Raw genomic sequence first — 57671 nt, 5'->3', positions numbered from 1 at the left:
GATCATATAACACGATTCCTGCGCCAATAATGTATAAAATGGCAATGAGAATTTGCCAAACAGCACCTTTCCATTTTTTATATTTAAAAGCATCAGCAAAATGTGATAATCCAGAAATCAGGAGTAACGCAGCGAAAAAATACATGCTGACTATGGTTAATAGGAGATCCATTCCTAAACCGATAACACCAAAAATCAAGAGCAGAACTCCTAAACTCAAAAGCCAACCCCAGTGAGGGTGATGGGAAGAATTCATCATATTATTGCTTTCCATATCAGTTCCTTTTGATGTATGTCATTTTATATATAGCTTATTAAGAACCCTTTGTAAAAATTCAGGCTTTGCTGCAAAAAATCCGTAGGTTGGCGCTGAGCACCGCGAAGCCCAACAGCAGAGCTAAGGTAATGTCTTGATTCTAGTTTCATTGTTGGGCTTCGCGGTGCTCAGCGCCAACCTACACAAAAATATTAGTTGGAGTAATTGATATTTAAAGAAGGCATTGCCCTCCAAGGGAGGAGCTTTAAGCGCTTGGTGAAGCGTTATTGATGTCTTTTTCTATTTCATCTATCTGTTTGGATGAGTCTGTTTTATGAACAAAAAAGAACGCTCTATCGTTTGCCAGGTTAATTATTCCTTTGATGACTAAACCAATTCCAGCGGTAGCCAGTCCCAGGCCAAGATTAATTAAAAATTCTGACCAGCCTCTATGTTCATCAAGAACCCCACGCGCAGTTTGAATGAGGCCTTCACATCTTATTTTAAATGCTCTGTAATTGGCTGGAGTCGGTTGATTAAAATAGATTTCTCCTTCCCTCTTTAAGTCGCGATGAAGAGCAAATGCTGCCTTACGAGCCAGCTCTAAACGTTCGCTTGCTTTAGTATCATGATTTCTTTCAGCAATGTTTTTGCGTGTTTGAAGATTCGTTATTTTAACGTTCAGCAAACGAAGATGCTCATTAAAGTTTTCTTCTGCTGCAGATACTTTTGGCTGTTTTATAGTTTGCTTATCAAGTTGGCGTTGCTGTTCTTGCTCGAGGAGTTTGCGTTGCTGTTCTTGCTCAAGAAGTTTGCGCTGTTGTTCTTGCTCAAGGAGTTTGCGCTGTTGTTCTTGCTCAAGGAGTTGACGCTGTCGCTCTTGTTCAATGAGTTGTCGTTGTTGCTCGATTAAAAGCCGAGCCTGGTGATGTTCATCAACCACTTCTTTTAAATGATCCACTTTATCAAGCAATAAGTCAAAAGACGGTTTACTTAGGTGACCATTTGGGCAGATTGCTCCTACTAATAACGATGATTGTTCTTCAGCAGCCAGATCTTTATCACCTATAACCCTCAGGACAACTGCTCTATCTATCATATATTGCTCGAGGCTGCGGGCATATTCCTGTAACAGAGGTGTGGTTTTATCCGTTTTTAATAGATAGTAGTGACCTGCCATTGCATTGAGTTTTACTTCCATTCTAGGAAGATCTTCACTTCCCTCATTAGTGTGAATTACTCCCTGTCGGTGATTGGCATTGTAGATGGTAAGCGGTTGATTGAGCCTTTCGATTACGGGTGTTATGTCATTGTATGCAAGTTTGGTACTTGGATTGGCAATGAGCCGGCAATAATTTTGATAACCTTCCTCTTTCCAATAGGCTTCCAAAGCTTTGTCTTCATCTTCTGCGACATCGGTAAAGTACTTTTTAAACCGAGCCTCTTCTACGGTTAAAATTCCGTCTTTAGGATGGACAGTAAAATAGTCCAGAAATGCTTTATTAGCAGTATATAAAACAGCGGCGGTGTCGCTGCTCACAAGGGTACTGGCATCTAACCCTTCCCATCGGGATGTCCTATAGATTTTGAATTTATTTAAGGAATCAGCTTGAATGCGGTTAGCAATAGCAGCACTTTTAGCCATTTGAGTAGCAAACCACTCACGCATTAAAAAACCAAGAACCAATGTTTTTTCGACTATAAAATTGGGCGATAGCGGAGCTTCGTCAGGGCAATGAAGTTGAGTGTACTCTGCAAATAATGATAAAGATTCTTGATCGGGAAATCGTTTTTGCAATTTTGATGCGGGACTTTCAGCGCCCATTATTGATTTGAAAGTAAATAAATCTTGGGGTAAAGGCAATTTATTTGCCAGAAGATAAGTCGCATAGGTATGAAAAAAACAATTATCAAACGCTCCGGATACATTTAAAGCTTCTCCTATACGTACGGATAATGATTTTGGCATAGCAAAAGTCCTCTTAAAATGGTACTTATCAAATTAACTATACGCTTTTTTCATTAAAATAATATTAACGAGGACTTTATTCCATCAACTTCTCACCTTATTTCGAACACAACCGCACCGCCTAGAACACAACCACGTCAGCGCGAGAAAAGTCACGTCATCGCGAGCAAAGTCACGTCATCTCGAGCGCTAGCGAGAGATCTCCAACATAAGCACGGTGTGCTCTCTTTAGAGGCTCTCTCACTGGCGCTCGAGAGGAGTTGTGAGGGGAGGGGGAACCTATCAATCAAAAAGGATTCTGACTAAGTTCTAACCTTTGCTCTACATTTTCAATTGCCAGTATTGATTCCGAGCGTATAAGAGGGAAGAAGGAACTTCTTTGACCAAAACTTCCTACCCAAATTATTGCATTAGCAATCGTTTTTAACAGGTTTGTTAAATAATCTCCCCAACCTAAATCCCTTTCCAATAGAGGTTTTGCATCATCTATTAAGCGTGCACATGTTTCTTTAAATGTGCTGCTAGCCTGGGAAATAATGACATCCTGCTGATTTAGAGCAGTACTGTAATTATTTCGCGCCCTTTGTAATTGTAGTAATAAACGGTCGGCTTTATTAAAGGCTTCAGGAGAATGATGTTGGTCAACACGACTAATCTGCTCTCGAAGGGTGCTTAATGCAGCATCAATACGAATCAATTCTGTTGTCATGAATTGCTGGCGTCGGATTTCTTCACTCGGCGGCAGTTGCTCCTCTTCAAGAAGTCTTTCAACGTGTTGTTCTTCACGTCGTCTTTCAAGTTCCTGCTCTTCAACTTGCTTTTGAATGCGTTGTTGTTCTTCTTCGTGACGCCTCACTACTGAGAGTTGTTGTTGTGCTGCTAAATTGATTGCTTGTGTTTTTGTAGAAATGGCTTCCTGAATTTTAGGAGATTGCCCTATATTCAGCGTTTTTAAGGCTTGGGTTAAATCTTCTTTGTTGCGAATTATATCCTCTAATTGTTTTATTAGCGCTTGCTTTTGTTGTTCAATAAGGTCCGCGGTTGTTGATTTATCAAATTGAAAAGGAAATGCACGGATTTGTTCTGCATATTGATTAACTACCTGTTGTGCTTCTTGTAGCTTACGCTGTTCCTCGAGTTGCTTTTGTATGCGCTGTTGTTCTTCCAGTTGTTTCTGAAGTTGCTGTTCTTCGATAAGCTTCACTTTTATGAGCTGTTGTTGCGCTGCAGAATTGATTGCTTGTGTTTTTGTAGAAATGGCTTCCTGAATTTTAGGAGATTGCCCTATATTCAGCGTTTTTAAGGCTTGGGTTAAATCTTCTTTGTTGCGAATTATACCCTCTAATTGTTTTATTAGCGCTTGCTTTTGTTGTTCAATAAGGTCCGCGGTTGTTGATTTATCAAATTGGAAAGGAAAAGCACGGATTTGTTCTGCATATTGATTAACTACCTGTTCTGCCTTCTGTTGTGCTTCTTGTAGCTTACGCTGTTCCTCGAGTTGCTTTTGTATGCGCTGTTGTTCTTCCAGTTGTTTCTGAAGTTGCTGTTCTTCGATAAGCTTCACTTTTGTGAGCTGTTGTTGCGCTGCAGAATTGATTTCTTGTGTTTTCGTAGAAATGGCTTCCTGAATTTTAGGAGATGCTCCTATATTCAGCGTTTTTAGGGCAAAGGTTAAATCTTCTTTGTTGCGAATTATATCACCCAATTGTGTTAATAACGCATTTTTTTGTTTTTCAATAAGCTCAACAGTCATTAATTTATCAAATTGAAAAGGAAATGCACGGATTTGTTCTGCATATTGATTAACTACCTGTTCTGCCTTCTGTTGTGCTTCTTGTAGCTTACGCTGTTCCTCGAGTTGCTTTTGTATGCGTTGCTGTTCTTCGAGTTGCTTTTGTATGCGCTGTTGTTCTTCCAGTTGTTTCTGAAGTTGCTGTTCTTCGATAAGCTTCACTTTTGTGAGCTGTTGTTGCGCTGCAGAATTGATTTCTTGTGTTTTCGTAGAAATGGCTTCCTGAATTTTAGGAGATGCTCCTATATTCAGCGTTTTTAGGGCAAAGGTTAAATCTTCTTTGTTGCGAATTATATCACCTAATTGTTTAAATAGCGCTTGCTTTTGTTGTTCAATAAGGTCCGCAGTCGTTGATTTATCAAATTGGAAAGGAAAAGCACGGATTTGTTCTACATATTGATTAATAACGTGGTTTGCTTTCTCCTGTACTTCTTTTAGCTTACGTTGTTCCTCAAGCTGTTGAGCGTGTTGCTGCTCTTCCAGCTGCTTTTGACGACGTTGATGTTCTTGAATAAATGCTTGGAAATGGTCCACTCTATCAAGCAGTAAGGTAAAAGCAGGTTTGCTAAGATGGCCATCTGGACAGGTAGCTCCTAGTAATAAAGAGGGTTTGGTATTCGCTGCTATGTCTTTATTTTCTTTATTTCCTGCAACGTTCAATACTTCTGCCCTATCATCTGTATATTGTTTAAAACTCAGCTCATATTCCTTTAACAGAGACTCTGTTTCATCTGTTTTTAATAAATAGTAGTGGCCCATCTCTGCGTTAAATTTGACTTCCATTTCAGGGATCTCTTCGTTTCCCTTATAAGAATAAACTGTAGCTCTATCCTTGTCAGAGCCATCCTCCTTGGAATCATAAATGGTAAGCGATTGGCCAAGCATTTTTATTACTGGCACCACCTCATTGTATGCAATTTTTGCCCTTGGGTTGGCAATGAGCCTAAAATAATTTTGATAACCTTCTGCTTGCCAATAGGCTGCTAAAGCTTTATCTGTATCGTCTCGGGCTTCCCTAAAGTATTGTGCAAACCGGGGATTCGATGAACTATCAGATGAACTATCATAACAAACAAAGAATTCGAGGAATTCCTGGTTTGCTGCATACAAACATCCATTAGCGCCACCCAGTAGAGCAGATGAATCTACTTCGTCCCATCGGTATTCTCTGTAGATTTTAAAATACTTTATCGCGTCTTCTTGAAGGTTATCAGCTATACCTACATTTTGTGACAATTGGGTCGCAAACCATTCGCGCATTAAAAAACCAAGCACCAAAGTTTTTTCGACTATAAAATGAGGGGATAATGGGGCTTGTTCAGGATGGTGGCGATGAGCATATTCCTCGAACAAGAATAAGGCTTCCTGATTGGGAAATCGTGCTTGCAATTTTGATGCAGGACTTTCTGCCCCTAGTATTGATTTGAAAGTGAATAAATCTTTGGGCAATGGCAATTTATTTGCCAGGAGATGAGCGGCGTAAGAATGAAAAAAACAATTATCAAATGCAGGTGATACATTTAAGGCTTCTTTTAGGCGATCAGTGAGTTGTTTAGGCATAAGTACATCCTGATTTAAATTTGACCATTGATCGTGCGATTATATACTATAATTATTAAAATAAAATTAAGCATTGAAAAATTTAATCACTGTCGAATTTGCCTCAGCAGAAAAAATACATCGTTGATAACAGGGATTATTGTTTGCTGGAGTAGTATTTGCTTTTTAAGGCGGATTAAGCGTTATTATAAATTCATCAAAAAAGTCTTGAACCTGTTCAAAATGAGCGATCCATGGACAGTGTCCTGCCTTATCTACTACTTTATTCATTATATTTTGAGACTGAAAATGCTTATTTTCCATAAAAATTTGAGGGGGACAGATAAAATCATATTCGCTGGCTATGGTCATCGCGGGGATTCTCCTGGGAGACCATTTGCAGGAATAGTCTGGATAAAAATGCTCAATTGCCTCATAGTATGCCGCATTGTTAAAAGCAAAGAGTGGGATCATTTGCTCTCCTTTTAGCATTTCTTCTGGAGTAAAGCAGTAGTGCTTATAAGTGTTCCAAAATTGTTTGTAAGTTTCATTGGTTGGATTGAGATGATATTCGCTGGCTGCTGGGACTAAATCAGGCAAATTGTATTTTTCACGCATTACACTCACGTGTTGAAAAAAACTGTTGGCTGTTGTTGTATTCATTAAAACAAGCCCAGACAGATAAGATTCAATTTCCGGCATATTTAAACTAAACATCCCCGAGAAGCTGTGGGTGACCAAAATGGGATTATTATAGGTTTTTAATAAAGCGATGAGACCGTCTTGCCAGTATTTGATTCCCAATTGCCCTTGGGTATTTGTGCCATCTCTGGGAAAATCAAGAAGCAGAATACTGCCAGGTAAGGCTAATTTTTTACAAAATTCTATTAAATATTCAGAACCCAGGCCAGGGCCGCCGGGTAAGAAAAGCCAGTTGTAACCAGAGCCTGTGGTAATTTGGTTTATTCTATAACCATAACTTGTGTAATTCATTAAGGCCTTGTTGTGAGTAGCTAATTAAAAAAGGTGACGCTCAGACTTGATAGCGGCACTCATTATATTAAGAATTTTGATGAGATCAATGTTCCCCAATAGATAAGAGAGTGCAAATGATTCATACACTTTGGGAAACACCAATGGTTATATGCAAGTCAATCCAATAATTTTTAAAATTCAACTGATCGGATAATCCATATTTATTCCTTAATTTTATTAATAGAGGGCAATCGATCAGGAGCACATAATAGTTTTTCAAATTAATTTTAGCCATCACTAACTCTTTAATTTTAAAATGATATTTTTTACCTAAATCTGTGGTATCCAGAAGGAACGTTTCTTCTGGGTATATGACGCTCACATGTGCGCCCGCTAAATTTTTTCCAAAGTAATTGGGTTTTTTAACTTCTTTTTCCTGTAATAAAGGGAATAAACGGTGAATGTAGGCATCATCAATATCAAGGTAGATTAAGTTATTAGATGTGCGAGTTAATGTTCCCGATGTATTGATAGATGATGCAGTCCGAATCAATTGTTCATTCTTCAATTTAATGATAGGTGGAATCATTATCACTCCTGGAAAACTGGGCATTAAAATGAGCGTGTTCGTTAATTAGGTCATTCCCACCGGTCCGTTTAAAATGAATTATGGTCTAACTACTGCGAAATAAGTTATCTCAGGTGTTGCTCTCATTTTTTTAACATATTACTATGAATGATATTTTTTAGTAAGAATAACAACAAGTTAAAAAATTTTAGACTTATTGTTAAAAAACATCATTTAATCTTAAGGATCATTCATGAAAGCAAACAAGGTAGTTGTTGGAACGTTAGGTATTTGCATCTATGGCGGTGTGATGGCCGGAACCATGGGCGAGGTACCGAATAGCTGGGCCCGAGTAATCACTTTGAGCGCAGGACCTGCCTGGACCGATAGTGGTGATACCCCAACCTTTTTTTTAGCGCCAGAAATTGAAAAAACTTATAACGCAGCTCAAAATACAAGCACATTGTTTGATGGTGAGGTTTTTTTAGGCGTGCAGCACTCCCTGAACGCTGTTATTTCGGGACAAATCGGTCTGGCAGTGGCAGCGACAACCAGCACTACAATTAATGGCGAGATTTGGGATGATGCGGATCCTCAATTTAATAATTTAGTTTATTCTTACAAAATTAATCACGCGCATGTGGCGGTGAAAGGGAAATTGCTAGCAGATATGGGCTATATGGCGATACCTTACGTTAGTGGTAGTGTCGGAGTTGGATTTAATCGTGCCCATAATTTTAATAATACCCCCATCATTTTTGAAGCACTGCCTAATCCTAATTTTGCTTCTAATACAGAAACAGCTTTTAGTTACACTGTGGGCATAGGTTTACAAAAAGCCATTACCCCGAACTGGCAAGTTGGCGCAGGTTATGAATTTGCTGATTGGGGCAAAAGTCAATTAGGTCTCGCTCTAGGGCAAACACTGGGCAACGGTTTAGCCCAAGACCATGTATACACCAATGCTCTGATGTTTAACGTGACTTATCTTGCATAGAAAAAGGAACAATTAGCGCTGTAGGTTGGGTCGCGCCTCAACCTACAGTTCGAGAAGGACAGAAAAGACGTAGGTTGGTGCTGAGCAGCGCGAAGCCCAACAGCAGGGCTATCATTTACTACATGCCAAGATTCTAATTTATTGTTGGGCTTCGCGCTGCTCAGCGCCAACCTACGCTGTTAATTTAGTCTAATGAATGTAAAGTCTGTAATTTTAGGAATAAGGTTGCACTAATACCGTTGTTCCGATGTCGATGAAATTCTGATTTAACCATTTTGCGGCACCTGGCAAAACGCGAATACAACCGTGGCTGGAGTTGTACTGGGGAACCTCATACGCGGCATGAATGGCATAGCCATCATGGAAATGCATACAATAAGGCATTTTTGCACCACCAATCACATTACCATCTTTGGCGATGGGATATTCATTGGATTTGCAATCTGCTCCTTTTTTATTAAATACATGATAAGTTCCTGTCACGGTTCTGCAGGGTTGCTTTATATCTTCGCAGTAATCCATGCCACCAGAGGCACTACCTGTCATGACCCTGTCTCCCTGGGCATCATAGGCGGCCCAAGCATCCGCTTTGGGATTAAATACGAATAATTTTTTTCCTTTAACGTCCCACTTCATCGGGAATACTTTTTCCCCTCGCTTATCGTCTTGATAGGGAGTCGTATAGTGTAAATTGCCAGCATCATCGGTTATTACATCCATTTTATCTGCAGTAGTGCATGAAGTTATTAAAAGACTGATTAGAGGTGATATAAAAATAATCTTCTTCATTAGGCTTAATCCTTATCCTTGTATTGTACTGCTCGTAAAACCTTCATCAGGAGTACAGCTCATCCAGAGATTGCTTAGAATTCCAATTAGATATTAAAAAATACCATAACAAAAAGAGGAGCTAAGATAAAGTTAATCCTGATATGCTGATTTGGACACTAATTTTTACTACAGAATCAAATCCTGTCGCAAGCTTTGCGACAGGATTGCTGTTCAAGACTAAAACCTCAAGCTCTGCACATCGAGATTATCTTCCAGATTTTCGATCGGGGTATGCAGCCGCTCTATAAGCTTCGGCAGGTCGATTTCAGTCCTCGCTTTCTCTAAGGCTGTCAAGGCCTCTAAATCCGCCACCGCCGCGTGCAAGCCGCGAACAGCATCATGCCCCGATCTACCCACCCACAGTACCCCATAGCGCCCTTGGCTGTAAACTCCAAAATCCGTGCCAAGCCCAGGCACACCTTCCGACCACCATTGCCAGCCCTCCAACGGATTATAGATTCTCAGTGATCGCTCTAACTTAGGTTTCTTAAGGTTTGGGTTATTCCCAAACGCTTCTTCAGGGGTGCAATAATGATGACGTATGTGCGCAGGGATCAGCGTCTGAGCCAAACCAACTACAGAGCACCAATGGGCTTTTCTTTCGTCATCAGCCCAATTATCAAAATTTATCACATAGGTGTTAAGCGCATCAATCAAGGGTTGTAAACTAAATTGTCGTTCGGGCTTAAACCATTCACCTTTTAATTGATAACCAAGCATTGCTTTCCCATTCTTTGTATTGATTGACTAGTTCACCTCTAATTGCTTCACCTTTAGCTGTGTCAGGCAGGCAATCGAGCATCATATTGGCCATGTAACGTACGTCTAAAGTCCAAAGTGCATGCTGGAAGAGGGAGCAATCAAATACCCTTCCTGAAATATCTCGTAAAGGTGCCTTAACTAATAAATCTTCCGGATGTTCTTTTAAAATGACTTCTATCTCATCTTGTGCACCAAGACCTGCCAGGGTAAACAGTACTTGTATTCGTAAATCGGGACGTATTGTTGTGAGCTTTGCTACTTGTGCTACCTTGCCCTCGGCTGCAAACTGTGCAAGCCTGGTCAGGATGCGATTGGTTTGAATAATATTCGTACGAAAGTTGGGGAACAAATATTCTCCGAAAAACGCCATCAAGAGCGCAGCCAAGAGTCTCCTTATGAGGGAGGCCTGTGCTTAATTCGTGAGATCCTTCGCTGCGCTCTGGATGACGGTGAGCGGCTCTGGGTGGCTGTGGTTTATACAAAATCATTACGCGACAGCGACCTTCTATCCACAAATTCTGTGGATAACTATGTGAGTTGTCTGATGATGAAATAATAATAAGTCGCTAATCTTCATACAGGCTATATCACCTTACCCGATTTTTCTCTACAATAGAACTTTAACTAAAATTAAAGCAATTATGTATAAACCATTAGCCCTTTTCATAGGGTTGCGTTACACGCGTTCCAGAAAGAAGAATCATTTTGTTTCCTTCATTTCCTTTAGCTCCATGTTGGGCATTGGTTTAGGGGTAATGGTATTGATCACTGTTTTATCGGTGATGAACGGGTTTGATCAGGAAATTCATCAGCGTTTTTTTGGAATGGCTCCTGAAATTACCGTGAGCGGGCCTAATGAGAAATTAAGTGATTGGCCTGACCTGGTTAAAAAAGTAAAAGCACTTCCGGAGATTAAAGCGGTTGCTCCCTATGTTGGTGGACAAGGTTTGTTGACTCATGATGGCCAGGTCTTACCTATCATATTGACAGGGGTATTACCTGAACAAGAGCAAGGAGTGACCCATTTAGAGGATAAACTGCTTGCAGGAAGTATGAAGAATTTAAATCATTTTGGCATGATTTTAGGTAAGGGGCTTGCTGATAGTTTGGGGGTAATGATTGGCGATAAGGTAACCGTTATGATTCCTCAGGCAACGGTAACACCCGCTGGTATGATTCCTCGTTTTAAACGATTCACGGTAGTTGGTGTTTTTTCAGCTGGAACCGGATTTAATTTTGATACGAAACTTGCTTTTATTAACATGGAAGACGCACAAAAATTACTTCAGATGGGAAATCAGGTAACCGGTATCAAAATGAAAATTAATAACGTGTACCAGGCGCCTGAATTATCTAACCGCTTGTCTCATCTTTTAGGGGAGCAATATCAAGTAGGGAACTGGACTCAACAATTTGGTGCTTTTTTTCAGGCAGTTAAAATGGAAAAAACCATGATGTTTATGATTTTATTATTAATTATCGCTGTAGCCGCTTTTAATTTAGTGTCCTCCCTCGTTATGGTCGTTAATGACAAACAAGCGGAGATTGCGATTTTAAGGACTATAGGTGCAAAGCCATCGACCATCTTGTGGGTGTTCATCGTGCAAGGCATGATGGTAGGAATTGTTGGTACTTGTATAGGCTTGGTTGGCGGCTTGGTTTTGGCTAAAAACGCAACGGCAATCGTCAATGGGTTGCAGGCGCTGTTTCATGTTAAGGTCTTATCTTCCAGCATTTATTTTGTTGACTATTTACCTTCTGAAATTTTATTCAGTGATCTTTGGCATGTATGTGCCATGGCTTTATTAATGAGTTTTGCCGCGACAATTTATCCTGCCTGGCGGGCCTCAAAAACGGTGATTGCGGAGGCTTTGCATTATGAATAATCCTATTTTAACAGGTCAAAAAATCTCTAAATCCTATAATGATGGTGCTTCCAAGGTTCATGTATTGAAGGATGTTGATCTAGCCATAGAGAAGGGGGATAGAGTGGCTATCATTGGCCCTTCCGGTTCGGGTAAAAGTACTTTGTTGCATTTGCTCGGTGGTTTGGATAAGCCAACTAGTGGTGACGTATGCATCAATGCGGTGAGTTGGCAAAAAATCAGCGAAAAACAACGTTGTCAATTACGGAATCAACATTTAGGATTTGTATATCAATTCCATCATTTATTGCCAGAGTTTACTGCGCTGGAAAATGTAACCATACCCTTATTATTGTCAGGGATAGAGGTTAAAAAAGCAGAACAACAAGCCAGCGACATGTTAGAGAAGGTAGGCCTTAAGGCAAGGCTGGAGCATAAACCGGCGCAGCTTTCTGGTGGAGAGCGGCAAAGGGTAGCTATAGCGCGTGCTCTAGTGCATCAACCTCACTGTGTTCTGGCAGATGAACCTACAGGAAACCTGGATCAGACTACAGCGGCAAAAGTATTCGATCTGATGTTGGATCTCAATAGGCAAATGAATACGGCCTTGGTAATAGTGACTCATGATTTGCAAATTGCAAAAAGGATGGATAGAGTGTTAGTTCTGCATGAGGGGGCTTTATTCAATCAAGAATAATTTAACAAGGAGAAGTGGAGATGTTAACTAAAAAGAGCATTGATAACGGAGCGGCTCAAGAAAAGGCAGATGAGGAAAATCAATTAACCGCCCCACATACCTCAACACTATTTTTTAAAAGAAAGAAATCTGGTTATCATCCTTCTGCAAGAAACCCTGTTAGAACTGCAGTGCAAGGACGGGATGAAAATAACCCAGAGCCCACCAGTTCAGGTGAAGAGCCTAATGAACCGGAACCCTTTTATTCACCTAAAGCCGGTTTTAATAGAGCTCAATATGAATCAAGAGATACAGGACGAGCACCAAATGATTCACATGAAATATCTTATAAATCTTTTTTAATAAGCACTATGTGGAAACGAGAAACAGAAGAAGCGCTTGCTGACCGGGAACATGACTCTGCCCTGGATAAGCGCGCTTCTCTCGATTATTCCATCTAATAGTCAGCATGACCTGGTGTGCGTGGGAAAGGAATTACATCACGCACATTACTCACTCCAGTGACATAACTAATCAAACGCTCGAAACCCAAACCAAAACCGGCATGGGGTACAGTACCATAACGACGCAGGTCTCTGTACCATTGATAATGTTCTTTATTCAGATTGCATTCGTCCATACGCTTGTCCAGAATGTGTAAACGTTCTTCACGCTGGCTTCCACCAATAATTTCACCTATTCCAGGTGCTAAAACGTCCATAGCGGCTACAGTTTTTTCATCATCATTGAGTCGCATATAAAACCCTTTAATTTCTTGAGGGTAGTTAGTCAGGATCACTGGTTTTTTACAGTGTACTTCTGCAAGATAGCGTTCGTGTTCTGATTGTAAATCAAGTCCCCAGCTTACGGGAAATTCAAATTTGTGATCACAAGACTCTAGAGTTTTAATCGCATCCGTGTAGGTCATGATTTCAAATTCAGCTTCTGCCATTTGCTCCATACGCTCCGTACAGCCTGGAGAGACAAACTGATTGAAAAAGTCCATATCATCAGCACGCTCATTAAGAACAGTTTTGCATAAATAGCGCAACATCTTTTGACTTAATTGACAAATATCATCGAGAGTGGCAAACGCGATTTCCGGTTCTATCATCCAGAATTCAGCTAAATGACGGCTGGTATTGGAGTTCTCGGCGCGGAATGTTGGGCCAAAGGTATAGACTTTAGACATGGCCATGCAATAGGCTTCAACATTCAATTGACCTGAAACAGTAAGGAATGTTTCTCTACCAAAGAAATCTTTGCTGAAGTCAATTTGTCCCAAGTCATTTTTAGGTGCATTTAACATATCTAAAGTGGACACTCGAAACATTTCACCAGCCCCTTCACAATCGCTGGCAGTAATGATGGGGGTATGAATCCAAAAATAACCTTGTTCATGGAAAAAGCGATGAATGGCTTGTGCTAAGCAATGACGAATGCGAGTTACTGCACTAATAGTATTCGTTCGTGGGCGTAAATGAGCCACATCACGCAAAAACTCGAGGGTATGGCGTTTTGCCTGAATGGGATAAGTATCTGGATTCTCTACCCAGCCGGCTACTTCAATATGGTCCGCCTGAATTTCAAAAAACTGACCTTTACCTTGAGAGGCGACTAATTTACCAGTAGCTGTTATGGAACAGCCCGCGGTTAGTTTCACTACTTCTTCGTGATAATTTTTTAACCCATCAGTCGCTACAATTTGAATTGGGGAAAAACAAGAACCATCATGTAAACTGATAAATGATAAGCCGACCTTAGAATCACGTCGGGTTTTTACCCAGCCGCGCACTGTAACGGTTTCATCTACACTAATTTCACCTTCCAAACATTGTTTTATGGTAAAGACATCTGTCATTATGTACTCCAAAATCGATAAAGAGTCTGCTTTATTTTTAAATAGAGATGATACACTAAATAAAATCAGTGGGGGAACACTATGATGCAAAGAGTTTTATTAGTATTGCTATTTTTTTGCTCTTTTTTTGTTTCAGCAGGTGATACTGTATTAAAACTGTATAGACCCTTTGGTGAGGTAACCGAGCAGACCCCTCCCATAGTAAAAAATAAATTAAGCGGCCAATGCGATACGCAATCGCAATTGATTTTGCGAGAAGATGCCTGGCGATGTATGGCAGAGGGCAAAATATTTGATCCTTGTTTTGCTAAAGTGTCCAATAATAAAACCGAGGTAATATGCCCCCAATCTCCCTGGGTAGGTGACAGCGTCCAAATTGAGGTGTCTAGCCCTCTAAATAACGAAAATCACCTTACTTTAGATATGTCTCGTGTTTTTCCCTGGGGTATAGAATTAGCCAATGGTGAACACTGTCAGGCTATAGAACCGAATGAGGTCTATGATTCTATGCCGGTGCGATATCGTTGTTCTAATCAAAATGTACTCATTGGTTATTTGCAACGATGTAAGGCTACATGGAGTATGTTAGAAAAGACTCCCCAGGGAATAGTAACCGTCAATTTAAGTAAGGCATGGTTTTAAAAGAAAAAAGGGTGAACATTAAATCGTTTGGAACACACCAAAATAACTTGATAATTTTACCTAAAGCATCTTTACTTAATAGTAGGAAATGGTTTTAGGGAGAAGAGATATGGTTCATGAGTATTTTCAGACCTTCATATTGTCACAGATATTTGGGGTATATATGGTAATCATGGCGATTATACTAGCCAGTCGTTCCAAGTATTACAAAAATTTGCTTAATCACCTTAATCCTAATGGCATAGGCGTGCTGTTAAGCGGGTCTATGGGGTTATTATTAGGCTTGTTTTTAGTGACCATTCATAGTTTTTGGGATAGGCATTTTGTTGTCGATTTGCTCAGTATTTTCTTATGGTTTATTTTAATTAAATCCATACTTATATTATCCTTCCCTGAAAAAGTTATTTCACTCAGCCAAAGATTATATAGTGGGAATGGTTATTATATCATGGTGCTTATAATGGCCATAGTAGGTATTATCCTGATGACAAACGGCTATTATTTGTATATGTAATTTAAGGAGTGTCTGGAGCTGCATTTTGAAAAGCAACCAGCTTTAAACAATAATCATTAATTTGGTTAATAAGTGGGTAATCATCCAGACTAAAATTAAAGCGTTTGGCATTATATACCTGCGGTATCAAACAAATATCAGCCAGACTGACTTGATTTCCAAAACAAACAGGTTTACTGCGTTCAAGAAGCTCCAATCGTTTTTCAAAAGCATCAAATCCTTCTTTCAACCAATGGTGGTACCAATCCATTACCTGGGCTTCATTCGCGTGAAATTGCATTTTTAAGCGGTTTAACACGCGTAAATTATTCAATGGATGCATATCACAAGCTATAATTAAGGCCAGAGATCTTAAGGCCGCTTTAATTAAAGGCTCTTTGGGGAGCAAGGGAATTTCAGGATAGGCTTCCTCCAAATATTCAATAATAGCTAAGGATTGATGTACTATTTGCCCATTAACGTCCAGGCTGGGCACAAGGCCCTGCGGATTGATCTGGTGGTATTGCGGGGTATGGTGTTCCCCGCCATGATTTACCAGATGGATTTCTTTTTTTTCATAAGCGATATTTTTTATATTTAAAGCAATACGAACTCGATAACAGGCTGTAGAACGGAAATAGTCGTAAAGGATCATAGAAAATCCTTATAATGAGTTACCATCTGATCTATAGCACCGAAGAGACTGTTACCCTGTTTGTCTAACATTTCAATGCGAACCCTATCACCAAAACGCATAAATGAAGTATGAGGCTTACCTCCTTCCAAAATCTCCAGCATTCTTTTTTCAGCGATACAAGAAGAGCCTTGGCTGCGATCTAAATTAGAGACAGTTCCAGAGCCTATTATAGTTCCTGCAGTTAATACTCTTGTCTTTGCAGCATGTTGGATGAGTTCAGGAAAAGAAAACGTCATATCTATCCCTGCATTAGGTTGACCAAATAATTGCCCGTTCAAATGAGTGAGCAGGGGTAAATGAACGCGTTGTTTATCCCAACTGGAACCTAATTCGTCAGGAGTGATGGCAACTGGAGAAAAACTGCTGGCTGGTTTGGATTGAAAAAATCCAAACCCCTTGGCTAATTCATCAGGGATGAGATTGCGTAGCGATACATCATTGACCAACATCAGTAATTTAATGTGTTGTTCGGCCTCTTTTTTATTGATCCCGATGGGAACATCGTCAGTAATAATCGCTACTTCCGATTCAAAATCGATCCCATGCGCTTCATCAACTGCCACAATTGGGTCTCTTGGCCCTAAAAACGCATCTGATCCACCTTGATACATCAATGGATTAGTCCAGAAATCGGAGGGCATTTCTGCACCTCTGGCTTTTCTTACTAATTCAACATGATTAACATAGGCGCTACCGTCTGCCCATTGATAAGCACGGGGCAGGGGAGAGGCGCATTGATGGGGATCGAAAGCAAAGGTATTGTCTAAAGTACCTTCGTTTAATTTTTGATACGTTTGTTGTAGCTTTTTTTCTACAGTCTGCCAATGATCCAGGGCATATTGAAGGGTTGTTGCAATTTGGGGCACTCGTACTGCTGTGGTTAATGTTTGATTGACCACGCATAATTCTCCGTCACGAGAGACGGCTGATTTTAAACTGGCAAGTTTCATGGGGGCCTCTTGAAAATGGGTCCTAAAAAGGTAACTCTTCGTTTACGTCCCGCCGCTTGTCCGCGGGACGTCGGGATGTTCTTTTTCCACGGATTTATTGGGAAGTACCAAAATGTACAAACCTCAACTCACTTCTTTTAAAGTACCGCGTTTGATCTGGTCTCTTTCAATTGCTTCAAATAAAGCCTGAAAGTTACCCTCTCCAAATCCCTGGTTACCCTTACGTTGAATGATTTCAAAAAATACTGGGCCAAAAATGTTTTCGGTAAAAATCTGTAGCAATAATCCGTGTTGCGGATCACGTTCTCCGTCCATTAAAATTTTTTCTGCATTTAACTGAGCGACAGGTTCTTGATGCCAGGGAAGGCGTGCATCAAGCATTTCATAATACGTATCGGGCACATCAAGGAATTTAACCCCTTGTTTTCTTAAGCTGTTCACCGTTTTATAGATGTTTTGAGTCGTTAAGGCTACATGTTGTATGCCTTCACCATGGTAGTCATGAAGAAACTCTTCAATTTGAGAATGGTCATCTTTTGATTCGTTTAAAGGGATTTTAATTTTTCCACAAGGACTGGCCAGCGCTCGACTGATGAGTCCGGTCATTTTCCCTACAATATTAAAAAAGCGAATTTCCTGAAAATTGAAAATAGACTCATAAAACTTAGCCCATTTATCCATATTGCCTCGAAAGACGTTATGTGTCAGGTGATCAATGGCTACCAGCCCATTCCCTGAAATTGCTGTTGTAGTATTTATTTTCCATTTTTTATTAAAAGGCTTATAGGTGTCATCTACAAAATAAATAACACTGCCACCAATGGCATTGATTGCAGGTAAACCATGATGAGCATGGGAACAATCTTCAAAAGCGGTAGCACCGTGCTTGATGGCATATTGGAAGGCAGCATTGGCGTCTTTGACTCTAAAGCCCATTGCACAGGCGCCTGCTCCGTGTGTTGCACTATGCTCTGCAGCTTGACAGTTGCTTGCTCCATTAACGATAAACTGAATTTCGCCCTGCTGATATAAAGTGATGTCTTGATCCTGATGGGTAGCTACTGGTTGAAAACCCATTTCAACAAATTGTTTTTCCACGCGTTTTTTATCCGGTCCGGAAAACTCTAAAAAAGCAAAACCATCCAATCCACAGGGGTTATTATTTGTTTGCATCAGTAGATACTCCTTGTATTTATATTTGAACTGAAACCCGCAACAGCTGTTGCTTTTTACGGGCTGCAATTATTAAACTGGTTGTACTAAAAAAAGCCCATCGGCTATAGGTAACAAGCTTACAAATACTCTCTGATCATTTTTGATTAGTTCATTCAGTTTTTTAATTTCTCTGGTTTGGCCGCCGGTTTCACGGGGATCGATTACTTTACCATCCCAGAATACATTATCTATAGCAATTAATCCTTGAGGTTTAATCAGCTTTAATGCCAATTCATAGTAATTCAGATAATTGGTTTTGTCAGCATCAATGAAAATGAAATCAAATTGGTGTTCCCAGCCTTCGTTGAGCAAAGCATATAGCGTTTCAAGGGCTGGGCCCAAGCGTAATTTTATTTTATTTTCCTGTTTGGCTTCGCGCCAGAATGGATGTGCTCTTTTTGTCCATTCCGCACTGATATCACAGGTAATGAGCTGGCCATCATCCGGAAGAACCAGAGACATTGCTAATGCACTGTATCCCGTAAAAGTTCCCAACTCCAGAACATTTTTAGCACGAATCAAGCGCAAAAGAAATTGCATGAATTGCGCCTGTTCCGGAGCCACCTGCATATTAGCCAGTTCCATAGTGGAGGTTTCTTTGCGTAAGGCTGTCAAAGCAGGATGTTCACGCAAAGATTTATCTAACATGTACTCATATAACTCAGGGGTAAGTGGTAGATGTTTCATTGTAATTACCCGTTTAAGCCAATTTTTCTTTTGCTAAAGTATCAGCGATTTCACTGGCAGGTAAATTATCTTTAGCAGATCGAGTAAATATTTCTATTAAAGAAGTATAAATGCCATCAATTTGATCGCTTACTTTTTCTTCAGGGGTATGTAAGTATTTAGACGCGGCAAAAATTAATCCACCAGCATTAATGACATAGTCAGCAGCAAATAAAATGCCTTTCTCATGTAATTTCTTACCATGGAAACTATGTGCGAGTTGATTGTTAGCAGCTCCTGCAATTATTGTGGTTTGCAATTGAGAAATAGTAATATCGTTAATTATTGCACCCAGAGCGCATGGGGCAAAAACATCACAGGGAACTTTGTGAATCACGTCAGTACTGACTGCTTTGGCGCCTAATTCTTTTACTGCCAGTTCAACTGCTGCAGGAGAAATATCGGCCACAGTCAGGGTTGCACCCATTTCATGTAAATGTTTCGCCAGCAAATAACCGACGTGACCAAGTCCTTGAATTGCTACATGGATACCGTTTAAATTATCTCTACCTAATTTAAAAGCTACTGCAGCCTGAATTCCTCGCAAAACGCCTTTGGCTGTAGATGGAGAGGGATCACCATTATGTTTGGATAAACTGGCAACATAGTCGGTATGTTCAGCAATAATATCCATATCACTTAACACGGTTCCACTATCCAGGGCAGTAATGTATCTTCCATTTAATTCATTAACAAATTTTCCAAAGCGATGCATGTATTCAGTTCGATTGAAAGCACCTTTGGGTTTGATGATGACCGATTTTCCGCCACCTAAAGGTAAATTAACAGAAGCAGCTTTAAAACTCATTCCTCGAGCGAGACGCATTGCATCATTAAGAGCAGCGGCGGTACTTGGGTATTCAATGAAACGACATCCACCTAAAGCAGGGCCTAATTTAGTGCTATGAATAGCAATCATCGCTTTCATCCCTGTTTCAGGATCCACTTTAAAGTGTAAATCGCCAAAACCATGAGATAGTGCATAGTCAAGAAAATCCTCTTCCGCTATGGCGTGGTTATCATTAGTTATATTGTCAACAGACATCATTGGTTGCGCTCCTCTTGCAATAATTTGGAACAAGTTATAGACCTATTCTTTGATTAAATCAATGGATCGGTTTGATTTGATTCTTCTTGAAAAAAAATCATTCGAAAATAAGATTATCTGATAATTGGAGTGTGCAAATATAGATTAATTATCTCCATCAAATGTAGCCGTATTCGGGTAGTATTATTTTATATAAAATTTTGATTTATTGAAGAAGAATAGCTGTCAAATAGCATGTCCACCATCTATTTCAAATACCTTCCCCGTAATCCAGTCTGCTTTTTTTGATGCAAGAAATGAAACAAAATTTGCGATGTCTTCTGGTTTTCCTGGTCTGTTTAAGGGGATGTTGCTTATATAGTACTCCCACAACTCAGGATTACTAATAGCTGTGTCTTCGTTCATTCCTGCTTCAATAACTCCCGGTGCGACAACGTTTACGCGGATACCATATTGTGCCAAATTAAGGGCTGCGTGTTTTGTCCATTTATTCAAGGCGGCTTTCGAGGCCCCATAACCGATACCTTTGGGCATGGTTACATTACCGCTAATCGATGAAATGTTGATAATCGAACCCGCTATCTTGTTTTCAATCATATTTTGGGAACAAATTTGTGTTAAATAAAGAGGAGATATAGTATTCACTTGAAATACTTGCTGCATTTTTTCAGGGCTTAGTTCAAACAAGGTTTCGCGACAGAGCATCCCGGCATTGTTAATTAAAATATCCACATGCCCTAGATAATCAATTGCCTGCTTTGCAAAAAATGCGACCTGTTCCATTTGGGAAAAATCCGCATAGAAAGCTTCCGCAACACGGCCAGTGTCTTTTATCGCTTTAATCGTTTCTTCAGCCCCTTTTGCGTCGCTGCGATAGCTAATGACGAGGTCAGCTCCTTGTTCAGCAAAGTTCTGCGCAATTTTTCGACCAATACTACGGTTAGCTCCTGTAACAATTACTTTTTTGTCTTTAAATTCCATTATTACCTCTTGGCGATCTGATAAGAGATTTTACTGCTATTTACTAAGGGGCACCAATATAAATAACAACCGGGGCAAACAGCAGCATCTATAAATATTAATGTTCAAGGTTGCATGCTGAGCTTTACAGCCCAGCCTACGCTTGCTCCCACAACTCAGGATTACTAATAGCCTTGTCTTCGTTCATTCCTGCTTCAATAACTCCCGGTGCGACAACGTTTACGCGGATACCATATTGTGCCAAATTAAGGGCTGCGTGTTTTGTCCATTTATTCAAGGCAGCTTTCGAGGCCCCATAACCGATACCTTTGGGCATGGTTACATTACCGCTAATCGATGAAATGTTGATAATCGAACCCGCCATCATTTGATTAAAAAAATAACGTTAACTATAATTTTAAAACAAATTGTTGTAGTTACTTAAAGAGCAGTCTAATGAAAATTATAGAGATACTCGATAAATTAAAACAAAAACCTCCAATTCCCCTTACAGAAGAGATCAGAGGGCAAATTGAAAAGATAAGAGATTTATGTGACAAAAAATATTGTGTAAAGAGAACATATGGAGAAGATGCCCTAAATAGAATGATTCTTCTCGATAAAGAAATCGCAAAACTATTGACTCCTGAAGTCATACAATTTCTTTTTACACAAAAAAAACCAACAGCTAATGAGCAAACAATACGTGATGATAGAACAATAAGAAATATAAGGGATGTGATTTATTATGGTTTTATAAATGGATTATTACCTATTAAATTTCTACCGAATAATGAACCGACTTATGGGCTTACAAAATATCAACAAAAACAAGCAAATTATGAGGAAAATACTCTTTCAATTGTTAGAAATATTGTTAGTGCCGCAGGGGTTGATTTATCTCAAATTGAACCCTTGAATGAATCCAGCCTTTATGAGAGTTCTTTGAGCACCCAATTCGAAGTAATTACTGGGACAATCAACATGATTGCACCAAACGAAACGCTGAGAAAAGAACTCATTAAAGTAAATACATTTACATTTGAAACTATCATCTCTCAAGCTGATACCGGATTTGAGGCTTTACGAATAGCAATTACGGATAAGTTAAAGAATGAAGATCAACAAATCAATTTAGATAGTTTCTGTGAAGCATTTCTTAATGATCCGGAATTGATATTAGATGCCGATATAGGACATTCCCTTTTAGATAGAGTGCATATGGAGGCAGCAATTCTCAGTAATAAAAAAATCACTGTAGGAGAGAAAGAGTATACTTATCAGGAAATTTTACGAGAAATGGTTAAAAAAATATCAGATAACCCAAATAAATATCCACCATCTGCAAAGCAACAATTATTTTTACGATTTTCCATCGTAGAAAATGATTTAAAGAATCGCTTTAATGAACAATTTCAATTAAATAATTACATGAAAAACTATAATAGCTTGGATGAGTATCAGCAAGAAAAAGTAGTTAAATATTTTACTGGAATGATTCTTTCAAGCAATGAAAATAATTTACAAATTTGGCTAAAAAAGAACAATCCCGATTTATATAAGGCTGTAGGAGCAGAAATAAAGGACATCTACAACCAGCATGTTAAGGTTCTTACAGAACATAGAGATACTTTAGTGAAGCGTGTGTTAAAAGCAGATACCAGCTCAATCCTGGGCGACCGAGAAGTTATTACCGATAAGGATAAAAAAACAGTAAGCAAATCAATATTAAATGGGGAGATAGTTGGTTCTTTTTCGCCAGACTATTATGACTCAACTACAAAAATAAACGAGCTCCTTGTACATGCAAATACGATAAATACAGCTCTTAATAAAGCAATTCAGGTTCTACCACCCCAAGACTCTGTTGATGAATTATCATTGTACCGAAGTAAAATGGCAACCATAAAAGGCTCTCTGGAAAAAAAGGATGAGAGACTTGGAGTCACAGGTTTTGACATACTTAAGAAAGACACTAGTAGTTCCTGGAGCCAACTTAAGAGATTTATTTTAAATATGGTTAATTTGTTCACTCCTGCATTTTTACATGAGTATGCCCCTCCTTTGCAGCATAAAGGACATCGTGTTGAAAAAGAGTTTGAGCTAATTACGAATGCAATAAATCGCTTTAAAGAAATTAAACTGCAATTCAAAGAAGTTATACAATCTGAAAATATAGGCGAAGAAGAAAATAAAGACGAAGAAAAGCACGCAGATCTGGGTTTAGGGGCATAGGTATTTCAAACCACTTATTTCCAGTCCACGCTTGCTGATGCAACTATAACATTAGAAAAACACTCCGACAGATTATTGAGGAGAGCCGCGAACTAGCAAAAAAGCATAGTTCGCGTATTCAAGATTAAAATAGTTTTGCACAGCGCTCTGGGGTAGTTCTTTCATCTAAGCCTAACTCTTCTTTAGCTCGTGCTGATTCACCTGGTGCAGTGAAGAACGTGCTTATACTATTTGAAAAATATTGCTTAGGTAAATAGGGCTTACCTGAATGCAAGTATGCCGGTTTTCCCTCTAAAGCAGCTTGGTTTAATAAGGCTCCAGGCACAGCCTGAGCTACTCTATCCGCAGCAAATGCTGCCTCTGAACCATTAATATTAAAATTGAAATAAAAACGCCAAAATATAGTAAGCGTAGCCTGGGCTGGAAAGCCTGGCAAATGATTTGATGAAGGGATTGGTACCTGAATTAATATTATGTTTTCGAGTTAATAATCAATTTCTGGGTAATGCTCGAGGTTGCGCGCTGGGCTTTACAGCCCAGCCTACGTTAGCTGGAAGCATTTTCTGCAGTGGGAAAAGTCAGTATCGCATCCATAATGCTCACCTTTTTCAAATGTCGCATCAGTATCTTTTAATACGGGATAATCAAGATTAATAAATATCGTATTAAAATTGGGGAGCATCCAGTTCTCCGATGATCCTTCAGGAGAAGATAGGTCGCACAAACTTAGACTATTTTTTTGCAAACGAGTAATCAATTTCATTTTAATTCTTAAATGAACTAGGGGATGGTGCTTGGATTCAATGATAGAAATTAAGCGTATATCCGCGTTCTTCATTGAGGTATTTTATGAAAGAACTCGGAAAAATGCTCAAATTTATATTTCTAACTTAGAGCCTGTATTTCTACCATAGAAGAACTGGTCATTCCCAGGCGACTTGCCGCCGCATTAGAAAGATCTATAATTCGCGTTCCATAAAAGGGGCCGCGATCATTAATGCGAACCACCACTGTTCGTCCATTTTTTACATTCTTAACTCGTAGTCGGGTATTAAATGGAAGCGTAGGATGTGCAGCCGTCATAGAATACATATTGTATCGCTCTCCATTAGATGTCTTATGATGATGGAGGCGTTTACTATAAAACGAAGCTAGTCCGCGTGCTTTATATCCTTTTGCAGATCTAAGAGGTGTATATACTTTCCCCTTAACTTTATAAGAAGTTATTTCATGTCCCGAAGGCTTTGTTTTCATGCAGGCGGTTAAACTAAATAACAATCCTGTAATGACAAAATAATGCATAGTTCTAATGGCTAATCTCATGCTTATCCTCAAATTTCCAAATGGGCCTGGAAACATAACATATTGATTAAAGTCTGGCGACATATTCGTTGAATACAGAGAATACTATCTGATACGGGCTCCTTTAACATAATATTAGTTTTTTTGTTTTGCTTAGATCAATTTTATTTTTTGACAATGAACCACATCCCTGTGGCAATATCATATAAAAATTAAACATAATTCCTTTTTGTCACCTCAATCGCTAAAATAAAGAGAGACTATTTTGCATGGAAGATTTCAAAGTAGGATCTGCTAATACATCCGTATTAAAATACTGAGCAATTCCTTTGGCAACAGTTCCATACTCTCCACTTTGGGTTAGCTGTTCCGCCTCAACAAGTTCCTGAGCTATAATTGGCCAATTATCCTTTAAATTATCAACTGTTAAAGCATTAATGTGTTGTTTCAATTCAAGGGCTTTGGGGACCTGGGGTATATCGACCAAGCTTGCTTTAAAAAAACCACGAACGTAATTACGGGCTGATGCAACTCCTGTCCAAATTTTCTCTCCCAACTCTGTTTGAGTGTAACTTCCTCTATTTTTTATATAGTTATTAAGAGAAAGGGTGGCTAGAGTTTTAAATGTCATTAGAACTTGCTCAGGCACTTCAGCTGAATCACCAAGATCACTGTTAGATAAGGGGTTAAAATCAAGAGTACTCATAGATAACGGGTTAGATAAGTTGGAAGTACTTAATTCCTCGGATGGAAGAGATACTGTCGTATCAGTCTCTAAAATTATTGTGGTAGGACTCATTTCGGCATTAAAAACTTCATCAATAGCTTCATCCATTTCTTCCCTAACTATTTTTTGCTCTGGTAAGCCCCCTATATAGCTCATTGTCAATTGCGCATTTTCAGCTTGTCTCCATTGCTGTGGAGTGGTCTTACCAAAAATACTGTTATATCCAATATAAGTTACCCCGTGAATCTTTACTTCTCCAGGCGAGCCATCATGACCATGTCGAAACCGATAATTATAAGCTGCGACCTTAACTTCTTGACCAATCTCAGTCAAGCGTGGCCAAATAAAGTTAAATATTGGATTTGACCCAGAAGGAGGGGTTGTGAGGGCCTTATACATGGGGCTATTTTTATCCATTAGACCTTCAGAAAATATAATGTTTAACTGATCTAAAACATACGTTAAGTCATCCACCGATGCGTAGATATCCTTATGGAGATTAGAGGGAAGAAAGTCCTGCATTGCTTTATCTATGGCACTTAAAGTTAAAGGAGCATGACCCATAATATCAATACTGCCATCTTCTTTACGGACATAATCTACAAGTTTAAGTGCAGGTAAATAAGCCCTTTGAATCATATCCTCCACTTCTTCATAGGGAATAATGTGATTATCAATTAACCATTTTAATCGAGTAAGAGAATTGCAAGGAGATAACTCCATAGTTAATTTTTTTCCAGGGGCTAATGCTCCTCTTAAGAAATTACTTAACAAGCATTTATCATGATTTGATAGAAGGATAACGCCACGTAACTCAGGAAAAGCCAAACGCATTTCCAATAAGACAAGCAGGGACAGAAGATCGTTACTTCCCCTGTCAGCAAGCATATCTCCAAAACAACGCAAAGTGACGTCGTTCGGAACCTGGGCATGTGAAAATCCATCACGTAAAACATCCCTAAAATGTTGCAAAACCTTTGGGTTTAAAGCACTGCGATCCCTTATAAGAGAGTCAATCTCGTAAATTTTTGTTAATTCAATATATTGATCTTGGTTGATGTTAATTATACCTGCCTCGTATAGATATCTTACCAGAGCAATTGCATTTCCATGAGTGTCTCCGGCGGAGAAAGAAGAGCCCGCTTTTGGGGGAATGTAGCCCTGTGCCGGAAGGGATAGAATATTTGAGATACTACGGCAAACAAGTTTTTGGTCGTACATAAATTACTCACTTTGATTTTCTTGATTAAAATAAATTATAGACTTTTTGTAACTATTTGGTGCGATCTGATAGATAAATAAACTCATCTATACTCTCATGGAGTACTCTCGTTGGATGGAGTTGAAAATTATTTTTAGAAACATTAATTCCCAAGTGAAATCCTTTTACCTTGGTGGCTGGCATTATTTTTGTTCATAAGTAAATATTTCGTATGAAGTATACTTATTTAAAATTAAGGAAATATTAAATAAAATGCGCATTACGCGATCATAAATCACATTATTACCACAACTTGTTTTGAAGTGAAGAAGGAGAAAATGGGCAATGCTTATATGAAAATGGCAAAGGAGAATATTTTGGGGCAACTTTCAATTTTTATTTAAATTTCATTATGCCAGGGTGCATTTTAATTTTGCATGTACGTATAATCAATGAAGCGCGACCTGTATTGGAGAGAGTTAAGTTGGGGAAGATTGCTTGACTAATCCATTAAAAGGCCTCTTGTTCTTTGCGCCGGCTGAGCCAAAATCATTCGAGGCGGTTAGAAGCACCGTATGATATACGATGCTTGAGTTGATAATTTGACTCATGGTGCGTAATCAGAATCAGAAGACAAATCAATTTCCGCGCTTTTTCTTAAGTTTTGCATGGCAATCCTAAATTCTTTATATGATTTGGCAGCTTTATCTACATCAATTACCCCGGTGTTTGGATCATACGCAACTTCCCCGGCCCCTCCCATAAATCCTCTAGGCCTTGCTATTTCCTCTAAAATAGGGAAATAGGTTTGTAGTGGGGACTCATTGTCGAGGTTTAGATTTCGGTCTGCTATAGGAACAGTAGCGAGAGCTGCTTCAATTTTATTCGCTTTCGCACTGGATCCAAATTCCATTTTCGCTGCGAGATCCGTAAGTGTTTTTTTCAGAGTATCTGTTACTGGTTTTAATTGTTTATAGGTATTATGCAAGCTTTTATCAAGTTTTGATAATTCTTTTAAGCTTTTACTTTGGACTATTTCTTGTTGTTTATCGTGAACAAAATGAGTCATTACGTCATCATTTTTAAATCGACATCCATCTATGCTTCTTAATTTCTGCATACACCCTCTCTTTTTCTCGTCCATGACTTTATTAAGTATCTTATTAAAATCTAAAGGAGGTTTAGCTAGTTGCTCTGCGGTTTTCCCCTCTCTATCCTTAAGCGTGTAGTCCGCTCCAGCGCTAAGTAAAAGTTTTACCATGTGTTTATCGCCTTTTTCTGCTGCAAGCATGAGCGCGGTTTTTTGATATTTATCGACATTGTTTATAAAAGGGCATTTAGAGTGGGCAGTAACCAACTTCCTCACCATGCTATGATTACCATCGTTTATTGATTCTAATAATGTATAACCGGCTTCCCTAAGGCCTGCCGAATGTAATACCTTTTTGAATGATTGGCTTTCCCAATCCTGAATTTTATAGAGCAGATACTTTGGATTTGCTCCTGCTTTAAGTAACACTTTTATTAAAGGGACATTCTCTTTTTGAATCGCAAAATCCATGGCGTTAAACTGATTATTTTCTTTCGCGTTAATGTCTGCACCAGCAGAAAGTAACTCCCTCACAATATTGATATGACCAAGTTTAACCGCAAGAAGAAGTGCTGGATTGTAAGTTTTTTGATAAGGCTGTTCTTCCTTAGACTCAACTCTGGAGCGCTTTTCAAAAGCAATTAATTGTTGTACACCAGTGAGGTCGCCTTTTTTTACAGCTGAAATAAGTTGAGAATCGGCTCTGGGGGGAAGAAGGGCGACTTGTTTTTCTAAATCTTTTAAAATATCTGGGGGTAATAAAATCCCGCCATACTTAACAATATCAAGAAGGTCTGCAGGATTTTCTGATAATGCTTTCCCTGGATTATTCTTATACCAGGTTTCAATTTCATCACGCCAATGCAGGCCTGGTTGTTTTTTATGATTATATACTAATAACCATTGATCTCTTGAGTAGATAGCAAGAGGATCATTCGTAAATTCGGCCGCTGAGAATTCGTTAAGTCCCATATCCAAATCAATAAGTTTTATACCATCCACAGTACTAAATTCATTTTGAGGACTCTCATGATGAGGCATAATGCAATAATCTGGATGTGCTAATCCGTTCTCGTTCGCTTTTTTTAATGCGTGAATGAAAGTAATTAATGATGCTTCATTTATAAACCCAATGTTCTCTATTTTGGGCATAATATACTCAAATTCTGCATGATTTGGAGGTAAATTGGCATTTCCTGCCCTTTTATTATTATGCAAACCGATAATAAAATGCTGATCAATTTTAAGATCATGGAGAACAAATTTTTGATCTAAAAGTTTCAGATTCGTTTCCTGCGACTCGTGCAGATTTTTCATAGGATTGTCATCGTGGTAGGCCGTTTTGAAATGCTTAACGGCTTTGTCCTTGGTTTTGGTAAAAACCACTCCTTGCAGCCCTTTATCTAAATAGGTTCTTGAATGGTGTGATTCTTTATTATGACTCTTCCACATTTCAATGTGTTCCATAGGTCTAGGTGGATTATCCGGACTATACTTGACAGCATAGACGGTTCCTTTATGGCGAAATACCTTATACTGTTGTTGGTGGGGATTTAGATAATGGCTGCTTATATCCATTCCTTGACGGACTACGTCTTCCAATTTTGCTCTCATTCCATTCACCTTATATCTTATCTAATGCAAGATAATGAACGTCCTTGTGCGGGATAAATGGTTAAACCCAGACTTGAACATTTTTCAAACCAAATGTTTATATAATTAAATTATAGTTCAAAAATAAATGATACAAATAACTATTTGATATATATGAGATTTTTTTTGGAAAATAAATATCTTTATATGTGGACACTGTACTTCCTACTCTATTCACTTTTTGTTTATGGTTGGGGATTGATGATGTTAATCAATGTATTAAACGTTTTTATTGCAAAACCTGGCGAGAAATAGACCTGGGAATAAAAAGCAGTGTCCATTAGAATGATTTGGTGTCCGAGGGGTTGCTGGTATACACTAATTTAAATTTAAATCCAGAATGGAGCTCATGATGAAACAGGTTGCCGGGATGCTTGCTTTAATGACTATTACGCCTTTTGCTTTAGCTGCAGATGTGATTGTTCCTCAAATGGTACTTGATAAAATTCTATTTCAAATTTCTTCTAAACAATGGGTTACTACTCAAACAGCTCAGTTAACGGTGAGTATTAATGCCACTTTAACTAACGCTGATTTGGTGAAAGCTCGTGCTGATATGATGGAGAGTTTAAATAAAATTGCTAAGGGTGATTGGCATTTGACTGAATTTGATCGCTCTCAGGATAGTTCCGGTCTGGAAAAACTGTATGTGCAAGCCCAGGTTCGTGTCGATCAGGCTACTTTAACTGATATTTATCAAAACGCTAAAACAGTCACTACCCCAGGAACTAAATATGAAGTAAGCGGAGTGGATTTTAAACCCAGTTTAGAGGAAACACAGACCGTTCGTGCTAAAATACGTGAACAGTTATATCAACAGGTCAATGAAGAAATTTCACGAATGAATAAAGCCTATCCGACACAAAATTATAGTGTCAGTAATTTGGTATTTGTAGAGGGTGGGGAGAATGTTCCTCAATCGCCAAGAGCCTATCAAGCTAAAGAAATGAATACTATGGTGATGGCTGCAGCGCCTTCTCCGCTTACTGTAAGTAATGAATTGGTGATGACAGCAATAGTTGAAGCGGCCTCAAATCGTACAGAGGCTTCCTCTAAACTGACGGTTCCAGCCCCAGCCCCCAAATCTGCGGCAGTGACATCAAATACTACCAAGGCTGTTGCCAGTGCTACTGAAGCCGCTGCTCCTAAAACAGCCCATGCGCCTCAAAAAACTTCCAAAGCTGAGGCCTCTTTACAAACTACTGCGGTAGTTTCAAATCTTACTGAAGCCGCTGCGAATCTTATTGGCGCTGCCTCAAATCGAATACAGGGGAATTAATTTTGTTGGTTGTAGATAAAGTAATCGGGCATCGGGGGGCATCAGCTTATGCTCCTGAAAATACTATAGCTGCGTTTGATAAGGCTCTGTCATTAGGTTGTCGTTTTATCGAGTTTGATGTGATGTGCAGTTCTGATGGTGAGCCTTTTATCGTTCATGATGATAATTTAAAAAGAACGACAAATGGACGGGGTGAGGTGGGATTGGTTGATGCTGCTTATTTACAAACTCTCGATGCGGGCTCCTGGTTTTCCAGACGGTTTAAAGGCGAACATATTCCTCATTTCAAAGAGGCTTTAAAATGGCTTTCTTTTTCTGATGTACAAGCCAATATAGAAATTAAACCTTATAAGGGCGCGGTGGAGCAAACCACGGTGGCCGTATTGAGTCATATCCATCGCTATTGGCCGCAAGGTAAGAATTTGCCTTTGGTTTCCAGCTTTGAATGGGAGGCTTTGGTTTTATGTCGGAGTATTGCTCCTGAAATGCCCTTGGGTTTATTACTTCACGAGTGGGATGAGCACTGGTTACAAAAAGCAAAACAATTAGAGTGTTACTCCATTCATTTTAATAGAAAAATATTAACCGCTGATCGGGTTAAGGAAGTAAAAAATCAGGGTTATATAGTTTGTGCATATACAGTGAATCGTAAACGTTTAGCGAATAAATTATATGCTTGGGGCGTGGATGCTGTTTTTAGTGATTACCCAGATTTATTAACATGAACACCATCATTTTGTTGTTATGTACTTTATTTTTTAGTTCTTTAGCCGTTGCTGAGCGAATAGAATTGGTTCTTTGGCATGGCATGGCGGGTCATTTAGGTGATGAGGTTCGCTTACTTGCTGATGATTTTAATCACAGTCAAAGTGAATTTACTATTAAGCCAGTATATAAAGGCGATTATACTGAAACCCTGACCAGTTTTGCTGCGGCATTTAGAGCCCATCAGGCTCCGGCAATAGTACAAATTTTCGAAGTGGGTACTGCCATCATGCTTTCTCCTAAAGGAGTAATTAAGCCGGTTGATGCTTTAATGCATGAGCAGAATATGAGCCTGCCCAAGGATGATTTTATTCAGTCTGTGCGCGAGTTTTATAGTAGGGATGGCCAATTGATGGCCATGCCCTTTAATCTTTCCGCACCAGCCTTGTATTACAATCGCGATATTCTTGCTAAAGTGGGATACAGCCAAGCTAATTTCCCTCGTACTTGGGATGAGATGGAAGTGCTGGCAGAAAAAATTAAAAAAGCAGGCTATGATTGTACCTATACTACTGCCTATCCAGGGTGGGTGCTTTTTGAATCTTATTTGGCGATTCATGGCTTACCTCTGACGGAAGATCATCCGGCCCGCGCAGTTTTTAATACGCCACAGCTTGCCAGACATTTTCAACGTTTAAAGCGTTGGCATGATTTGCATTATTTTCGCTATGGTGGGCGAGTAGATGACGCGACCATTTTTTTTACCAGTGGAGTATGTCCTTTATTTAGTCAGTCTTCTGGTGCGTATAACAGTTTATTGGCATTAGTTCCGTTTAAGCTGGGTGTGGCTACCATGCCTTTGGATACTCAAGCCAGTTCAATAAGGCATGCCAATGTTGCCGGAGGAGCTGCTTTATGGGCTGTTGCTGGTCAAGATGAAGCACAATACAAAGGAATTGCTCAATTTTTTATTTTTATTGCCAAACCAGAAGTCCAAAAACGTTGGCATGAGCATACGGGTTATCTGCCCTTGGGCTTGAAAGGAATATATGCTGACATCGTTCAATCCAGTAATCATCCTTCGTTATTATTAGCTCGTAATGATTTAGAAGATAACGTTCATGGGAAACCCTTTAAACATTCAGGTCCGCAAAATCAGATTCGCGGTATTAATGATGAGGTTTTAGAGGCCATGTTTGCGGGTTTAATTAGCTCTGAAGAGGCTTTGCATGAAGCAATAGTGCGCTCAAATCATGTTTTATTACGTTTTTCCCAAAATACGCGGGAAGGACAATGACTTAAATTGTCATAGTCTCATGGCTATAGGAAGTGCCTTTTGATTATGAAGATAAAGGCGTTTAACAAAGGTTGTAAATTAATTTTAAGGATAAAATAATGCTAATTCGATTCTCCAAAATACTTTGTGTCGCTGCTATTTCTCTTTTTTGCGTGCTTACAGCTTTTGGTAATATTTCTGATTATTATGGTAATTTTCCTTTGGTTGAGCGTGCTTTAACCATGAGAGATGCATTTCCCAATTCAACAATCACTTATCGGGCTATCACTAATCCTGTACTGCATCATTTGGCTTATCTCATCATTATCACCATGGAGACTTTAACCGCGCTTCTTTGCATTGTTGGCACCTGGAAATTATTTCGGGCCCGAAATCAGAGTGCAGTCCTATTTAATAAAAGTAAAAACTGGGCAATAGCAGGACTTACTTTGGGTTTTCTCACCTGGCAAGTATTGTTTATGTCTATAGGTGGTGAATGGTTTGGCATCTGGATGTCTCAGATTCTTAATGGGGCAATAGCCACGGCTTTTCATATTTTCATTACTGTTTTAGCAGTGCTGATTTATGTGGGGATAAAGGATGAGTGAGGATTAGGAAAGAAACTAAAGGAACAATCAAACTAAAATATAAGTGAATAGGAACTGATCTTTTATTAGGGGCCCAGTCGAATCTCTATGACTTTTTCTTTAGAAATTTTTGTGTCTTTTCTCTCTTAAACTCAAATCGATACTGCTCGAAGTTTCCGGTTGAAAGAAACGAAAATTACCGGAAGATATCTTGGAATCAGTCTTCTCTATACCCTTAGCATGATCTGATACGGAAGGCTTTTCTAACTCACGCGGCTCATCATTGACCTTATCAAGAGGATTAACCTCGATCAGCGGCTCGCTGATCGAATCGAGGCTGTTATCAACCTGGTGCACTTGTCGCTCTTCAATGATTTCACCAGTAGCTAATGCTACTTCAGTACCTTGCCTGGCTTCCAAAAGGGCATCTGGCACGAATTCGCCATCAATCCAATTGTTATCCCATAGCCAATGAGAATAAGGCACTCCTTCGCCACCTATATAGGCGAAAACTTCAATCGCCTCATCAATTGAAAGTCGTTGATTGGGATCATTTTCTAACATCCAAGACAAGATTTTTCTGATGCTTGATTTATTGTTCTCGTCTAAATCAGGAATGTCGTCGCCAATTCCTACCAGCAAATCTTGAGGTCGGTAACTGTCGGGTGTGTAAGGAGAGCTGTCCCTATAAGTGGTGAAGTCCACTCGCCAAATTAAAGCAAGAACTCGTCCCAGAGCATAGACGTTTGCTTTAGGACTCACAGCCATTGGGTCAGATAAAAATTCAGGGGGATAATAACCCTCAGTACCGGCAAATTGCCCCTCCGGAGTATCCACGTCTTCATTAATAATCGTCACACTAATGGGGGATCCTAAACGAACGATTATATTTTCTGGTCTAATGTCTTGATGAATAAATCCTTGATCACTCACTTGTTCTTTTAAGGCCAATAGCAGTGCCTGAGATAACTCAATTCGTTCATCTGTAGATAAAACATCAATTCCGTCATAATCATCCAGGATGATATCAAACAAGTTGTGTTCGTAATTTGTAACACGCGGAACATCATCAAAGAGCAGAGTTTTGGCTGATAATTCTTTGTCTCTAGGGAACAGAAGTTCTCGTTCCTCTTCCGTCAGCGAATCGAGAAGATCCTGCATTTCCTCAGTGGGTTGAGTATCAGATGCCAGAAAAGCAGCCACATCAAACTCATCAGTGTCCTTATCACCTTCATGTGTTTGTTGCGCTTCACCGACTTCATCTGCAGCTAATCGTGTATCAGCAGCTTGTATGGATTCCAAAAGGGCATCTGGCACGAATTCGCCATCAATCCAATTATTATCCCATAGCCAATGAGAATAAGGCACTCCTTCGCCACCTATATAGGCAAAAACTTCAATCGCTTCATCAATTGAAAGTCGTTGATTGGGATCATTTTCTAACATCCAAGACAAGATTTTTCTGATGCTTGATTTATTGTTCTCGTCTAAATCAGGAATGTCGTCGCCAATTCCCACCAGCAAATCTTGAGGTCGGTAACTGTCGGGTGTGTAAGGAGAGCTGTCCCTATAAGTGGTGAAGTCCACTCGCCAAATTAAAGCAAGAACTCGTCCCAGAGCATAGACGTTTGCTTTAGGACTCACAGCCATTGGGTCAGATAAAAATTCAGGGGGATAATAACCCTCAGTACCGGCAAATTGCCCCTCCGGAGTATCCACGTCTTCATTAATAATCGTCACACTAATGGGGGATCCTAAACGAACGATTATATTTTCTGGTCTAATGTCTTGATGAATAAATCCTTGATCACTCACTTGTTCTTTTAAGGCCAATAGCAGTGCCTGAGATAACTCAATTCGTTCATCTGTAGATAAAACATCAATTCCGTCATAATCATCCAGGATGATATCAAACAAGTTGTGTTCGTAATTTGTAACACGCGGAACATCATCAAAGAGCAGAGTTTTGGCTGATAATTCTTTGTCTCTAGGGAACAGAAGTTCTCGTTCCTCTTCCGTCAGCGAATCGAGAAGATCCTGCATTTCCTCAGTGGGTTGAGTATCAGATGCCAGAAAAGCAGCCACATCAAACTCATCAGTGTCCTTATCACCTTCATGTGTTTGTTGCGCTTCACCGACTTCATCTGCAGCTAATCGTGTATCAGCAGCTTGTATGGATTCCAAAAGGGCATCTGGCACGAATTCGCCATCAATCCAATTATTATCCCATAGCCAATGAGAATAAGGCACTCCTTCGCCACCTATATAGGCAAAAACTTCAATCGCTTCATCAATTGAAAGTCGTTGATTGGGATCATTTTCTAACATCCAAGACAAGATTTTTCTGATGCTTGATTTATTGTTCTCGTCTAAATCAGGAATGTCGTCGCCAATTCCCACCAGCAAATCTTGAGGTCGGTAACTGTCGGGTGTGTAAGGAGAGCTGTCCCTATAAGTGGTGAAGTCCACTCGCCAAATTAAAGCAAGAACTCGTCCCAGAGCATAGACGTTTGCTTTAGGACTCACAGCCATTGGGTCAGATAAAAATTCAGGGGGATAATAACCCTCAGTACCGGCAAATTGCCCCTCCGGAGTATCCACGTCTTCATTAATAATCGTCACACTAATGGGGGATCCTAAACGAACGATTATATTTTCTGGTCTAATGTCTTGATGAATAAATCCTTGATCACTCACTTGTTCTTTTAAGGCCAATAGCAGTGCCTGAGATAACTCAATTCGTTCATCTGTAGATAAAACATCAATTCCGTCATAATCATCCAGGATGATATCAAACAAGTTGTGTTCGTAATTTGTAACACGCGGAACATCATCAAAGAGCAGAGTTTTGGCTGATAATTCTTTGTCTCTAGGGAACAGAAGTTCTCGTTCCTCTTCCGTCAGCGAATCGAGAAGATCCTGCATTTCCTCAGTGGGTTGAGTATCAGATGCCAGAAAAGCAGCCACATCAAACTCATCAGTGTCCTTATCACCTTCATGTGTTTGTTGCGCTTCACCGACTTCATCTGCAGCTAATCGTGTATCAGCAGCTTGTATGGATTCCAAAAGGGCATCTGGCACGAATTCGCCATCAATCCAATTGTTATCCCATAGCCAATGAGAATAAGGCACTCCTGAACCCTCTATATCGATATAGGCAAAAGCTTCAATAGTTTCGTCAATCGAAAGTCGTTGATTGGGATCTTCTTCTAGCATTCCCGCGACTATTTTTTGGATACTTAATTTGTTGGTTTCATCTAAATCAGGGATGTCACACATTCCCAGTTCTTCAAGGACGCGCCCCAAAGAAAAGTTGTCTGATTTAGGACTTACTTCCATAGGGTTATTTAGACATTCAGGAGCAAAAAAACCCTCAGTACCAGCAAATTGACCATCAGGGGTATCAATACTTAGGTCATAATCAATAATCGTTACACTAATGGGTGGACCTAAATCAACCATTATATTTTCTGGTTTAATATCGCGATGAATAATTCCTCGATCAGTCACTTGTTCTTTTAGGGCCCATAACAGTGCACGAGCTAACTCGATCCGCTCTTGCGTCGATAAAACATCTAGTCCCTGTAGATCATCATTAATTACATCGAATAAGTCGCGTCCGTTGATTTGATCCATAACCGTATAGCTGGTTTGGGTCATTATGGTGGCATTGTCCACCACAGTAGGTTCTTTAATCGCCAGATGGCCTGCTCTTTTGGCAAATTCAAGACCTCTTGTATAATCCTCGAGAGGATTAGAATATTTAGAGTGCTCTTGAACCTTAACTACACGTCTTTTCCCATCGGATCCTTGTTGTTTAAATTGAATTAACTCCTGTTCGGCATCGAGTGCTACAGTCCCCTTTACTCGTCTTATTTTACCGAACCCTCCTTCACCAAGAAGTGCTTTATTACTTATCACTTCGTAACGAACGCCTTCATGGGTGACTTTTCTGGCGCGTTGAAACACATCATGTTTAAAATGGAATTCAGTTCCATCAGCAAAGGTATAAATGACATCCTTTGCCCAGGATTTAATACCTAATATGGCTTGAGAATCAAAAAATTCCAGCAACTGCTTGACCTGATTATCGTTGACTCTTTTTAAATTAATTTCGCTATTTGGATCGGGGGTTATCGGAAATAGGGCATTCAAAAGCACGGTGCTGGATGATAATCCTTTACCTTGAGGGAAGAGTAACTCTCGTTCCTCTTCCGTCAGCGAATCGAGCAAATCCTGCATGTCATCACTGAGCTGAAGGTCTGGGGTGTCCAGAAAATCAGCAACATCAAAATCATCAGTTTCATATACCTTATCAAGCTCAAGATCAGTATCCGATAAAGAATCTGCCCTGCTGACTTGATCCGTTGTAGCATCTGCTTCACTTTGAGATTGGGGTAACTCTCTAAAACTGCTGATTACTTGCTTATTGAGATCAGTGACAGTTGCAGTAAGATTGCTAGTAAATCTATCTAAATCAAGGGTGTTATAATCCTCAAAAGCATCATCAGTATTTTGATATAAGAAAGCCAGCAGGGAACTATTCTCTTGTTCATAATCTGTAAGTGTTGGTGCAGCAGTTAAATATTCACCTGCAGATTGGGTTTTTTCAACACGAATCAGCTCTCTTTGAGCCAACTCTTTTTTAACGCTATCCACGATTTGTTGATTGAGCTCTGAAAGATAAAAAGAAGTGAAATCGTGGTTAAATTGCTCCATGTTATCAGGTTTTAAGTCCACTAGGGCTCTGACCACATGGTATTCAAAGTCAATTTCATCAGGGGCAGGTTCTTGCGCAAAAATCTCTTTCTTTATTGTCAAATTACATAAAGCAGTCTCTTCCCCTTCTTCATAGGAACTAAGTGTAGGAGCTACAATGAGGTGCTCATTTTCTGCCTTGGTTTTTTCAGCTGCAATTAAATCATCACGAATCAGCTCTTTCTCTATTTTTTTATGTATTCGTTCATTGAGGTCTGCGAGATAAAAAGTGTTAAAGTCATCATTAAATCGTTCAGCATCCAAAGGTTTTAAATCTACTAAAGCTCTGACAACGTGAAAGTCATAATTAAATTCTTCGTTGTCCGTTACGAGTACTTCGTCTTTGCCAGGACACTTTTCTTTTATTGACAAGGAGAATAATGAATTACTGTTTTCTTCCTCAACGATTAATTCAGGATCTGCTGTTACAAATTGCCCTTCAGCTTGTAATCTTTTCTCTGAAGACCAATCAACTTGAGAGTCGAACTCGTCTCTTATGCGATTAATTACTTGGTCATAAAAGTCTTTAATAAACAAGGAGGTGAACTCATCAGTAAAACCTTCTACATCTAGAGGCTTTAAGTCCACCAAAGCTCTAACCACATGAAAGTCAAAATTAATCTCTTCGCTTTCAGTTTTAGCCTGACTCTCTTGTATCGTTAAGGCAGATAAAGCATTACTTTCGCTATCAGGAGTAATGAGTACAGCATTAGCCGTCAACTCTTCTCCCTTTGCTTTTTCTTTATCAGTGCCAGTTAAACCACGTTGAGAGTTGAAATCTAAAGTAGAAAGGTTTTGTTCCAGTGCATCAGAAGTAACGAGTGCAGCATTGGCAGTTAACTCTTCTTTCTTTGCTTTTTCTTTAGCAGCACCAGTTAAACCACGTCGAGAGTTGAAATCTAAAGTAGAAAGGTTTTGTTCCAGTGCATCAGAAGCAATGAGTGCAGCATTGGCAGTTAACTCTTCTTCCTTTGCTTTTTCTTTAGCAGTACCAGTTAAACCATGTTGAGAGTCGAAATCAAAAGTAGAAAGGTTTTGTTCCAGTTCATCAGAAGTAATGAGTGCAGCATTGGCAGTTAACTCTTCTCCTGTTGCTTTTTCTTTAGCAGCACCAGTTAAACCATGTCGAGAGTCGAAATCAAAAGTAGAAAGGTTTTGTTCCTGTGCATCAGAAGTAATCAGTGCAGCATTGACAGTTAACTCTTCTCCTGTTGCTTTTTCTTTAGCAGCACCAGTTAAACCATGTCGAGAGTCGAAATCAAAAGTAGAAAGGTTTTGTTCCTGTGCATCAGAAGTAATGAGTGCAGTATCGGCAGTTAACTCTTCTCCTGTTGCTTTTTCTTTAGTAGTACCACTTAAACCATGTCGAGAGTCTAGATCTTTGTTTAGTTGTGGTGCCGATAGCGCGCTTGGTTCCGGTACATAATCAACAAGGTCAGGATCCGTAGTTAAATAGTCTGACGCGGATTTGGTTTTATTAACACTTTGCAACTCATCTTGAGGCTCGGGTTTATCCTTTCCTTTTACGACAGACAGGTTATTTTTTTCATTCTCGTTACCAATATGTAATACAGATTGACTATCTAGTCTGGATTTTTCAACCTGATGAAAATCATAAAGGGTAAGAAACTCTTCTTTTATCCCCAAAAAAGGAATATAGCTTTTTTCATTCTTATTCGCTGTGAATGCAGAATTGCTAATCTTTAATAAAGGTTTTGTTTTTTTTATTGGTACGCCGATAGATGGATTGGGCTTATTGAGCTTTATCTCATTAAAAAGAGACCTAAAAGGAGCAATTGCAAAGGCATTAATATAAGTCCCTTTTACAGGATATTGATTATTCTCTGCGGTACTTTTGAAAGGATATTCAATTTTATTGGATTTATTTTCAAGATTTATAGCTAAATAATGAGTTGATGAAATCCAATTTACTCTATGGGCCAACTTATTATTTACTCGTCGAGACATGGATACTTCATTTTTATCTGCATACTTAGTAATCTGAAAATTGGAATGATTATCAATGACTCCTCCATTATCCTTGGGGACAGTGCGTTTGTTATCGGTACCATGACAACTCTTGGCGCTTGGCCTCATAAGCAGTCCAATTTTGACCAGGCAGGACTTTTTCTTTTGAGGAGAAATGCCATTTTCTTGAATTACCGTTTCAATATCCTCAAGATGTTCAGTTACTTTTAGCGCATTTTTTTTACTTTCAATGAGGTACTTATCTATCTTGGCTGTTTTATTTTCCCAATCTGCTTCAGTATCCGAAGCAGAAACAGGTGCTCTAGTGACTGTTGCCTGTTCTCCTAAGAGGAATATGTCGGTTTGCAAAGAAGGGCACTCAATAATCTCAATATCGGTTGGAACATTGATTGATCTTATTTTGACTAGATGGAGTTGTGAGCAATGAGAAAAGAGACACGTAACTTTTTCATTTTTGTTTCTATAGATGCTGTCTGGTTGATGAGTGATAATTCCATCCACATGGATAATAACTGACTCGAGAGAATCACAACCATTGAAATTTATACTAAGATTCGAATTATTGGTGGTTAAGATAAAATCTTGAATTTTTTTGCAAGGTGATAGATCTAATTTGGCCAATTTACATCCTTGGATATTAATAGATCTTATTTGCTCTCCTAATCCCTGGATGTTGGTTAATTGCTTGCAATTAATGATCGACAGTTCTTCTAAATTGACCAGGGCTGAAAGATCAAGGGCAGATAAGAGGGAACAGTTGCCTATTGCAAGATGCTTAATATTACTTACATTTTCTGGCCATAATATTTGATTGAATTTAGGACATTCATTAATAACAATTTTTTTTGCGTTTTTAAGACCGCCAGAAAGATCAATAACCTTTGCTAATTTGGCCGCTACTTTAATCGTATGATAGTCATCATTTCCTAGCGCAATTTTAACCCAGGTAAAATCAATTCCACATAAAAAATCATAACTATTTGTCATTGTTTCCACCATCATTTCATAATCAAATCATGTTGATTGATTTTTTATTTCACTTCTGAAACTGGTAGACCCAAAATAGGCCATATGATTTCATCCGCACCATTGTTAGATGGGGCCGGGCTTAAATAGCGTATTATTAAAAGGCGAACATTAATTACTTCTCAAGAACAACTTAAAATGACGCCCTAAATCACTTCATCAAACCTTTAAGCATCTTTCTTAGTTAGAGTGATATATTTTGATCACTATGATTTGATTGTACGCTACTACTATTAAGGAAATATTAAGGTGAACTGATGATAATTAAGGAAATATTAAGCTATAGAAATAAGGGGGATGCAATGAAGTGTTACCCCTCTTCATCTTTGTCGACTTGCTATTTGGAGCTCACTGTCAGCAAAGCTAAGGGAGTATTTTCATCATTAGTTAACACGACTTGCTCACCCAATTGCACTTTATTTGCAAAAGGCTCGGAGACATCTAGTGTGATAGGCATAGGCCATAGTTTGCCATCAGCCAATCGCATATTTTTACATACAGAATGGTAATCATCTCTATTTAAAAAACCGGTCAGGGGGGCAAACGTTCCATTCAATAGGCATTCCAAATCACACAATTGTCGTTTTGTTAAACGAAGTACGCTTTTTTAAGAGGATCACTGGATATGATGTTGTTATTCTTATTAAACATTGTTTTTCCTTGAGAGAATCATAGGGTACTCAACCCATTTTTAACCGACGTTAAAGGTAGAGGTGTAGGCAACTAGTACCGTTTTTTGCTTTGGAGGAATACTTTCATACTTAAGGTTTGTTGATATGGATTATCCCAAAATACTTTTTGCATCATCATATCCGTATTTTATATTATCTTGGACTTAGTAGTTGCTCTTCTACTAAGTCCAGGGTTGTAGAAGTCAATTTATAAAGGAGTTAGAAAATTATCCAGATCAGGTTTTTGATTTAAACGGTATTGATAGACCACATAAAAAGCCATGACGTTCTTTAAGTAATTTCTTGTTTCTTGCCAGGGTAGTGTTTCAATCCACAAATCAATTTCTTTAGGCGGATGGGTTCTTAACCAATAAACGACTTGTTTGGGGCCTGCATTATAAGCTGCAGCAACAAGTACAGGATGATTACTGAACCGTTTGGTCAGTTGTTTTAAATAGGCAACCCCGATATTAATGTTCTTTTGGGAAAGAAAAAGCTGTTTCTGATCACTATAGGGTATTTTATCTGCTTTAGAGACGACACTGGCAGTATAAGGCATTACCTGCATTAAACCTCTGGCTCCAGCCGAAGAAACGACATCTTCTCTAAAACCACTTTCCTGGCGAATGATGGCATAGACAAACTCAGGCGCCACGGAGTATTTTTTAGCGTACATTTTTACTGTATTTTTGTATGCGAGGGGAAAGCGAAGTGAGAGTTGGTTATTAAGTGTTTCGTTATTACTTAAATAGACGGATTTACCATGCCATTGCAGATCGGAGTCTACCCAGTATACTAAAGCACTGGCTTCATCTTTTGGCAGCTCACTAATAAAATCATTAAGTAAGCGCGATGCTTGTACGCTTTGCTTGGAAATATAAAGCGATTTAACTTGCTCGATAAAAGGCTGGTAAGGCTTTAATGCTTGAAGATTTGTGGAGGGCTTTTCGTTTTCAAAACTTGGAATTTTATTCAAGCGAATACTGGCTAAAAAGCCATAATATTGTCTGTTTTTCGCCAATGGCTCATAAATAGCAATTGCTTGTTCTTTTTTTCCTTGTTCTTCTAAGGAACGAGCAAGCCAATATTGCCAACAAGGAGTGTCCTTATTTTTGGAGTCATTAATTAATTCAGCAACGTGTTTCCAATCTTTATTTTTTAAGGCAAAGCGAATCTGCCAATCCAGCAATACATCGTTATAATATAAAGGTTTGACTTTAGCGAACCAGGCAAGGGCATCCACATGATTACGCATGGCTTTATAAAGGGCGATATGGGCTAAAAATTCTTGTTTTTGTGCTTCATTTAATATTTTTTTAGTTTTCCCCAGATTCCATAACCGCAGTGCCTGATCCATATTAATGGATACCATACGTTTTAGGCCATAAAGATAAAAATGATCGTTTAATTCCCCTGGGCTAAGTTTATTAATATTAATCGGGTTTTGGTATATCTCCGTTAACGCCTGGATTTGTTTTAAACGAGGTATTTTGTATTGTTTTAATAAATAACGAGCTAATTGGATGTTCCGTTTTTCAAGGGCAAGTGCTATGCGTTGGGTAATGAGGCTTTGATCGAACTCATCACTTTTAAGCAATAAATCAAATAGAGTATTACAGGGTTGCGGTTGTGAATTGCCAGTTAACCAAAGAGGGATAGAGTTTTTTAATGCTTCTTTTTGCTGGCCCAGATTGAATGCAGCAATCTGCTTGTAGCAAACGAGGTTAATATCGTTGGAGGGTTGGTAATAAGTATTAAAGTTAGTCCAATCTTTAGTTCTTGCTAATTCATAAAGCCATTTTTCACGTAATTTATTGGATAGCGGAGCGTTCTCCTTTATAAAGTCCAGAAAGTCTTGTGAAGGTTGCAGGGGCAGATTTTGATACCAAGCTGAATAGGCATTAAATCTATCCATATAGGCTTGTCCAGATAAAGCAAAGGAAAGAACTGACCAGCATAGCCCACACAACAACATCATTAATTTTTTCATAGTTCCTCTTGCTAAACTTTGAGGGAAATCGTTTTATGCCTTGTTAAATACGTGCTAATTGCTCACGCATGCTGCCAATGGTTTTATTATAATCTGTGCTATTGAATATAGCAGATCCTGCGACAAATTGGTTAGCCCCTTCGCGGGCTATGGATGCGATATTATCTATAGTAACTCCGCCATCGACACAGAGATCCAGTTGAGGATAGAGATGATGAAGTTGTGATATTTTGCGCATCATCTCTGGAATGAGTTTCTGTCCACCAAAACCGGGATTAACCGTCATGACCAGAACAAAACTAAGATGTTGTACACACCAGGTCAACGTATCAAGCGATGTTGCAGGGTTCAAAACCAATCCTGCTTCGCAACCCAGGCTTTTGATTAATTGCAAACTTCTGTCCAGATGGGTGGTGGCATCAGGATGGATGCTAATCCGCTGAGCTCCGGCTTTTGCAAATGATTCAATCAGTGCATCTACAGGGGTAACCATCAGATGTACGTCCACTGGTAAATGGGGAAAGCGTTTGATTAACGCCTCACAGAAGGCTGGGCCAAAAGTCAGGTTGGGCACATAATGATTATCCATGACATCAAAATGAATAAAGTCAGCGCCAGCTTTCATTACAGAGTCGACCTCGTCCCCAAGACGAGTCATATCAGCGGAAAGCAAAGAGGGTAAAATTTGATAAGTCATGATGTCATTACTTTAATTATCAGGTGGCTATATCATATGCTGTCCGGGATAAACATTCCATTAGCACTTATGAAAAACTTTCTTGGCTCACCTCTGGGGCAGAGGCCCCTCTATTTAACTCCAAATAAAGATAAAAATGGGTATAAAAAATAAGTCGCTTGGCTTTTTTATGTTTGAGATAAGAGCGCAAGTTGAGGTCAAAAAATAGTCTCACTATTGAGTATTTGGTCATATTCAGGCATAATAAAAGAATATTTTTTGCCCTTGTAATTTATAAAATTACCTCAATATGGTAGATATTATAGAGACCTAATCGTGCTTTTTAGGGAGTGTTTTATGAATCAAAATTGGCCTACCAAAGATAAAGATTTACAAACTGCTCGAATAATCATGGAGGAGTATGCAAATAAACGTGACAGTGATTCGTTGGGTCTTTTTGAAATCGAAGTGGATCAAATTGAAAAACGAATGAATTTTTGTCTGTCCGGTTGGGTAGTCATGTTAGCCAAGCATTTTGCTTCAATGTACGGGGCCAGTCAGGGAGATTTTGTGACCAGACAGGTGATTAGCCGTTGCATTATTCAAGGTCAAACCTTGCATTAGAGTCCTTCAGAAAATTAATTATAATTCAAGGTACTTATTATAATTAATTTTATAGTCCTCAGAATTTTCATATTGTAACAAGGCACTGTTTATGGCTTGTAATAATGTCTTGTTGTCTTTATTTAGAGCGATTCCAAAACCGTTTCCATATAAAAAAGTAGGGCCTATGACGCTGAACTCTCCTGATGCATTAGCTTCCCAGTAAATTGCCGTTGGGTTATCTAAAAGAATATAATCAACCTCATTTTTGCCTAATGCTTCTACCAAGAGCTCCATTGTTTCGTATTCTTTTATCGTGGGGTTTATTATTCCCATCTGCCCGATTTGATCGCCAAAAATAGTTCCTGTTTCTATGCCAATTCTTTGAGCGTTTAATAGGTTTAAAGAAAAAGGTTTTTTGGCATTATCGAGGTGGTTGGTTAGAAAGCGAGAATAGCTTAATAGATAGGGCATGCTGAAGTCGACTTGTTTTAATCTATCCAGAGTAATAGTGATTGAACTGACTGCGACATCTATTTTTTTTTCTGCTACTGCAGTCAATAATTTGTCAAATTGCATGATATGAAATCGGCAGGTTCGATTCATAATTTTACAAAGCGAATTCATCATATCGATATCGTATCCATAAACCTCACGATCGGTACCTTGAATTATAAACGGGGGGGAAAAACTTTCTACTCCAACATTTAAAGGTTCTCCTTGGGCATAAAGAGGGGAGATGAAAAAAACAAAAGTAATCAATAAGCGGCGAATGAAATTCATTTTATTCTTCATTAAATGATTGGGAGTATATATTTAGATTATAGATTAAGAATCTATCATTTTTTAGTTTAAAATTATAGTTATAAATCAAATGTGTTACTTATATAAGCAAAATGAATAAGATAATTTGAAGAGGGGGTATTGACTACCGGTTCTTTTCACAATGTCGCGATTTGCTCGGTGTTGTTGCATAAATCCTCCGCCCCCTCTATGAGCCCATTTCGGCCTTAATATTTTATTAATGTTCCTCTGGCATAATACGTGCAAAAAACTGATGAGCAGATGATATGAAAAATTCCCATTTGTTAGAAGTCCTCAATAATGTTAGCCGTCCGGATGAAATTTTAACCAAACTCAGTCAAGTAAATTTTGCGGTCACTGATGTCACTGATGAAGGTGATTCAGTTCTACATGTATTGGCTAATTCAAATCACGCCAAAAATGGTGATTTTTCCATGTATCTTAAAATATTGATGGAGGCCGGGGCAAATGCCAATGCTGTCAATAAGCAAGGCAATAATTTTCTATGCGACTATTTAAAACATGCCGCCTCGTATGAAGTCGATAAAACCTTCGATCTGTTACTTGAGAACAAAGACTTTAATATTAATCAAACGTCTGCAACAGGCCAAACATTTTTCGAAGGTATCTACCATTCGAGTGGTTACAACTTAAGGGATACATTTACCGCTTTCATAAGGCATAAAGAGTTTGACCCTAATCAGAAAACCTCTAAACATAATTCCATACTGTTACATATGTTCTCGGAAACTTCATACCAGTTTAGAGAGCATATTTATGAGGTGGTTGAGCATCCTAAGACGAATCCCAACCTCAAAAATAATAATGGACAAACAGCCCTGGCTCAGAGCTTATCTGAAACTCGCTACCAAGACATGCAATTGATTCGCTCATTAATCAATCATGAACAATGTGAAATCGATACCTTAGATAAAGATGAAAATAATTATCTGCAACTTGCGATTATTTCTTGCAAATATCAAGCAGAAGACATTGCGGCACTTCTTATCAAGAAAGGTATTGATGTGACGCATAAAAATAAAGAAGGTAAGTCTGTATTTGATTTAATTGCCGAGAATAAAGCGAACAGATCCGAGTATACAAATACCACACTGCTGCTAAATGTTGTTAAACTTCACCCGGCCTCCCTCTTTGAAAAAGATTCAAGTGGCAAGACAATATTGGGTGGATTACTTAGAAGGGATGATTACACCGTTAGATTGGAATTCAGAACTCTTCTTGAATTATGCAAAAATCAAAAAGACAGTACGAAATTTCTTAAAAGTATCATATCAGATTGCTTTAATGATTTTAGTCAAAATTTGGTATCCAGGGAGGCAATAGAATCCTTAGTTCAAGCAATCATTGAGGCAGACGTTGGTATAGATGTTGAGTATTGCATAGCCCATACTGCTGTTTGTAGTTCTTCTGTTTGGAGAGATGAGATCTACAACAACTTTAGAAAACTTAAACCCCAGTTTGATCTCAATGCTGTTATAGGGCATGTGAAGAATTTAACTAAAGAAGGCAGCGATGAGCAGTTACGCGCGATAGGCGAAGCTTGTGAATTAGGCCTTCAGCTGGATTGTTTCGATGAGTCCGTACTCGCTTATGAAGAACATTATCTTCGCAGTAAAACAACTACTGGCATCGAGAAAGATTCCAAAATGTTTGGTCATTTGTTTTCATTAAGCGGATCAATTCCTGTTAATAATAGCCTTCTCACGTTAACAGGGAGCTCTTCCTCCAGTACCGCTCCATTTTTGACGCATTTAATGAATGCTTATGTCTCACATTGTGAGAAAAGTGGAGCACATGCTGAACATTTAGATGCAGTCAGACAAGTAAGAAACATGACAATAAAGGCGATGCGTTATTATTTTCTGTCTCAGCCATGGGGTAGTTATTATTCATCGATAAAGTCATCTGGGAATAATTTTTTGTCCTCTATGATAGCCGACAGCAAAACTTCAGGCGTCGAAGTATTCACTGGTTGGCCTGAGCATGGGATAGATCTCATCGTCAAGGAAGAGAGCTTGTATCGTAATAATGGCGGGGGGTGCAGTACTGATGCCACTACAGAGCATTACAACATGTCTAAAGTTGGGAATTTAACCGAAGAGGTGTTTGCCAAGCTCTACGCGGATAGTGCAGAAGAATCCAATAAAAGCTACATTCAACGTGATTTGCATGACCTTCTTGGTTTGACATTTGAAAATATTATTCCTGGAAAATTTCAAACTGTTGGCAATTGCAGTCTTGAAAGCAAGCTCATCGCTTTGAAAGTAAAATATCGGTTGTTTTTACCCGAATCTATTGCGGATGCATTATTTGCAGATACCATAAAATTTTTTGAGCAATTTTATTTAGAAGAATACCTGTCACTCTATTCCAATAATCCAGCCCTGCCACACTTATTAATGCGTTTAATTATTCAAAAATTAGTGCCTGAGGAAAGGCTGGAGTTAGCCGGTGAACTATTAAAAAATCATTTTACCTCTGAAGCGAGCCAGGAGATTATGCAGGTGGAATTCATGTTGCAACAATGGAGACTGAGAAGCACGGGGGGGAATATAGAACAATTCGACAAGCAACTGCAGTCTCTTGGAGTGGTTCTCAATCCTGATCTGAATAGTCGCCTGCAAATATTCCAACGCTTTCTCTATGATAAAGTGACCGCTGAGGATTTAGAGGAGTTAAAATCCTGGTCTTTAGAGAAGCAAACATTTCAGGGTTATCATTTATTGCACTTTGCGGTGATTAGTAATAATTTGGTACTCGCTTCTTCTCTTATTCAGATGTTTCCGCAAGCCGTAAATCAAACCAATTGGTTCTCTAAAGAGCCACTGTGTTTGGTAAAATCAGTTGAAATGATCGATCTATTAGTCAAGAGTGGGGCGAGTACAGCCAGAACAGACGATGGTAACGCCTTAGACTGTGCCATTAACGCAAATAGGGTTGATTTGGTAAGTGCTTTACTCAGGCATGGCGTTAAACCCAGCGAATACAGCGCGTACGCTGCTGCCAGTAAGGATTCCAAAATTCTACAGAAACTCATGGAGTATCATCCGGAAACCGTAACAAAACCTACGCATGACTACAGCACTGCCGCTCATGCTGCAGCAAGCAGCGGCCATAATGAAAATCTTCATGCTCTGGTTTACTATGGTGGTGTTAATCCAGCAGCAAGTGATGTGAATGGAGTTACTCCATTACAATTAGCTTTGAAACATAAACACAATGAGACTGCCAAGTTATTGATTCAATATCCAGGTACGTTATTCAATCCGTCTTATCGAGGGGACTCTGTTGTCAGTATGACCAAAGACGAGGATGTAAAGCAGATCATTGAACTTAAGAGAGCGGAGCGAAAGGCCGATCGGGAATATTTTGATAAATTCAAAAACAGCAAGCCCGGTATCATTGAAGAAGATGTAGATTATCTAATTCTAGCTATTCGTAATCACGATGTACGTGCTATTCGCGGGTGTTTACTTGCCTATCACGATATTAAAGTAGTCAAATACAGTAATCTCTATTGTACTGCCCCTTTGACCGAGGCCATCCAAAATCTGGCGCGGTGCGAAAAGGATAAGTATGAAGAAACATTAGAAATTGTCCGAATGCTCCTGAAAACACCAGGTATTGATATCAATGCGCTGATGGCATCATCGGAGCCCATTCTGTTCATGGCCACATCGATTGGGAATGTTGCTGCTCTTGAACTGTTCCTTGCTGATCCTAAACTGGATCCTAACCAGCAGGATAATATTGGATACACCGCTCTGCATGATGCTGTGGAACGTGGTCATCTGGCCTGTGTTAAGCGTTTACTACAAGATGAACGTGTGGATAGCACTATTGTCAATAACCGCCACCAAACAGCCGCGGAACTTAGAGGCTTCGGATATAGAGAGGGCATAGAAGAGTGTCGGGAGGAAGTGGCCAAGCATCAGCTGAGTATGCAGATGAGAAGCATCAGCAGCGTGTGCAACTGAGAAGCGTTGCAACGGTCTATCATTATAAGTTGCTGAAATTTTTCCTGGTGTCTAAAGAGTAATCGTAGGTTTCTGGCCTTGCCTGTAGCCATCAGGTTAAGGAACAAACCCCGTCGTTGCGAGCATAGCGAAGCAAGCTGAGTTTTGTTTGAAAATCGTACAATTGCTTCGCTATGCTCGCTACGACGGTTAGTTTTTAGCATCTTTTTCTGCATGCAGTGCTTTGCGGCAGGATTCTGCTTAGTGCTAAATCTTCATTCCCTGTAAGTCCAGATCATTTTCCGGATTTTGAAGCGGGGTATGCAGGCGCTCTCTAAACGCAGGCATGTCTATTGTTGTCCTCACTTCCTCTAAGGCCACAAGGCATCCTATGTGACTTACTCACGCTAGAAAGTTTTTATTCTTGTGAACCAATAAAGTTTTTTATTTTAATAAAACAATAGTTGAGAAATTTTTCATTGAGTTTAATTTTAGAAATACCCTCTCTATGGCCTTGTAAATTGATTATTTCGATCAGGGCGGTGCTGGCATCTGAGTTAAGAGAATTTATTGTATCTGTTGTATCCATACCATATCGATCACCATCTAATCTTCCATTGCCGTGTAAGAGACAATTACGAATTTTAGAAATGTGCAGTAAAGTGTTCCAATGCTCATTATCAATATTATTTCCTTGTTTCTGTAGTGCCGTTTCAAATCGGGAAATACTTGCATTTTTCTTAATTGATTGCTTTTCACACTCATCATACAAGGCCTCTTCCAGTTCGGCATAAAGTTGCAGGAAAGTAGATTCAATCAAAATAGCTAAACTTCGCGTGTAAAACTCCAGATCACGAGCTTCATCTGCAGTGAGTATATTAATATTTTTCTTGGACTCTAAATGAGAAACGTCTTTTTGAATTGACGACGCTACCTGGTTGTATGTTTTTAATTGATATTCAAAATTTTTTATTTTTAGAAATTTAAATTGAGTCATAAAATGATTATCCAAGACGAATTAGAAGGTAAAAACACTCAATAGAGTACCCATATGGAATAAAGTAAAGTAGCCTGCGGCCATTACCACAACTTCTTTATTAAAGAAGAACCATATACCCTAAATGTCACCAATTAAAAAGCCCGTCATGATGCATCCGCTCGCTACCAAGCTATCACACCACCATCAAAACGATGTAATTTCTCCGCATGGCTATTGAATAATTCTTTTTCAGCTTGCTCAAGCATACCGGCAACACTGGTTTGAACATCTACCAATGCATCAGGTCCACCCATGTCTGTTTTTACCCATCCTGGGTGCATTAGCATGACATGAATTCCTTTGTCTTTCACATCTATAGCAAAACTGCGCATGGTACAATTAAGCGCTGCTTTACTGGCACGATATGCATAAGATCTCCCTCGGGCATTATCAGAAATACTCCCCATTTGTGAACTGATAACGATAATATTTTTATCCCTGCTTGCCTGAAGATTAGGCAGTAATGCATCACATAGTTTAACAACGCTAACGCAATTTACGTTTAACACGTCAAGGAAGTTATCTCTATTAATATTACCTGTTGTTACGCCTTGCTCGCCACTAATACCCGCATTATTAACCAGCAAATCAATAGGTCTGTCATTTAGTTTTTTCTTCAAAGAAGCGATATCTTCATCGTGAGTCACATCTAATTGGATAAGCTCATCGGCTAATTTTTTGAGTTCCTTTGCTTTGGTGATATTACGGTAGCATCCAATAATATGATATCCTTTATCTTTGAGTTGACGGACAAATTCCAGACCTATCCCTCTATTGGCTCCTGTAATAAGTGCTGTTTTCATATGAATCTCCCTGATACTTAATCTCTTTGCATCAATTAAAAAGTGAGCTATATTCTTTCAGTTTAAATCTTCAATTTAATGCAGTAGGCTAGCAGCCTATATTATAAGTTAATTCCATTACTTTTGTCCTGAAGCATACCATGGTATGCTTTAAATTCTGTCCTTCGTCTTTGGGATCTAGCGAGTGGAACACGAAAATCAACAATTGGGCGAAAAGCTTACAGCTGGTTTTGAGCTCCCCCCACTTCCGACAACATCATCTGAATTCATCACCGTGCTGGCACATTATCATCGCGCCGAGATTGGTCGGATGGCCGGATGGCGGGATCGGATCGATAGAACGAGTAACTGGGCAATTACTGCTGTGGCCGCAATGCTCTCACTTTCCCTATCGACACCATTGGCGCATCACGGGTTACTTCTATTCGCGATGATCCTTGTTCTGCTGCTTCTCCTCATCGAGTCGAGGCGATATCGATTCTTTGATGTCTACCGAGGACGAGTGCGCCTGCTTGAGCGGAACTATTTCGCCCCTATGTTCTTGGCGAGCAGAGTAATGGATGGGAGTTGGGCACGAATTTTGGGCCAAGACCTGCGCGAACCACACTTCCAGATGAGCTTCGGCGCTGCAATGTCTCGACGGCTGCGCAGAAACTATGTGTGGATGTTTCTCATATTGTTGATGGCGTGGACTCTGAAGATCTCTTCCCCCAAGCTGCAGATCACCGGTGCTCATCAGGAAATGGCAATTTCCTTCGGGCAGATCGTGAGAAATGCTGCATTGGGTCCGATTTCAGGCTGGGCTGTTTTGGCATGTGTCGCTCTATTCTATGGATGGATCGCCTACGCTTGCCTGCGTTCACCAAAATATACCAGCGAACTGTCCTATGGCGATGTTCATGTCTGATGACTAAGGGGAGTAAGGCACAGCCGTGCTCTACAATCTTTGCTAGTCGACCTTGGCTTTTAACCCGATTGCTTGAATGCCAATAATGGCAGAATGTTCATCGTTATCTGAGGTATCACCGCTGACACCTGCTGCGCCTATAATATTGTTATGGGTATTGGTAATGTTTATACCATTGGTTAGTAAACAAATTTGTATATTGTCTTGCGTTATAGTAAATGAGATGACGTTATTATAAATAGAGTAGCCGGTTGATTGTAATTTATCTCTAGCATGAGGTAGTCTTTAAGCTTCCAGATTCACGAACAGAATTATTTATGCCCCAAAAGAGAGTAATACCAGAGGTTTTATCTTCAAAATCCTGGTTTATTGAAAAGCACTTGTCTCATTTAAATCATCCCTTGAAAGACAGCGTTGAAAAACTGATTCTTATTAGTGATTATGCGTGCAGACAAATTGCCTTGTTAACTTCCTTATTAGCAAAAGATACGTGCAGTTCCTTATTGGAAAGAGAAGATTATTTTAGGTCTATAAACAATTTAAACACAGATCTACCGCAGGCACTTTATTTACGTGAATTACGTCATTTTCGCCATACCCATTTTTTACGCTTATTACTTCTTGAGCTAGCGGGGCTGGCAAGTACTGAAGAGATCATGACTTCCTGGTCTGATTGTGCTGATGCAATTATCTTACATGCGTTGAACTATTGTCGTCGGTCTGTGTCTGTTCGCTATGGTCTGCCCAAAGACGAGAGGGGGCAAGAGGTACCATTGTTTATCCTTGGCATGGGAAAACTTGGAGGAAGGGAACTAAATTATTCTTCAGATATCGATTTGATTTTTGCTTTTAGTATGGCAGGGAATACTGATGGTGAAGAAGAGATTAGCAATCAGCAATATTATAGCAAGGTAGTGCAACAATTAGTGCAGGTATTACAAACAGTGACCGCAGATGGATTTGTATTCAGAGTTGATTTAAGACTGCGACCCAATGGAGACAGTGGTCCGCTGGTTTCCAGTTTAGCTGCTATGGAAACGTATTATCAGGAACAAGGACGTGATTGGGAACGTTATGCTATGGTCAAAGCACGGGTAATTGCTGAAGCTGTGGAGGATACGCCTCCCTGGTTTGAACGATTGATTACTCCTTTTGTCTACAGGCGCTATGTTGATTTTAGTGTTATTGAATCTTTGCGCAGTATGAAGGCAATGATTGAGCGAGAAGTACAATTGAATCCACGTCTTAATGATATTAAACGGGGGCAGGGCGGTATTAGAGAAGTAGAGTTTATTATTCAAAATTTTCAATTAATTCGCGGTGGGCGATTGCCTCAGTTACGCAAACAAAGTGCAATGGGTGCTCTGAGTGCTTTAAAACAGGCTCAATTATTACCGCGCAGTGATGCATTAAGACAAGCTTATCTTTATTTACGAAAGCTGGAAAATGTCCTGCAAAGTCTGAATGATCAACAAACTCACTCGCTGCCCGAAGATGAGATAAGGCAAACTCAGGTCATACTGGCGATGGGCTACTCTAACTGGGATGATTTTTTAGCCAAGCTACATCAGTATCAACGTATTATCAGTCATTCTTTTCATTCAGTGTTGGGTCGGGTAGAGGAATATGAAGATGAAAAACGACTTTTAGCAAATCAGTTATCCAGTCTTTGGCAGGGGCATGTTGAAGATTCGATGGCCATTAATTTATTGACCAGTTGGGGCTTTGAAAATTCACAGCGTTGTTACCAAATGCTCCATGCATTCAGACATGGCCCTCGTTGCCGGCGCTTGTCTCAAGGAGCGCGCATGCGACTGGATCGCTTCATGGTGTTACTGCTTACTGAGTTAACTCATTTTGCCAAAACGGATGAGGTGTTATTGCAGGTAATGCATTTACTGGAGAATATTGTAGGTCGCAGTGCCTATCTTGCCTTATTAACCGAAAATCCCCAGGCTTTAAAGGAATTATTATTTTGGTTTGCTAATAGCCCATTTATCACCGGATTGTTGGTAAGCCAGCCTTTCTTATTAGAAGTATTATTAGATCAGGAAGAGGGTTGGCGACCCCTTTCTCGATCTCAATTAGAACAGATATTGATGGAGAAACTATCACACGGTTCTGATGTAGAATTACAAGAAGAAATTCTTCGTCAGTTTAAATTAACCCATTGGCTGATGGCTGCTCGTGCCGAGCTGTATGGTTTGTGTCATGCCGTTCGAATTGGACAATTTTTATCTGATGTAGCACAAGTGATTGTTTCTCAGGTATTAGCTATAGCCTGTGAGCAATTATCTTTACGTAATCCAGAAATGGCGCAAATTAAATCGCGCTTTGCAATTATTGCCTATGGAACTTTCGGCAGTCGGGAGATGAATTATGCTTCTGATCTGGATTTGGTTTTTTTACATAGCGTTCAGCCCTCTGAGGAAGCATTAGTGACTCGGTTGACTCAAAAAATATTACATATGTTGACCATTCGTTCACAAGCAGGCGTTTTATATTCAGTGGATACACGCCTTAGACCTTCTGGTGCTGCGGGATTATTAGTAAGCCATGTTGATGCTTTTGTCGAATATCAAAGAAATCAAGCATGGACGTGGGAGCATCAAGCTTTATTAAAGTCGCGCGTTATTATAGGAAACCCCAAGATAAAACACTCCTTTTTACTGTTAAAAAAATCGGTATTGTCTTCAGTAAGAAACCGGGCAGCATTACAACAAGAGGTGCGGGCTATGAGGGCGAAAATTGATCAGCATCAGGAAACAGATCCTTTAAAACATGCTCGAGGCGGGTTGTTGGACCTGGAGTTTTTAGTTCAGTTTCTGGTGCTTAATCTCCATCAACCAGAAATGGTTCGATATACTCATACGTTAAGCCAGATCAGGCAGCTATTCCTTGCTCATGTTTTAACTAAAGAGCAGTGGACTGTATTGAAAAAGGCCTATCAGCATTATCATTATTTACTACATCAAAAAATACTACAGCCCAAGCCGGTCAATAGTGAGGAAATACAGGCCAAAGTGGCGGAAATATGTGAGGCCATCTATCAAAATGAATCATCAAGTCCTATCGTTGAATAGCGTACATGATAGTCAATATCAGACTCTTTGCTGGTTGATATTTCTAAATACTGTTAAATTAGTGAGCATGAAATTGACAAATAAATTCTTTTTGATTTAAAATGATTCAATTATTGCATGTATCAATCAAATACATATGCTATCTGTGACTTATCTTCTCCATTGGATTACTTGGACTATTTGGAGGACTGGTAATTTTCTACCTAGATATTAATTAATAAACGGGTTCGTCACTGAGGTAAATAATCAGGTGAGAGTTCTATGCGTCAGAAAAAACGTGCGCAGAGAAATCTTCTTTGAGATCTTGACCCAGTGATGTGCTAATCGTTTCCACATGCTTCTCTCAATTAACCTGCATTTTTTATCTCTCGCTACTTCTTTGGTAGAGGTATTATGGTGTTCTCAGCATTCTATATCCCTCGCTATAGGAGTATTAATTAACATTTCTGAGGGTAATGGATATGAAGGATAAGAAAGATTTCAGTCAGGTTAAAACAAACACCGTGTTATTCGTTAATCATTTTATTGAATATATTGGAAAGACGGTCCTCGAGCTCAGCTTATCTTTAAAACAGAAATCTGCTGCCCCTACTGTTTTATCATTATTCGTAGCAGATATGACGAAAACGTTAAATAAAGAATCACTTTCACTCGAGTCAAATAATACAACCGAATTAAATCGATTGATCTATTTATCTTATATTAAAAGTTATTTTCTACCAGTTGCATATGAATTGGCTTCAAGTTACGAGGAACAATTAGGATTGCTCCAATCATCGGATGCGGGCGTCATTCGCTTCGCTCATCATATAGCTCAATGCAGTACATCTATTTTAAAAAAGGACGAGAGGATTAAAGATCGCTCTAATCCACTGGATAAGAGTTCATTGAAATTACTCTTCGTATTAGCCGGTATTAATCAATCAGCAAAAGTTAATAGCAACAAGCTACTTGCACTAACTTCGAGTAAGGAAGTATCAGTATCAGAATTTATGAGTAATATTGGGGTGCGGCAGCAAATTGTAAGAGCCATAAGTGCATCCAATAATAAGCGATACCAATATTACACTCCTGCTAAAAAGAAAATCAAATGTGTAAAATATGGTCATCGAAACTCAATCTACAATGAAGTCATCGGTAAGGGATCTTTTGTACCAGTTCAGGATGAGAATAATATACCGCACCAAAGTTCTTACATTATTTTTGCGACGTTGGATGATATTAAGGAGTATTTAAAATCGTTTAGAAATAATCAGTTGGATTATTATGATTTTGGAATTGACAGATTTTTTAGCTATATGTCGAATCTTTATTTTCAAGGGAATAAGAACATTACTGTCTATTGTACCCAGTTGGACTTTCGAGATTTTGACATGAGTATGGCTACTTTTGATGATGTTATTTTTAATAGATGTAATTTTAATGGTGCCGATCTCACCAATACCTCTTTTAATGGCTGCGCCATTTTTGATTCTCAATTTAAGGGCGCCCTACTAAATGGAACGAAATTTAATAGAGCGAAACTCAATTTTATTGACTTAACCCAAACAAAATTCGGAACTGACAATTCATTTTCAAATTCGATGATGCAATTTGCAAACCTGGAAGGTTTATCCCTTAATGATACAAATCTTGAGGGTGTTGATTTAACGGGTTCAAATAGTATTGAAACAGATTTCAGCAAGGCAAAGACAACTTCTTTATCATCTCATGGATGTATTTCTGCATCAACTTATCTTGCAAAAGTAAGAGAACCTCAAGAGATTTTATCTCCGGAGGATCTTCCCTTTCAGCCTTATCTCGTCAGTCAGGTATCGAATTGTTGCAATGTCGCATCATTAATGAGTGTGTTGTTTAGCAACGAATCTATATCGGGTCCGGGCGAGGAAGGGGTTATCAAGGTTGATAGTCTGATGCTTTCTAAACTGGCCTATGGGATTTATGCAATGGGGGAATGCGAAAAGATATTAGATTTAAGCTTCTTATATGAATGTGAAAAGATGAATCGTAATAAAGCAGCACGTTTCTTTTTTGATAAATTAAACAAGATAGCAACAAGAGATAACAGTTCCCCATCAGAGAGTATTGATAAGCCTTCTAATGCAGATAGTCTTATTGAGCATGATAAATTTATCTCCAGTGTGTCAGATAAAAGCCCGGATCGGATTGCTGAGTATGCCACAACTCTATCAGAGGAAATCTTTAACTACGACCGCCTACATTTTAGTACACTTAAATTCTATGAACTGATGCAAGAGGCAATTAATGCAAAAGAGAAGAAAGCCTCTCCCAATTTTACTGCAATGCAGGAGTTCTCGGAAAGACTCTATTATCGCGTCTATCATGATGTCTCAGCTGCCAATCCTGATGATGGTTCACGTACCAAGGTCTTTCAACTCTATATGTGCACTGCCCTGAAATTATGCGGTGAACCCTGTAAAGACTTGCAAAGTGCTGCCTGGATAATA

41 protein-coding genes and 2 pseudogenes (2 of these 43 cut by a window edge) are annotated in these 57671 nt (G+C 39.2%); 16 read left to right on the top strand and 27 right to left on the bottom strand.

Annotated elements, in window-relative coordinates:
• The 5 genes from LOX96_RS07795 to LOX96_RS07775 all read right to left on the bottom strand — a co-directional run.
• Nucleotides 1–274, bottom strand: partial view of an HdeD family acid-resistance protein gene (locus LOX96_RS07795; protein WP_250422187.1) — the 5' end (the start) only. It extends 281 nt beyond the left edge of the window; 274 of the gene's 555 nt are visible here — the first part of the coding sequence; the start codon lies at nt 272–274; its stop codon lies off the left edge, out of view.
• A gap of 247 nt (nt 275–521) precedes the next feature.
• On the bottom strand, nt 522–2225 hold the full coding sequence (ceg23, locus tag LOX96_RS07790; protein ID WP_250422189.1) for a Dot/Icm T4SS effector Ceg23: 1704 nt from the start codon (nt 2223–2225) through the stop codon (nt 522–524).
• A gap of 286 nt (nt 2226–2511) precedes the next feature.
• Nucleotides 2512–5577: a coiled-coil domain-containing protein gene (locus LOX96_RS07785; RefSeq protein ID WP_250422191.1), complete on the bottom strand. Its 3066-nt coding sequence runs from the start codon at nt 5575–5577 to the stop codon at nt 2512–2514.
• 165 nt (nt 5578–5742) lie between these two features.
• The gene (locus LOX96_RS07780; protein WP_250422192.1) at nt 5743–6549 is read right to left on the bottom strand and encodes an alpha/beta fold hydrolase; all 807 of its coding nucleotides are present in this window, start codon (nt 6547–6549) and stop codon (nt 5743–5745) included.
• 121 nt (nt 6550–6670) lie between these two features.
• Nucleotides 6671–7120 (bottom strand): hypothetical protein, encoded by a 450-nt coding sequence (locus tag LOX96_RS07775; protein ID WP_250422194.1) that lies wholly within the window; start codon nt 7118–7120, stop codon nt 6671–6673.
• A 232-nt stretch (nt 7121–7352) separates the two neighbouring features.
• Here LOX96_RS07775 and LOX96_RS07770 point away from each other — a divergent pair, with 232 nt between their 5' ends.
• The gene (locus LOX96_RS07770; RefSeq protein ID WP_250422196.1) at nt 7353–8096 is read left to right on the top strand and encodes an outer membrane protein; all 744 of its coding nucleotides are present in this window, start codon (nt 7353–7355) and stop codon (nt 8094–8096) included.
• 213 nt (nt 8097–8309) lie between these two features.
• On the opposite strand, the gene LOX96_RS07765 is transcribed toward LOX96_RS07770, so the two are convergent.
• The 3 genes from LOX96_RS07765 to LOX96_RS07755 all read right to left on the bottom strand — a co-directional run bounded on the left by LOX96_RS07765 (nt 8310) and on the right by LOX96_RS07755 (nt 10074).
• Complete coding sequence (locus LOX96_RS07765; protein ID WP_250422197.1) at nt 8310–8885, bottom strand: L,D-transpeptidase; 576 nt, start codon at nt 8883–8885, stop codon at nt 8310–8312.
• 219 nt (nt 8886–9104) lie between these two features.
• Nucleotides 9105–9647: a hypothetical protein gene (locus LOX96_RS07760; protein ID WP_250422198.1), complete on the bottom strand. Its 543-nt coding sequence runs from the start codon at nt 9645–9647 to the stop codon at nt 9105–9107.
• The gene (locus LOX96_RS07755; protein ID WP_250422199.1) at nt 9622–10074 is read right to left on the bottom strand and encodes a hypothetical protein; all 453 of its coding nucleotides are present in this window, start codon (nt 10072–10074) and stop codon (nt 9622–9624) included. Before LOX96_RS07755 ends, LOX96_RS07760 begins: the two co-directional genes overlap by 26 nt.
• Before the next feature lie 256 nt (nt 10075–10330).
• Here LOX96_RS07755 and LOX96_RS07750 point away from each other — a divergent pair, with 256 nt between their 5' ends.
• The 3 genes from LOX96_RS07750 to LOX96_RS07740 are packed head-to-tail and all read left to right on the top strand — an operon-like array spanning nt 10331 to nt 12691.
• Nucleotides 10331–11575 (top strand): lipoprotein-releasing ABC transporter permease subunit, encoded by a 1245-nt coding sequence (locus tag LOX96_RS07750; RefSeq protein WP_250422200.1) that lies wholly within the window; start codon nt 10331–10333, stop codon nt 11573–11575.
• Complete coding sequence (gene lolD / locus LOX96_RS07745; protein WP_250422201.1) at nt 11568–12251, top strand: lipoprotein-releasing ABC transporter ATP-binding protein LolD; 684 nt, start codon at nt 11568–11570, stop codon at nt 12249–12251. The genes LOX96_RS07750 and lolD overlap by 8 nt, the downstream gene beginning before the upstream one ends.
• Before the next feature lie 20 nt (nt 12252–12271).
• Nucleotides 12272–12691: a hypothetical protein gene (locus LOX96_RS07740; protein ID WP_250422202.1), complete on the top strand. Its 420-nt coding sequence runs from the start codon at nt 12272–12274 to the stop codon at nt 12689–12691.
• On the opposite strand, the gene asnS is transcribed toward LOX96_RS07740, so the two are convergent.
• Complete coding sequence (gene asnS, locus LOX96_RS07735; RefSeq protein WP_250422203.1) at nt 12688–14091, bottom strand: asparagine--tRNA ligase; 1404 nt, start codon at nt 14089–14091, stop codon at nt 12688–12690. The genes LOX96_RS07740 and asnS overlap by 4 nt on opposite strands.
• An 81-nt stretch (nt 14092–14172) precedes the next feature.
• Here asnS and LOX96_RS07730 point away from each other — a divergent pair, with 81 nt between their 5' ends.
• Together LOX96_RS07730 and LOX96_RS07725 are read left to right on the top strand one after the other, a co-directional pair.
• Complete coding sequence (locus LOX96_RS07730; protein ID WP_250422204.1) at nt 14173–14733, top strand: hypothetical protein; 561 nt, start codon at nt 14173–14175, stop codon at nt 14731–14733.
• Nucleotides 14734–14842: 109 nt separating this feature from the next.
• Nucleotides 14843–15247: a hypothetical protein gene (locus LOX96_RS07725; protein ID WP_250422205.1), complete on the top strand. Its 405-nt coding sequence runs from the start codon at nt 14843–14845 to the stop codon at nt 15245–15247.
• Between the two features lies 1 nt (nt 15248).
• Here LOX96_RS07725 and maiA read toward each other — a convergent pair whose 3' ends face one another.
• The 7 genes from maiA to LOX96_RS07690 all read right to left on the bottom strand — a co-directional run bounded on the left by maiA (nt 15249) and on the right by LOX96_RS07690 (nt 21210).
• Complete coding sequence (gene maiA, locus LOX96_RS07720; RefSeq protein ID WP_250422206.1) at nt 15249–15881, bottom strand: maleylacetoacetate isomerase; 633 nt, start codon at nt 15879–15881, stop codon at nt 15249–15251.
• A complete protein-coding gene (locus tag LOX96_RS07715) occupies nt 15878–16873 on the bottom strand; it encodes a fumarylacetoacetate hydrolase family protein (RefSeq protein ID WP_250422207.1) in 996 nt (331 codons plus the stop codon). Before LOX96_RS07715 ends, maiA begins: the two co-directional genes overlap by 4 nt.
• 123 nt (nt 16874–16996) lie before the next feature.
• Nucleotides 16997–18046 carry a 4-hydroxyphenylpyruvate dioxygenase gene (gene hppD, locus LOX96_RS07710; RefSeq protein ID WP_250422208.1) on the bottom strand — a complete coding sequence of 350 codons (1050 nt, stop codon included), beginning with the start codon at nt 18044–18046 and terminating at the stop codon, nt 16997–16999.
• Nucleotides 18047–18118: 72 nt separating this feature from the next.
• Nucleotides 18119–18775: an O-methyltransferase gene (locus LOX96_RS07705; RefSeq protein ID WP_250422209.1), complete on the bottom strand. Its 657-nt coding sequence runs from the start codon at nt 18773–18775 to the stop codon at nt 18119–18121.
• A gap of 13 nt (nt 18776–18788) precedes the next feature.
• A complete protein-coding gene (locus tag LOX96_RS07700) occupies nt 18789–19862 on the bottom strand; it encodes a Leu/Phe/Val dehydrogenase (protein ID WP_250422210.1) in 1074 nt (357 codons plus the stop codon).
• A 225-nt stretch (nt 19863–20087) separates the two neighbouring features.
• A complete protein-coding gene (locus tag LOX96_RS07695; RefSeq protein ID WP_250422211.1) occupies nt 20088–20843 on the bottom strand; it encodes an SDR family NAD(P)-dependent oxidoreductase in 756 nt (251 codons plus the stop codon).
• A 136-nt stretch (nt 20844–20979) separates the two neighbouring features.
• A complete protein-coding gene (locus LOX96_RS07690) occupies nt 20980–21210 on the bottom strand; it encodes an SDR family NAD(P)-dependent oxidoreductase (protein WP_250422212.1) in 231 nt (76 codons plus the stop codon).
• A gap of 68 nt (nt 21211–21278) precedes the next feature.
• On the opposite strand from LOX96_RS07690, the gene LOX96_RS07685 reads away from it, so the two are divergent.
• Entirely contained in the window at nt 21279–23057 is a 1779-nt protein-coding gene (locus LOX96_RS07685; RefSeq protein WP_250422213.1) for a hypothetical protein, read from the top strand.
• Nucleotides 23058–23181: 124 nt separating this feature from the next.
• On the opposite strand, the gene LOX96_RS07680 is transcribed toward LOX96_RS07685, so the two are convergent.
• From LOX96_RS07680 to LOX96_RS07665, 4 genes are all read right to left on the bottom strand, one after another.
• Nucleotides 23182–23493, bottom strand: coding sequence for a hypothetical protein (locus LOX96_RS07680; RefSeq protein ID WP_250422214.1), 312 nt, complete (start codon nt 23491–23493; stop codon nt 23182–23184).
• A gap of 449 nt (nt 23494–23942) precedes the next feature.
• Nucleotides 23943–24380 carry a septal ring lytic transglycosylase RlpA family protein gene (locus LOX96_RS07675; protein WP_250422215.1) on the bottom strand — a complete coding sequence of 146 codons (438 nt, stop codon included), beginning with the start codon at nt 24378–24380 and terminating at the stop codon, nt 23943–23945.
• A gap of 223 nt (nt 24381–24603) precedes the next feature.
• On the bottom strand, nt 24604–26307 hold the full coding sequence (locus tag LOX96_RS07670; protein ID WP_250422216.1) for a hypothetical protein: 1704 nt from the start codon (nt 26305–26307) through the stop codon (nt 24604–24606).
• Between the two features lie 587 nt (nt 26308–26894).
• Nucleotides 26895–28991, bottom strand: coding sequence for an ankyrin repeat domain-containing protein (locus LOX96_RS07665; protein ID WP_250422217.1), 2097 nt, complete (start codon nt 28989–28991; stop codon nt 26895–26897).
• Between the two features lie 391 nt (nt 28992–29382).
• On the opposite strand from LOX96_RS07665, the pseudogene LOX96_RS07660 reads away from it, so the two are divergent.
• The 4 genes and pseudogenes from LOX96_RS07660 to LOX96_RS07645 form a co-directional block, all read left to right on the top strand.
• Nucleotides 29383–30075 (top strand): annotated as a pseudogene (locus tag LOX96_RS07660) (hypothetical protein); the annotation flags it as partial.
• Between the two features lie 236 nt (nt 30076–30311).
• Nucleotides 30312–31034, top strand: a complete 723-nt coding sequence (ugpQ, locus tag LOX96_RS07655) for a glycerophosphodiester phosphodiesterase (RefSeq protein ID WP_431606640.1) — start codon at nt 30312–30314, stop codon at nt 31032–31034.
• On the top strand, nt 31031–32311 hold the full coding sequence (locus tag LOX96_RS07650; RefSeq protein ID WP_250422218.1) for an extracellular solute-binding protein: 1281 nt from the start codon (nt 31031–31033) through the stop codon (nt 32309–32311). The genes ugpQ and LOX96_RS07650 overlap by 4 nt, the downstream gene beginning before the upstream one ends.
• A 98-nt stretch (nt 32312–32409) precedes the next feature.
• Nucleotides 32410–32898, top strand: a complete 489-nt coding sequence (locus LOX96_RS07645; protein WP_250422219.1) for a DUF2165 family protein — start codon at nt 32410–32412, stop codon at nt 32896–32898.
• Between the two features lie 99 nt (nt 32899–32997).
• Here LOX96_RS07645 and LOX96_RS07640 read toward each other — a convergent pair whose 3' ends face one another.
• The 4 genes and pseudogenes from LOX96_RS07640 to rpe form a co-directional block, all read right to left on the bottom strand.
• Nucleotides 32998–40611, bottom strand: a complete 7614-nt coding sequence (locus tag LOX96_RS07640; protein WP_250456358.1) for a protein kinase domain-containing protein — start codon at nt 40609–40611, stop codon at nt 32998–33000.
• A gap of 376 nt (nt 40612–40987) precedes the next feature.
• Nucleotides 40988–41236 (bottom strand): annotated as a pseudogene (locus LOX96_RS07635) (adenylyltransferase); the annotation flags it as partial.
• 293 nt (nt 41237–41529) lie between these two features.
• Nucleotides 41530–43311 carry a transglycosylase SLT domain-containing protein gene (locus LOX96_RS07630; protein ID WP_250422811.1) on the bottom strand — a complete coding sequence of 594 codons (1782 nt, stop codon included), beginning with the start codon at nt 43309–43311 and terminating at the stop codon, nt 41530–41532.
• Nucleotides 43312–43354: 43 nt separating this feature from the next.
• Nucleotides 43355–44008, bottom strand: coding sequence for a ribulose-phosphate 3-epimerase (gene rpe / locus LOX96_RS07625; protein ID WP_250422812.1), 654 nt, complete (start codon nt 44006–44008; stop codon nt 43355–43357).
• Between the two features lie 336 nt (nt 44009–44344).
• Here rpe and LOX96_RS07620 point away from each other — a divergent pair, with 336 nt between their 5' ends.
• Nucleotides 44345–44611 carry a hypothetical protein gene (locus LOX96_RS07620; RefSeq protein WP_250422814.1) on the top strand — a complete coding sequence of 89 codons (267 nt, stop codon included), beginning with the start codon at nt 44345–44347 and terminating at the stop codon, nt 44609–44611.
• An 18-nt stretch (nt 44612–44629) separates the two neighbouring features.
• Here LOX96_RS07620 and LOX96_RS07615 read toward each other — a convergent pair whose 3' ends face one another.
• A complete protein-coding gene (locus LOX96_RS07615) occupies nt 44630–45373 on the bottom strand; it encodes a transporter substrate-binding domain-containing protein (RefSeq protein WP_250422816.1) in 744 nt (247 codons plus the stop codon).
• 287 nt (nt 45374–45660) lie between these two features.
• Between LOX96_RS07615 and LOX96_RS07610 the strand changes: the two genes are divergently transcribed.
• Nucleotides 45661–49392: an ankyrin repeat domain-containing protein gene (locus LOX96_RS07610; RefSeq protein WP_250422818.1), complete on the top strand. Its 3732-nt coding sequence runs from the start codon at nt 45661–45663 to the stop codon at nt 49390–49392.
• A 397-nt stretch (nt 49393–49789) separates the two neighbouring features.
• Here LOX96_RS07610 and LOX96_RS07605 read toward each other — a convergent pair whose 3' ends face one another.
• Together LOX96_RS07605 and LOX96_RS07600 are read right to left on the bottom strand one after the other, a co-directional pair.
• Complete coding sequence (locus tag LOX96_RS07605; RefSeq protein WP_250422820.1) at nt 49790–50368, bottom strand: hypothetical protein; 579 nt, start codon at nt 50366–50368, stop codon at nt 49790–49792.
• Between the two features lie 164 nt (nt 50369–50532).
• Nucleotides 50533–51213: an SDR family oxidoreductase gene (locus LOX96_RS07600; protein WP_250422822.1), complete on the bottom strand. Its 681-nt coding sequence runs from the start codon at nt 51211–51213 to the stop codon at nt 50533–50535.
• Nucleotides 51214–51397: 184 nt separating this feature from the next.
• On the opposite strand from LOX96_RS07600, the gene LOX96_RS07595 reads away from it, so the two are divergent.
• The 3 genes from LOX96_RS07595 to LOX96_RS07585 form a co-directional block, all read left to right on the top strand.
• Nucleotides 51398–52120, top strand: a complete 723-nt coding sequence (locus LOX96_RS07595) for a DUF2270 domain-containing protein (RefSeq protein WP_250422824.1) — start codon at nt 51398–51400, stop codon at nt 52118–52120.
• 317 nt (nt 52121–52437) lie between these two features.
• Nucleotides 52438–55203, top strand: a complete 2766-nt coding sequence (gene glnE, locus LOX96_RS07590) for a bifunctional [glutamate--ammonia ligase]-adenylyl-L-tyrosine phosphorylase/[glutamate--ammonia-ligase] adenylyltransferase (RefSeq protein WP_250422826.1) — start codon at nt 52438–52440, stop codon at nt 55201–55203.
• 461 nt (nt 55204–55664) lie between these two features.
• On the top strand, nt 55665–57671 hold the 5' portion of the coding sequence (locus LOX96_RS07585; protein ID WP_250422828.1) for a RasGEF domain-containing protein. 588 nt of this gene lie beyond the right edge of the window; only the first 2007 of its 2595 coding nucleotides appear in the window; the start codon lies at nt 55665–55667; the stop codon falls past the right edge of the window.

The sequence above is a fragment of the Legionella maioricensis genome, from assembly GCF_023618015.1.
In the GTDB taxonomy this organism is placed as follows: Bacteria; Pseudomonadota; Gammaproteobacteria; order Legionellales; family Legionellaceae; genus Legionella; species Legionella maioricensis.
The sequence above is the reverse complement of the archived record's forward strand: the minus strand, read 5'-3'. Positions and strand labels throughout refer to the sequence as shown.

Excerpts from the sequence above, each read along its gene's own strand:
- LOX96_RS07725 (WP_250422205.1), top strand. The coding sequence starts at position 14,843 with ATGGTTCATGAGTATTTTCAGACCTTCATATTGTCACAGATATTTGGG.
- LOX96_RS07605 (WP_250422820.1), bottom strand. The coding sequence starts at position 50,368 with ATGACTCAATTTAAATTTCTAAAAATAAAAAATTTTGAATATCAATTA.
- LOX96_RS07640 (WP_250456358.1), bottom strand. The coding sequence starts at position 40,611 with ATGACAAATAGTTATGATTTTTTATGTGGAATTGATTTTACCTGGGTT.
- LOX96_RS07615 (WP_250422816.1), bottom strand. The coding sequence starts at position 45,373 with ATGAATTTCATTCGCCGCTTATTGATTACTTTTGTTTTTTTCATCTCC.
- LOX96_RS07765 (WP_250422197.1), bottom strand. The coding sequence starts at position 8,885 with ATGAAGAAGATTATTTTTATATCACCTCTAATCAGTCTTTTAATAACT.
- LOX96_RS07785 (WP_250422191.1), bottom strand. The coding sequence starts at position 5,577 with ATGCCTAAACAACTCACTGATCGCCTAAAAGAAGCCTTAAATGTATCA.
- glnE (WP_250422826.1), top strand. The coding sequence starts at position 52,438 with ATGCCCCAAAAGAGAGTAATACCAGAGGTTTTATCTTCAAAATCCTGG.
- LOX96_RS07780 (WP_250422192.1), bottom strand. The coding sequence starts at position 6,549 with ATGAATTACACAAGTTATGGTTATAGAATAAACCAAATTACCACAGGC.
- LOX96_RS07695 (WP_250422211.1), bottom strand. The coding sequence starts at position 20,843 with ATGGAATTTAAAGACAAAAAAGTAATTGTTACAGGAGCTAACCGTAGT.
- LOX96_RS07715 (WP_250422207.1), bottom strand. The coding sequence starts at position 16,873 with ATGAAACTTGCCAGTTTAAAATCAGCCGTCTCTCGTGACGGAGAATTA.
- LOX96_RS07690 (WP_250422212.1), bottom strand. The coding sequence starts at position 21,210 with ATGATGGCGGGTTCGATTATCAACATTTCATCGATTAGCGGTAATGTA.
- LOX96_RS07700 (WP_250422210.1), bottom strand. The coding sequence starts at position 19,862 with ATGATGTCTGTTGACAATATAACTAATGATAACCACGCCATAGCGGAA.
- LOX96_RS07740 (WP_250422202.1), top strand. The coding sequence starts at position 12,272 with ATGTTAACTAAAAAGAGCATTGATAACGGAGCGGCTCAAGAAAAGGCA.
- LOX96_RS07630 (WP_250422811.1), bottom strand. The coding sequence starts at position 43,311 with ATGAAAAAATTAATGATGTTGTTGTGTGGGCTATGCTGGTCAGTTCTT.
- hppD (WP_250422208.1), bottom strand. The coding sequence starts at position 18,046 with ATGCAAACAAATAATAACCCCTGTGGATTGGATGGTTTTGCTTTTTTA.
- LOX96_RS07645 (WP_250422219.1), top strand. The coding sequence starts at position 32,410 with ATGCTAATTCGATTCTCCAAAATACTTTGTGTCGCTGCTATTTCTCTT.
- asnS (WP_250422203.1), bottom strand. The coding sequence starts at position 14,091 with ATGACAGATGTCTTTACCATAAAACAATGTTTGGAAGGTGAAATTAGT.
- LOX96_RS07775 (WP_250422194.1), bottom strand. The coding sequence starts at position 7,120 with ATGATTCCACCTATCATTAAATTGAAGAATGAACAATTGATTCGGACT.
- maiA (WP_250422206.1), bottom strand. The coding sequence starts at position 15,881 with ATGATCCTTTACGACTATTTCCGTTCTACAGCCTGTTATCGAGTTCGT.
- LOX96_RS07685 (WP_250422213.1), top strand. The coding sequence starts at position 21,279 with ATGAAAATTATAGAGATACTCGATAAATTAAAACAAAAACCTCCAATT.
- LOX96_RS07665 (WP_250422217.1), bottom strand. The coding sequence starts at position 28,991 with ATGAGAGCAAAATTGGAAGACGTAGTCCGTCAAGGAATGGATATAAGC.
- LOX96_RS07770 (WP_250422196.1), top strand. The coding sequence starts at position 7,353 with ATGAAAGCAAACAAGGTAGTTGTTGGAACGTTAGGTATTTGCATCTAT.
- LOX96_RS07730 (WP_250422204.1), top strand. The coding sequence starts at position 14,173 with ATGATGCAAAGAGTTTTATTAGTATTGCTATTTTTTTGCTCTTTTTTT.
- LOX96_RS07600 (WP_250422822.1), bottom strand. The coding sequence starts at position 51,213 with ATGAAAACAGCACTTATTACAGGAGCCAATAGAGGGATAGGTCTGGAA.
- ceg23 (WP_250422189.1), bottom strand. The coding sequence starts at position 2,225 with ATGCCAAAATCATTATCCGTACGTATAGGAGAAGCTTTAAATGTATCC.
- LOX96_RS07650 (WP_250422218.1), top strand. The coding sequence starts at position 31,031 with ATGAACACCATCATTTTGTTGTTATGTACTTTATTTTTTAGTTCTTTA.
- LOX96_RS07670 (WP_250422216.1), bottom strand. The coding sequence starts at position 26,307 with ATGTACGACCAAAAACTTGTTTGCCGTAGTATCTCAAATATTCTATCC.
- lolD (WP_250422201.1), top strand. The coding sequence starts at position 11,568 with ATGAATAATCCTATTTTAACAGGTCAAAAAATCTCTAAATCCTATAAT.
- LOX96_RS07675 (WP_250422215.1), bottom strand. The coding sequence starts at position 24,380 with ATGAGATTAGCCATTAGAACTATGCATTATTTTGTCATTACAGGATTG.
- LOX96_RS07760 (WP_250422198.1), bottom strand. The coding sequence starts at position 9,647 with ATGCTTGGTTATCAATTAAAAGGTGAATGGTTTAAGCCCGAACGACAA.
- LOX96_RS07705 (WP_250422209.1), bottom strand. The coding sequence starts at position 18,775 with ATGAAACATCTACCACTTACCCCTGAGTTATATGAGTACATGTTAGAT.
- LOX96_RS07610 (WP_250422818.1), top strand. The coding sequence starts at position 45,661 with ATGAAAAATTCCCATTTGTTAGAAGTCCTCAATAATGTTAGCCGTCCG.
- LOX96_RS07620 (WP_250422814.1), top strand. The coding sequence starts at position 44,345 with ATGAATCAAAATTGGCCTACCAAAGATAAAGATTTACAAACTGCTCGA.
- LOX96_RS07750 (WP_250422200.1), top strand. The coding sequence starts at position 10,331 with ATGTATAAACCATTAGCCCTTTTCATAGGGTTGCGTTACACGCGTTCC.
- rpe (WP_250422812.1), bottom strand. The coding sequence starts at position 44,008 with ATGACTTATCAAATTTTACCCTCTTTGCTTTCCGCTGATATGACTCGT.